Genomic DNA, 57,671 nt, shown 5'->3' with positions numbered 1-57,671 from the left:
GGACGACGGCAACAACGGCGGCGGCAACGGCGGCGGCAACGACGACGGCAACAACGGCGGCGGGAACAACACCAACCCCGACGGCGGCTCCGACACCTCCGCGCAGGGGGAGGGCACCTCCGCCCTCACCGACACCGGCTCGGAGACCTCTGCCCAGGGCACCGGCGGCGAGCTCGCCGAGACGGGTGCCGCGCAGACCACGTTCCTGCTGGTCGGCGCCGCGACGATGATCGCCGGCGGTATCGGCTTCCGCATCCTGCCGCGCCTCGTGGGCGGCCGTGGCGGCGCCGCTGCCTGACGGTAGCCACGCGCGCACACGGTGTGCGCATGCCGTACGACGAGGGGCCCGGAGCGAGTGTTCGCTCCGGGCCCCTCGGGCGTTTTGTCGCCAGCCGCTACGCGGTCTGGTGGGCCAGCAGGGCCACCGCCGCGATCAGTACCGCGAGCAGCGCGATCAGTGCCATGGGGTTGAGCTGTGCGAACGGGTTCTCCTGTGAGAGGCGCTGGCGGTTCGCACGGCAGACGGGGCAACGGCCCTCGTTCACGGGCGCGGCACAGTTAGCGCACACCAGCCGGTCGTACGTCATGCGCTCGCCCTTCTCTTGCGGGGTCCCTCTGGGGTTCAACGTCCTCGGGTCGCAGAACGTTCCCTTCTCTACTGTGCCAGGTTCCTGTGGAATCGGCTCGAGCACCGTCGGAGGGGTGATTTCGCAGAGGTACCTCACCTGGAGCGGAATAAAAAGGTACAAGCCCCTCTGAACCCCTCCCGGTGCCTGCGCTTGCGCACCCGGGTCGCGTATGGTCACGCTCATCTACCCCCGGCCAACCGTGGTGCATCCGTGATCCGATTCGACAACGTCTCCAAGGTCTACCCCAAGCAGACCCGCCCCGCACTCAGGGATGTGTCCCTGGAAGTGGAGAAGGGCGAGTTCGTGTTCCTCGTGGGGTCCTCCGGCTCCGGAAAGTCCACCTTCCTGCGGCTGATCCTCCGCGAGGAGCGGTGCAGCCACGGTCAGGTGCACGTCCTGGGCAAGGACCTCGCACGCGTCTCCAACTGGAAGGTGCCGCAGATCCGGCGCCAGCTGGGGACGGTGTTCCAGGACTTCCGGCTGCTGCCGAACAAGACGGTCGCCGAGAACGTGGCCTTCGCGCAGGAGGTCATCGGCAAGTCGAAGGGCGAGATCCGCAAGTCCGTGCCGCAGGTGCTCGACCTCGTCGGGCTCGGCGGCAAGGAGGAGCGGATGCCCGGTGAGCTCTCCGGCGGTGAGCAGCAGCGCGTGGCGATCGCGCGGGCCTTCGTCAACCGGCCCAAGCTGCTCATCTGCGACGAGCCCACCGGCAACCTCGACCCGCAGACCTCGGTCGGCATCATGAAACTGCTCGACCGGATCAACCGGACGGGCACCACCGTGGTCATGGCCACGCACGACCAGAACATCGTGGACCAGATGCGCAAGCGCGTCATCGAGCTGGAGCAGGGCCGCCTCGTCCGTGACCAGGCGCGCGGCGTCTACGGCTACCAGCACTGACCGGTACCTCGCACACGTCCACGGAAAGGCTCAACCCGTCGCCATGCGCGCCCAGTTCGTACTCTCCGAGATCGGTGTCGGTCTCCGCCGCAATCTGACGATGACCTTCGCGGTCATCGTCTCCGTAGCCCTGTCCCTGGCCCTGTTCGGCGGTTCGCTCCTGATGAGCGACCAGGTCAGCACCATGAAGGGCTACTGGTACGACAAGGTCAACGTCTCGGTCTTCCTCTGCAACAAGAGCGATGCCGAGTCCGACCCCAACTGCGCCAAGGGCGCGGTCACCGCGGACCAGAAGAAGGAGATCCTCGGCGACCTCGACAAGATGTCGGTCGTCGAGAAGGTCACCTACGAGTCCCAGGACGAGGCCTACAAGCACTACAAGGAGCAGTTCGGCGACTCCCCGCTGGCCGCCTCCCTCACGCCGGACCAGATGCAGGAGTCGTACCGCATCAAGCTGAAGGACCCGGAGAAGTACCAGGTCGTCGCGACCGCCTTCGACGGCCGGGACGGGGTGCAGTCCGTGCAGGACCAGAAGGGCATCCTGGACAACCTCTTCGGCCTCCTCAACGGCATGAACTGGGCCGCCCGTGCGGTCATGGCGCTCATGCTCGTCGTCGCCCTGATGCTGATCGTCAACACGGTGCGTGTCTCGGCGTTCAGCCGCCGGCGCGAAACCGGAATCATGCGCCTGGTCGGCGCCTCGGGCTTCTACATCCAGGCCCCGTTCATCATGGAGGCCGCGGTCGCCGGGCTGATCGGAGGCACGGTCGCCTGCGGATTCCTCGTGGTCGCCCGGTACTTCATCATCGACCACGGCCTGGCCCTCTCCGAGAAGCTGAATCTGATCAACTTCATCGGCTGGGACGCCGTACTGACGAAACTCCCGCTCATCCTGGCGACCAGCCTTCTGATGCCTGCCATGGCGGCGTTTTTCGCGTTGCGCAAGTACCTGAAGGTGTGACACACGCCAAGAGGGCCGTACGGTCAACCGACCGTGCGGCCCTTCGCGTTGTCCTAGACTCACCCGCATGTCAGGCCGAGACCTGTTCTGTCAGCCCCGCCGCTTCGGCCGCGGGGCGGCCCTGACATTGGTTTTCGCGAGTGTGCTGGTCGCGGGGGCGGCGACGGGCTCGCTGCCCGAAGGCGACCGGAAAACGGCCCAGGACAGGGGCGGTTCAACCGCTCCGGCCGGGCATCACGAGAAGGTCGCCGAGGCCGCCGAGGAGGCGATGGCCGCCGGGAAGTCGCCCATGGAGGCCGCCGAGCGGGCCGTCAGCCGGAGCGGGGACCGGTGGGGGGCCGTGTACTCCCAGGGGGAGTACGAGGAGTTCGAGGAGGCCCTCGACGGCCGGTACACCGGCGTGGGGCTGTGGGCCCGGCGCGAGCGGGACGGCCGTATCGAGGTCACCAAGGTGCGCGCGGGGTCGCCCGCGGCCGCCGCCGGGGTCCGGGCCGGGGACCGGCTGCGCAGTGTCGACGGGGAGAAGGTCGACGGACGGCCGGTCACCGAGGTGGTCTCCTTACTGCGCGGTGACGCCAAGGACGCGGCCGCCGGTACGACCGTGACGCTCGGGCTGGAGCGCGGTACGCGCGTGTGGACCGAAACCCTGCGCCGGGCCAGTCTGTCCACGGAGTCGGTCACCGTTCGAAAACTCGCCGACGGAATCACCGTCATCAAGATCGACTCCTTCACCAAGGGCTCCGGCGACGCCGTCCGCACCGCGGTACGCCAGGCCCCCGCCGCCTCCGGCATCGTCCTCGACCTGCGCGGCAACTCCGGCGGCCTGGTCACCGAGGCCGTCACCGCCGCCTCCGCCTTCCTCGACGGCGGCCTCGTCGCCACGTACGACGTCGAAGGCGCCCAGCAGGCCCTGCACGCCGAACCCGGCGGTGACACCACCAGACCCCTGGTCGCGCTCGTCGACGGCGGCACGATGAGCGCGGCCGAGCTGCTCACCGGCGCACTGCAGGACCGGGGGCGGGCGGTCGTCGTGGGCTCCCGCACCTTCGGCAAGGGCTCGGTCCAGATGCCGAGCAGACTCCCCGACGGCTCCGTCGCCGAGCTGACCGTCGGGCACTACCGCACCCCCTCCGGGCGGGGCGTCGACGGCAAGGGCATCACGCCCGACCTGGACGCGGACCAGCGGGTCATCGAGCGGGCCGAGACGGTGCTCAGCGGGCTGGGCCCCCAGTCGTAAACGACTTCCCCCGCACCCCCTCCGTAGTGCGAAAATGGACGGCACTATGAGCAAGGGAATGTACGTACCGAAGGAGTCCCAGCCCAAGCAGGGCGGCGGGGGCGCGAAGGCGCAGGACGGCGAGAAGGGCGGCAAGAAGAAGATCGTCGCCCAGAACAAGAAGGCCCGCCACGACTACGCGATCATCGACACCTACGAGGCCGGCATCGTGCTGACCGGCACCGAGGTGAAGTCGCTGCGCCAGGGGCGGACCTCGCTGACCGACGGCTTCGTCCAGATCGACGGGGGCGAGGCGTGGCTGCACAACGCCCACATCCCCGAGTACGCGCAGGGCACCTGGACCAACCACTCCGCGCGCCGCAAGCGCAAGCTGCTGCTGCACCGCGAGGAGATCGACAAGCTGGAGTCCAAGTCCCAGGAGACGGGTCACACGATCGTGCCCCTCGCCGTGTACTTCAAGGACGGCCGGGCCAAGGCCGAGATCGCGCTCGCGCGAGGAAAGAAGGAGTACGACAAGCGGCAGACCCTGCGCGAGAAGCAGGACCGGCGGGAGTCGGACCGGGCGATCGCTGCGGCGAAGCGGAAGCAGCGGGGCCAGTAGGAATAGGCTGGCACCGTCGTACGTTGGTCACGTAGGATGGGCCGTGCACCTCACCGAAGGTGCATGCTTTGAAAAAACAACATGGGGATGATCGGTTTCGACAGCGGATGTCGAGGCAGGGGAAGCGTGTCGAGGAAGCGGCCATGATCTCGTAAACCACAGGCCGAAAAAAATAATCGCCACTATCAAGAGCGATTCTCCCAAGGCGACGCAGTTCGCCCTCGCTGCCTGATCTCAGGTAACTAGGCAACTGCCCCTTACTTAAGGGAGTGTCAGCCCGGGGCTGTTCCCGACCCGGATCCTGGCATCAGCTAGGGGACTAAACCTTGATCCCGGTCACGGGGTGAAGAGGGAAATCAAACAGTGACTGGGCCCGTCGGCGACTTGTTCGCGTGATCGCCGGGGCCGAGAAAATCACAGCGAACTGCACACGGAGAAGCCCTGGTTCCGCACCGTTGGACGCGGGTTCGATTCCCGCCATCTCCACTCGTCCCTCAGGGGACAACCCCATGTGGGCAAAGGCTCCGCCGCTTTCGAGTGGCGGGGCCTTTGTCATGCCGGACCGGCCACCATGGCCGGCGCGCCTGTTGTGGTGTGCGGACCCATATCGACGGGTCGTTCACGCTTCTACGGTCCCTCCTCATGACACAGACCAGAGCCGCGACCCTGCTCACCGTCCTGACGGCCCTCCTCGCCGTCCTCCTCACGCCCGCGCCCGCCTCCGCCGCCTCCCTCCAGGAGGTCACCGGGTTCGGCACCAACCCCGGTGCCCTGCGCATGTTCCGGTACGTCCCCGACGGGCTGCCCGCCGGGCGGCCCATCGTCGTCGCGCTGCACGGCTGCACCCAGAACGCCTCCGGATACGGCACCGGCAGCGGCTGGACGCAGCTCGCCGACCGCTGGGGCTTCTCCGTCGTCCTGCCGCAGCAGCAGTCCGCCAACAACGCCTCGCTCTGCTTCAACTGGTTCCAGAGCGGCGACATCGCGCGCGGTCAGGGCGAGGCCGCGTCCGTCGCGCAGATGGTGGACCGGCAGGTCGCCGATGTCGCCGGGGGCCGGGTGTATGTCACCGGGCTGTCCGCGGGGGGCGGGTTCGCCGCCGTGATGATGGCCGCGTACCCGGAGAAGTTCGCCGCGGGCGGGATCGTCGCCGGGCTGCCGTACGGGTGTGCGCAGGCCGCCGGGTCGCCGTATGTGTGCATGTACGTCGGGGCCACGCAGACGCCGGACCAGTGGGGTGACCGGGTGCGGGCGGCGCGGGCCGGGTACGCCGGGCCCTGGCCGACGCTGGTCGCCTTCCAGGGGAGCGCCGACTACACCGTGAAGCCCGTCAACATGACCGACCTGGTCGAGCAGTGGACGGATGTGCACGGGACCGATCAGACCGCGGACGTCAGCGACACCGTCGCCGGGTATCCGCACAGGACGTACCGGGACGCGGGCGGTGCCGCCGTCGTGGAGACGTACAGCGTCACCGGGATGGGGCACGGGCAGCCGGTCGACCCCGGGAGCGGGAGCGAGCAGTGCGGGACGGCCGGGGCGTACATCCTCGACGTGAATCTGTGCGCCGCCCACCGGATGGGTGCCGCGTGGGGGCTGAACGGCTGAGACGCGTTCTGGTGACGGGCGCCGAGATCCGGAATGCTCGGCTGCCATGAACCCCCATAGAACCAAGTGGACTTGGGCCGTCACCGTGGCGCTCGCCGCCGCCCTCCTCGGCCCCGGCGCACCGGCCGGAGCGGACGCCGACCGCTCCGGTCTGCCCGAGGCCATCGACACCGTCCTCGGCGACACCCGGATGGAGGGCGGGGTGGCGAGTGTCGTCGTCGCCGACGCGGCCAGCGGTGAGGTGCTGTACCAGCATCTGCCGAGCACGCGTCTGATGCCCGCCTCCAACACCAAGCTGCCCACCTCGGCCGCGGCGATGGAGATCCTCGGCCCCGACCACCGGTTCACCACCGATGTGCTGGCCGGCGGACGGCGGTACGGGTCCGTGCTCCGCGGTGATCTGTATCTGCGCGGCACCGGGGACCCGACCCTGCTCGCCGCCGACTACGACGAGCTCGCCGCGCAGGTCGCCGCCTCCGGTGTCACCCGCGTCGAGGGCCGGCTGATCGCCGACGACACCCGGTTCGACACCCAGCGGCTCGGCAGCGACTGGGCCAACGACGACGAGCCCTACTACTACGCGGCGCAGATCAGCGCGCTCAGCGTGGCGCCGGACACCGACTACGACACCGGGACCGTCATCGTGACGGTCGCACCGGGCGCGGCGGCGGGGGACAAGCCCGTCGTCACCGTCACGCCCGACACCGACTACGTCGACATCGACGTACGGGCCACGACGGTGGCCGCCGGAGGCGCGAACGCCCTCTCCGTCGAGCGCGAGCACGGCACCAACAGGATCGTCGTCAGCGGTACGACGCCCGTGGGCGGCGCCGGTACCAAGCAGTGGGCGACCGTGTGGGAGCCCACCGGATACGCGGCCGCCGTCTTCCGGGACGCGCTCGCCGACCACGGGGTCAAGGTCACCGGGCCGACCCGGCCGGGACGCCAGACTCCGGCCACCGCCAAACGGCTGGCCACGCACGACTCCATGCCGCTCAAGGACCTGCTCGTCCCGTTCATGAAGCTCTCCAACAACATGCACGCCGAGATCCTCACCAAGGCCATGGGGTACGAGGTGTCGAAGCAGGGGACCTGGAGCGCCGGGCTCGCCGCGATCACCGGATACCTCAAGGGCGTCGGCGTCGACGTGACCAAGGTGCGGCAGGTCGACGGGTCGGGGCTGTCGCGCAGGGACAACTTCCCCGCCGTCCAGTTCGTGAAGCTGCTGCTCGCCGTGCGCGCCGAGCCCTGGTACGCGGACTGGGAGCGCTCGTTGCCGGTCGCCTGTGATCCGGACCGGTTCGTCGGGGGCACCCTGCGCTCGCGGATGTGCGGGACGCCCGCCGCGCTCAACGCCCGTGCGAAGACGGGCTCGTTGACGGGGGCGTCCGGGCTCTCCGGGTACGTCACGGGCGCCGACGGCCGTGAACTGGTCTTCAGCATCGTCCTCAACAACTACCTGGCGTCCTCCGTGAAGCCGTTGGAGGACGCCATCGTGGTCACGCTCGCGAAGTCGACCGAGGAGGCCGCCACGCTGGTCGAGCCGAAGTCGGCCCGGGGCGGCGACCTCGAGTGCGCCTGGCGCAAGCCCGTGCTCTGCTAAGCGCTTCGCTGGATGTACGGCGATGGGCCGTCGTTTGTCTGCGGCGCCGCCGTGGCTGGTCGCGCCCCGCGGCGGAGCCGCACATGGATACAGCCCCGCGCCCCTTTGGGGCGCGGGTGAGCCGCAGCGGACTTCGCCCGACCCGCTCAGGGAGTTCGAGGCATCGGGCCTGCGCCACGCGGCGGTCTCAGCGCAGACTGAACATCGCCAGGCGCAGGCCCTCCCCCCTCAGGACCAGATACACATCGGTACGGCCCTTCGCCGCCCGCGAGAGACCGGCGGTCACCGTCTCATAGGTGTACGGCGACGAGGTGCCGCCGAAGGCCGCCGTACCGACGAGGGTGCCGGTCGGGGAGCCCAGCCGGACCTCGACCGTGCCCGCGGCGCCGGCCACGCGTGCGGTGAACTCGTCGGCGCCCGAGCCCAGTCGGGCGTCCGCGAACTTCAGCCACGCGCTGCCTGCCGCGGCCCCCACCGCCGTACCCCGCTCCTTCGACTCGTCGACGAGACGCGTGCCCTCGTAGTCGTCGAAGTTCTCGGCGCGGGTCGTACGGGTCAGATCGCGGGCCGGGATGGTCTCGCCGGACACCTGCCAGGTCGTGCGGGCGCGGATGTCGGCGGAGGAGGAGCCCACCAGGATGTCGTAAGTGCCGCTCTCCACCACCCACTTGGAGCGGGTGACGTCCCAGTGCGCGAGGTCCTTCTTCGTCAGCTTCAGCTTGACCGCCTTCGTCTCGCCCGGCTTCAGCGTCACCCGCTGGAAGGCCTCCAGCTGCTTCAGGGGCTGCTTGTCGCGGGAGACGCGCTGGTGGGCGTAGAGCTGGACGACCTCGGCGCCGGAGCGGGGGCCGGTGTTGGTGACCTTGACCTCGTAGCCGCCGGGCACCGGCTTCAGCGGGCCGTAGCGGAAGGACGTGTAGGAGAGCCCGTGGCCGAAGGGGTAGAGCGGGCTGCCCTTGAAGTACTGGTAGGTGCGGTCGGACTTGATGATGTCGTAGTCGAGGATCGACGGGAGGTCCGACTCCGAGCGGTACCAGGTCTGGGTGAGGCGGCCCGACGGGTTGGCATCGCCGTACAGCAGGTCCGCCAGGGCGTTGCCGGTCTCCTGGCCCGCGTGGGAGGTCCACAGGAGCGCCGGGACCTCCTGCTGGAGGGCGCCGAGGGTGGTCGGGTAGCTGTTCTCGACGATCACGACCGTGTGCGGGTTGGCCTTGAGGACCGCTCTGACCAGGGCTTCCTGTGCCGGAGCCAGGCCCATGTCGGTGCGGTCGTGGGCCTCGCGGCCGTTGATCGCCGGGTTGGAGCCGACGACCACGACCGCCGAGTCCTTGCCCTTGACGGCGGCCACGGCCTCGTCGACGCCGCTGCGGACGACGTCCTTCGTGTAGTGGGCGGCCTGCTCCTTGGCCACCAGGCCGAGCGTGCCGTCCGTGCCGGTCGGACCGAGGTAGACCGGGTTGCCCCACCAGGGTTCCTCGGTCTCGTAACCGGCGTACCGGAGGAGGTAGGTGCCGTCGCTCTGCTGCTCCAGCCCGAACTGCTGCTGGGCGAACCAACCGCCGGGCTGGACCTGGTCGTTGACGAAGCTGCTCCAGTTGTAGCCGACGTACTTGCCGTTGGCGGCCGAGCGCAGGGTGACCACGCCGCCGCCCCAGTCGGAGACGTCGAACTGCGTTGCCGTGCCGGTCTCTTCGGCTTCCTTCAACGGCTCGCCGTCCGTGTCCGTCCCCGCCGTGACGTACTTGCCCGTCGCCGCGTTCTTCAGCGCGATCCGGTCGACGCCCTCGCTGGTCGCGACATCGGTGCCGAGCTTGGCCGCGATGCCCTCGGCGGGCGTGACCGCGTACGGCAGCGTGCCCGAGTACCAGTCGGTGTAGAGGGTGTCGGCGAGGGGGCCGACCACGGCCACGTCCTTCTGCGACTTCTTCAGCGGCAGCGCGCCCGCCTGGTTCTTGAGCAGCACCGCACCCTCGGTCGCCGCCTTGCGCGCCAGCTGCTGGTGGGCGGGGCTGTTGATGACGGACTTGTCGATCGAGCCGTACTTGCCGCCGCCCGGGTCGAACTCACCGAGCCGGACGCGCACGGACAGGATGTGCCCGGCGGCCTCGTTCACGTCTGCTTCCTTCAACAGGCCTTTCTCCAGCGCCGACTTGACGGCGTCGGTGGTTATCGAGGAGTTCGCGTCGTTGTCCGTGAAGCTGTCGATGCCGGCCTTGATCGCGGCCGCGTCACCCTCGACCACGCTCGGGTAGTACTTCTGGTCGCCGTGGAGGTTGCCGGGGCCGGCGGCGTCGGTGACGTTCAGGAGGTCGTAGGAGGTCCACTTCCGCACGACCTCGTCCAGGTCCGGGTTGACGGTCGCGGGGCGGCCGTTGACGAGGTTGTACGAGGACATCACGCCGGTCGCCGCGTTCGCCTCGATCGCCGGTTTGAAGGCCGCCTCGTCGTACTCCTTCGCGACGCGCGGGCGCAGCTCGGAGGAGGTGGTCGTGCGGTGCCACTCGTTGTTGTTGGCGAGGTAGTGCTTGAGGGTCGGTGCCGTCTTCAGATGGTCGGGGTCGCCGCCCGTCAGTCCCTCGCCGTACGCCGTCGCCAGCGCGCCGGTCAGCTCGGGGTCCTCGCTGTAGCCCTCCTCGTTGCGGCCCCAGCGCGGGTCGCGGAGCGGATTCACCACCGGCGCCCAGAGGTTGAGGCCCCAGCCCGGCGGGCGTTCCTGCTGGAAGCCGCGCGCCTCGTCGCCGACCGCCGAGCCGACCTGCTCCATCAGGGCCGGGTCCCAGCTGGAGGCCAGGCCGACGGCCTGCGGGAACACGGTGGTCTCGCCGAGCCAGGCGACGCCGTGCAGGGCCTCGGTGCCGGTGCGGAAGGACTGGATGCCGAGGCGGGGGATGGCGGGCTGGTACTGGTGGAGGAGGGAGATCTTCTCGTCGAGGGTGAGGCGGTCCAGGAGGTCGTCGACGCGCTGGTCCACGGTCAGGGACGGGTCCCGGAAGGGGTACGCGGGGTCCTCGGCGTGCGCGGGGACGGTGGCGCCGAGCCCTGCGACCAGGGCCAGCGCCACCACGAGCGTGGATCTGCGTCTCTTGTTGCTGCCTTTCATCAAGCGGCTCCTTCGAGTAGGGCCTTGCATCAACGGGGGTCGTCTCAGGGCGTGTTGCGCGGTGCCGTGCTCGCGCGTTCCGTCATCCGGGGCGGCAGCAGCGTGGCCTCGGGCACGGTCCTGGAGTCGAGCTTGCGCATGAGCAGCTCCACGGCCCGCTCGCCCACCTCGGCGGACGGCAGGGCGACGGAGGTGACGGGGACGCGGAGGTTCTCGGCGAGTTCGTCGGGGCAGATCGCGGTGATCGACAGGTCGGTGGGGACGCGCAGGCCGAGTTGCTCGAAGGCCTCGACGAGCGGCTCCAGGATCGCCTCGTTGTGCACGACGACGCCGGTCAACGCGGGCTGTTCGCGCAGCAGTTGCTCGGCGATCTCGCGGGCGGCCGCGGGCGTGGCCTCGCAGGGGTGGACGGAGGAGGAGAGGTGGCTCCGGTCGGCGGCGGCGGTGAAGCCCTGGACCACCCGCTGGGCGAACGCGGTCTGGCGGACGTAGACCTCCGGCGGCGAGCCGACGAGGGCCACCACCCGGTGCCCCAGCCGTGCCAGATGCTCCACGCACGCCTCGCCGGCCGCCTTGAAGTCGAGGTCGATGCAGGTCAGGCCCTCGGCGTCGGCGGGGAAGCCGATCATCACCGACGGCCGTTCCAGGGAGCGCAGCAACGGCTTGCGGGGGTCGTCGAGTTGGACGTCCATGACGATGAACCCGTCCACGAGCGAGGTGTCGGCGACCCGTCGCAGCCCGTCCTCGCCCTCCTCCTGGGTGAGGAGCAGTACGTCGTGGTCGTGGCGCCGGGCCGTCGTCACCACCGACACCGCGAACTGCATGACGACCGGGACGTGGATGCCGGCCCGCAAGGGCACGACGAGGGCCAGCACATTGGATCTGCTGCTGGCCAGGGCGCGGGCGCCCGCGTGCGGGCGGTAGCCGAGCTCGTGGATGGCGGCCTCGACGCGCTGCCGGGTCTCCTCGGAGATGGGGCGCTTGCCGCTGAGGGCGTAGGAGACCGTACTGGGGGAGACGCCGGCGTGCCGCGCCACGTCGGTGATCTTCACCATCAGTCCAGCTCCAGCGAGAGGAAGCCGGTGCCCGCCGCGGCCCGCGCGCTCCGCTCGCCGACGGTCAGCCCCCACGGCGCCGACGGATCGCTGCACGACGCCCGCAGGGTGTCCCCTTCGCGTACGACGGTGAAGGCGACCTCCCCGACCCGGACGACCACCCGGTCGCCCCGCTCCAGCCGGTAGGCGTGCAGGGTCACCCCGTCGGCGTGGTCGTAGTCGGGCCGGTCGGCCACCGCGCCCACCGGGATCACCGCGCCCGGCCTGACCAGCAGCGGCACGCTCATGAAGTCGTGCTTCTCCTTCACCCAGCGCGGCCCGGTCACCGTCCCGCCGCCCACGAGGTGGGTCCAGGTGCCCTCGGGCACGTAGTACGCCACCTCCCCGTCGTCGGAGAACACCGGCGCCACCAGCAGGTCGGGGCCGAGCATGTACTGCCGCTCCAGATGCGCGCACCCGGGGTCGTCCGGGAACTCCAGGACCATGGCCCGCATGACGGGCGTGCCCTCGGTGTGGGCGGTGCGGGCGGCCTCGTAGAGGTAGGGCATCAGGCTGAGCTTCAGCCGGGTGAAGTGCCGCAGTACGTCCACCGACTCCTCGTCGAACAGCCACGGGACCCGGTAGGAGGAGCTGCCGTGCAGCCGGCTGTGGGAGGACAGCAGGCCGAACGCCAGCCACCGCTTGAACAGCGCGGGGCTCGGTGTGCCCTCGAAGCCGCCGATGTCATGGCTCCAGAAGCCGAAGCCCGACAGCCCGAGGGAGAGGCCACCCCTGAGCGACTCCGCCATCGACTCGTACGTCGCCTCGCAGTCGCCGCCCCAGTGCACCGGGAACTTCTGGCTGCCGGCCGTCGCCGAGCGGGCGAAGACCACCGCCTCCTGCTCGCCGCGGTGCTTGCGCAGCACGTCGAAGACCGTGCGGTTGTAGAGGTACGTGTAGTAGTTGTGCATCCGCTCCGGGTCCGAGCCGTCGGCCCAGGCCACGTCCGTCGGCACCCGCTCGCCGAAGTCCGTCTTGAAGCAGTCCACGCCCTGCGCGAGCAGCGCCTCCAGCTTGCCCGCGTACCAGTCCCGGGCGGCCGGGGAGGTGAAGTCGACCAGCGCCATGCCCGGTTGCCACAGGTCCCACTGCCACACGCTGCCGTCGGGCCGCTTCAGCAGATGTCCGAGCGCCTTGCCCTCCGCGAACAGCGGGGAGCGCTGGGCGATGTACGGGTTGATCCAGACGCTGACCCGCAGGTCCCGGTCGTGCAGCCGGGACAGCATGCCCGTCGGGTCGGGGAAGACCCGCGGGTCCCACTGGAAGTCGCACCAGTTGAACTCGCGCATCCAGAAGCAGTCGAAGTGGAAGACCGACAGGGGCAGTTCACGCTCCCGCATGCCCTCGATGAACGACGTCACCGTCTCCTCGTCGTACGACGTCGTGAAGGACGTCGACAGCCACAGCCCGAACGACCAGGCGGGCGGGAGCGCCGGGCGGCCGGTGAGGGCGGTGTACTTGCGGAGGATGTCCTTCGGGTCCGGGCCGTGGATGACGTAGTACGTCAACTGCTGGGTCTCGGCGCTGAACTGGACCTTCGACACCGTCTCCGAGCCGACCTCGAAGGAGACCTTGCCCGGGTGGTCGACGAAGACGCCGTAGCCCGCGTCCGTGAGGAAGAACGGGACGTTCTTGTAGGCCTGTTCGGTGGCCGTGCCGCCGTCGGCGTTCCAGATGTCGACGATCTGGCCGTTCTTGACCAGCGGGCCGAAGCGTTCGCCGAGGCCGTAGACCGAGGTGCCGACGGCGAGGTTCAGCTGCTCGCGCAGGTAGTGGGCGCCGTCCGCGTCGCGCATGATGCCCATGCCCTTGGGGCCGCTGGAGGTGAGCGTGCGGCCGTGGGCGAGGAAGTCGACGTGCCAGGAGCCGGTGCGGGCCACCCGGACCGACAGGGCGCCGGAGGTGAGGGTCGCGTGCTCCTCGTCGTACTCGGTGTGGGTGGCGAACTCCTCCTTCGTCACCTCGAATCGGGGGCCGCGCGGCTGCTCGCCCTCGAAGTGGGTGAAGGTGAGGCCGATGACGTCCGGCATCGGGGAGTGGGCACTGATCGTCACGACCGGTCCCTTCAGCAGGTCGCCGCGGTGGCGGATGGGCTGCGTGGGCGCGTGGATCTCCAGCGCGCCCTCGGTGGCGGTGACGTCGAGGACTTCGACCGGGTGGGCCGCGGTGACGCCCTCGCGCAGCAGCCAGTAGCCGTCGGTGAACTTCATGTGGGGGTTCCTTACTTCACCGCTCCCACGGCGATGCCGCGGGTGAGCGTGCGCTGGAAGAGGAGGAAGAACACGATCGCGGGGAGCACGCCTAGCAGGGCCGCCGCGTTGGTCATGGTGGCGTCCATCAGACGCTGGCCCTGGAGGACGCCGAGGGCCACCGACACCGTCTGGTTGTCGTTGGAGATCAGCATGACCAGGGGGAGCAGGAACTCGTTCCAGGTCCAGATGAAGAAGAAGACCGCCAGCACACCGAGGGTCGGGCGGCTCACCGGGACGACGATCCGCCACAGGATCTGCCACTTGTTCGCGCCGTCGATGCGGGCCGCCTCGATGATCTCGCGGGGGAACTCGCCGAGCACGGAGGAGAGCAGATACGTGCCGAACGCCGCCTGGATGACCGTGAACACGATGATCACGCTCAGCCGGGTGTCGTAGAGGCCCGCCTCCTTGCTCAGGTAGTAGACCGGGTAGACCAGCGCCTCCTGCGGCAGCAGGTTCGCCAGGACGAAGAAGGCGAGGACCCAGGTGCGGCCCTTGACGCGGCCGATGCCGATCGCGTACGCGTTGAGGACCGACAGGGCCACGGCCAGGATCGCGACGAAGCCGCTGATCAGCACGGAGTTGAACAGCTTCTGGCTGTAGTCGACGCGCTCCCAGAAATCCTTCAGGCCGTCGACGTAGAAGCCGTCGGGGAGGCTGAGCGGGCCGTTCTGGCTGTACTCCGCCGGGGACTTGAAGGCGTTCAGCGTGACGATCAGGAACGGCACGATCATGAACAGGGCGGCGACGCACAGGGCGATGAGGACGGGGTAACGCCTGAGCGCGGTGCTCATGCTCTCTCCTCCGCGCGGGTCTGGAGTTTCAGGCCGATCAGGGAGAGCGCCAGGATGATCACCGTGAGCACGGTGGAGATCGCGGCGCCATAGCCGACCTGCGTCTTCTCGAAGAACGTGGTGAAGGAGAAGTAGGAGGGGACGTTCGTCGCGCCGCCCGGGCCGCCCTTGGTCAGGACGTACACCGCCCCGAACACCTTCAGCGCGGCGACCGTGCACCAGGTCAGCACGACGTAGATCTCCGGGCGGATCTGCGGCAGCGTGACGTGCCAGAAGCGCCGCCACCAGCCGGCCCCGTCCAGCTCGGCCGCCTCGTGCAACTGCGGGTCCACGCGCTGGAGTCCGGCCATGAAGACGACCAGCGGGAAGCCGATCTGTACCCACACCATCACGCCCATCACGCTGTAGAGCGCGATGTCGGGGTCGCCGAGCCAGTCCTGCTGCCAGGAGGCGAGGCCGACGGCCTTGAGCAGCGCGTTGAGCGAGCCGTTGTCGGGGGCGAGGATCCAGCTCCAGACGATGCCGGCGACGGCGATCGGCAGCACCTGCGGGAGGTAGAAGCACGCGCGCAGTACGGCCACGACCTTCGAGCCGAAGTGCTTGCCGATGTAGTCGAACAGCGCGGCGGCCAGGACCAGTCCGATCGCCGTCGGCACGGCCGCCATCGCGACGACCATGAACAGGCTGTGCCGGAAGGACGCCCAGAACTCGGAGTCGTCCATCAGCTCGCGGTAGTTGGCGAGTCCGGTCCAGCTCGGGGAGCCCACGCCCTGCCAGTCGGTGAAGCCGATGTACGTGTTCATCAGGAACGGGGCGATGATCACGGCCAGGAAGGCGAGGACACCGGGGAGCAGGAACAGGGCGTAGGAGTCGCGGGGGCGGCGGGGGTGACCGGCCGGTGCCGCCTTGCCGGCCACCCCGCGCTTCTCGACGGTCACCGTCATTGCTTCGGCACGCCCTTGTCGTAGGCGTCCTGGAGGGCGTCCAGATAGCCGTCCGGCTTCTCGCTGTCGGTGATCAGCTTCTGGGTCTGGGAGACCAGGACGTCGTAGTAGCCGGGCACCGGCCAGTCCGGGTAGAAGGCCAGGCCGTCACGCTGGGAGAGCGTGTTGAAGTTGTCGATGAGCTCCTTCGCCTTCGGCTCGGTGATGGCGCTCGCGTCGGCCGCGACCGGGACACCGCCCTTGTTGCCGAGCAGGTTCTGGATCCTCTTCGACATGGTGATGTCGATGAAGTCGTAGGCGAGCTCCTTGTTCTTGGCGCCCTTGGGGACGACCCACATGTTGCCGCCGGAGCCGGGGCTGAGGTTCGAGCCGGGCCACAGGAAGGTGCCCCAGTCGAACTTCACCTCGTCGACGAACCGGCCGTACCACCAGCTGCCGGAGAACAGGATCGGCGACTTGCCCTGGATGAAGGAGACGCCCGCGTCCTCGGCCTTGGTGCTGCTGGAGGTCTTGGCGATGTAGCCCTTCTTCACCCAGTCGGCGAACGTCTCGGCGGCGTAGGTCCAGGCGGGGTCGTGGAAGTCGGTCTTGCCCTTGTAGAGCTGGTAGGAGTCGACCCAGGCGCGGTCGGCCTTCGACAGGGCGAGCTGGTAGAGGTACTGCTGGGCCGGGTACTCGGCGCCGGCGTTGGCCAGCGGGGTGACCTTGTTCTGGACGAACTTGTCCATCGCGGCGGTCAGTTCGTCGAACGTCTTCGGCTCGGCGATCCCGTACTTCTTGAAGAGGTCCTTGTTGTAGTACACCATCGTGTACTCGGCGTAGTTGGGCACGCCGTACCACTTGCCGGAGCCCATGATTCCGTTGGTGTCGTACGTGCTGACGGTGCGGACGCTCGGGCTGAGCTTCTTGTCCCAGCCGCGGCTCGTGGCCTCTTGGGTGAGGTCGGTGAGCAGCCCCTGCTTGGAGAGCAGGCCGGCGGACGCGTTGCCCTTCAGGTACTCCATGACGTCGGGCGCGTCGGAGGAGTTGAGGACCATCGGGGCGGTCTTCTGGATCTGTTCGAAGCCCTTCTCCTCGAACTCGACCTTCACGCCCGGGTGTTTGGCCTCGAACTCCTTGATCGCCTCGTTCCAGGCCTGGCCCATCGCGCTGTTCGGACCCTCGTAGTGCCACAGCTTGAGCGTCTTGCCATCTCCTGAGGACCCGTTGTCGGAGTCCCCGCAGGAGGTCAGGAGCAGTGCTCCGGCGGCCAGTACCGCCGTTGCCACCACACGCCTTCGTGTCGTCAACATCCCGTGCCTCCAGGGAGGTTCGGAGCCGGATGGTTCTCGGGGTGGCGTCACGCGGTGGGATCGACGGGGTTCGACGGGGATCGTCGAATCGATTCGATGCGTGACGTCGAAGCGCTTCGACGGGCGAAGGTATGTGGGGGTTGGGAGGGCGTCAATGGGGTGCGCACGAATTGGTGGCCGAGAGGTTCTTCCGCCCCCGCCGCCCCTACCCGTCCCGTACCTGGGGGCTGCCGCCCCCGGACCCCCGCTGTCGGCCCTGAACGGGCCTCGTCCTCAAACGCCGGACGGGCTGGATGTGGCTGAACTGAATTCAGCCCCTCCGGCGTTCGAAGAGCGGGGGTCCGCGGTCAGCGACGTGACGTCCACCCCAGCGTGATCATCAGCGCCGCCGCGGCCGCAGTCGCCGGTACCCCGAAACCCGCCGTCGCCGACAGGTGTTCCGTCATCCACCCTCCCGCCGCGCTGCCCCCGGCGATCCCGCCCAGCAGCCCGGTCACCGCCAGGGTCATGCCCTCGTTGACGCGGCCCTCGGGTGTGCGTTCCTGGATGAGCGTCATGCCCGTCACCATGGTCGGCGCCGTCGCCATCCCGGCGACCAGCAGCGCGCCCGCGAGGACCGGCAGGGAGCCCGTCAGGGACGCGGCCAGCAGCGGCAGGGTCATCAGGGCCGTCATCGCCGCCACGCACCAGGGGTAACGGTGTTCGGCCGGACCGGTCGGGTGCCACGCGCCGTACAGCAGACCCGCCGCGCACGAACCGGCCGCCTGGAGGGCGAGGACGGCTCCGGCTGCCGAGGGGTGGCCCTGTGCGTCCGCGAAGGCGATCGTGACGACCTCCATGGAGCCGAACACCGCGCCCATGGCGAGGCAGATCGCGAGGAGCGGGGGGATGCCGGGGGCGCGGAGAGGCGACTTCGCCTTCCTCGGCCGTTCGGCCACGGGCGGCTCCGTCGCGCGCTGGGCCGTGAAGACCAGCATGCCCGCGACCAGCAGTGCCACCCCGGTCAGCGTGCCCGCCTCCGGGGCGAGCGAGGTGCACAGCAGCGCCGCCAGCACCGGGCCCAGCATGAAGCACAGTTCGTCCGCGGCCTGCTCGAAGGAGTTCGCGGTGTGCAGGGCCTTCTCGTCGCCCTTCAGCAGGTGGGCCCAGCGGGCCCGGGACATGCCGCCGATGTTCGGGGTCGTGGCGGTGGCGGCGTACGCGGCGAACAGGGTCCAGGCGGGAGCGTCCCGCCGTACGCACAGCGCGAGAGCGAGCGCCCCGAGCGCCGCGAGCAGCGTGGCCGGTACGGCGACCCGGGCCTGGCCGTACCGGTCGACGAGCCGTGCCGTCCAGGGCGCGACCAGCGCGGTCGCCGCGAGGCCGGTCGCGGAGACGGCGCCGGCGAGGGCGTACGAGTCCCGCGCGGCGACGATCATGAGGACCGCGCTCACGCTGAACATGCCCATGGGGAGTCGGGCGAAGAGATTGCCGGCGGTGAAGGCGCGGGTGCCCGGGTGGGTGAAGAGGCGGCGGTACGGGCCGGGGGCCTTGCGGCTGGGGCGCGGGGTGCGTGGCGGGCGGGGGGTGAAGTCGACTGCTATGAGCATGTCTCCGGTTGTGGTGAACATGGGTTGCGACGTGGGTTGCAGCATGGGGTGCGGCATGTGTTCACCGTCACCCGGGAGCGATCACCGGGTCCAACACCTGATCGGTGGGCATTCACGCACTTCCGTTGTAAGTTCGCCGGATGTCCGCCCCCGCCCACATCGACCCGCGCCTCCTGCGTGCCTTCCTCGCCGTCGCCGAGGAACTGCACTTCACCCGCGCCGCCGCCCGCCTCTATGTCGCCCAGCAGGCGCTCAGCCGCGACGTACGGCGGCTGGAGCGGGAGTTGGGCGCCGAGCTCTTCGTACGGACCACCCGGCAGGTGACGCTGACGGCCGACGGGGAGCGGCTGGTGCCGCACGCACGGCGGGTACTGGCGGCGCAGGACGCGTTGATCGCGGCCTTCGGGCAGGTCAGGCCGCTGCTGGTCGACCTCAACTCGCCCGGCCTCCGCACCGGCCGCCGGGTGCTGCACCGGGCCCGTGAACTCGCCCCCGACCTGGAGCTGATGGCCCGCTACGAGAGCGGGCTGACCGGCGCCGCGGCCGAGGTGCTCGCGGGACGCCTCGACGCCTCCTTCGGCCGGTACGCGGGGCTCGCCCCGGCACTGCGGGCGGGCCTCGATCATCAGCTCGTCCGGCTGGAACCCATGGCCGTCGTGCTGCCCGAGGAGCACCGGCTGGCGCGGCTCGACGCCGTGCCGCTGGCCGAGCTGGCGGGGGAGTCGGTGTACGCGGGGGCCGGAAATCCGCGGACGCCGGAGTGGACCGGCCTCGCGCGCGAGCTGTTCGACGGACGGGGGATCGAGGTCGCGTCACCCGCTCCGCTCGCTGTCGGTGACGAGGAGTTCCAGCGGATCATGGCCAAGACCCGGAACCCGATCCTCGCCGTGGTGGATTTTCCGGCCATGCCCTCGACCGTGCTGCGGCCGTTGATCGATCCCGTGCCCATGTCACCTGTGTCACTTGTGTGGAGAAAGGGGCTGGTGCACCCCGGAATCGACGCTCTTCGACAGGCGGCGAACGAGCTCTCGGCCGCCGAAGGATGGCTACGGAGGCCCGCCGAGGGATGGATTTCGGCCATCGACAAAAGCGCTATGAATGTCCACAAGTGACACATCACAAACGCATCCGCCTCGCGTGCGCTACATTCGTTGCCCTGAGCACGATGTGGTAAGGGGGGCGCTCGGACCGGGTGGGGGCTCGGTTCGGCGGCGGGTGCTCGGAGTCGTGAGCGCACCCAGAACAGTCCCGTGGGGGGATGTACGTGCGCGAAAACAATTGGCGGGAAGACGCCCAACCGGAATGGCCTCAGGTGGCATCCGGGGTCCGGGGAATCCCAGCAACCGGGGACCGGACCCAGGCGTTCCCGGACACGAGGGGAACGGAAGTCCTGTCGTCGTCCACGGACGAGACGACGGTGCTGCCGAAGGCGGCCTCCGCCTTCCGTGACCCCTGGGAGCCGTCCGGTGGCGTCGGCGGCAACACCCATGACCCGGACACCCATGACCCGCAGCTCCATGACGTCCACACCGACGCCCACACCCATGACCCGCATGAGGTGACCGTCCAGCTGGACGCCGTCGTCCTGCGGGCCGACGGGCGGATCGAGGGCCAGGGCGGCGGCAACGCCCCCGACGGTTCGGACGGTTCGGACTGTTCCGACGGTCCGGTGTTCGTCGACGAGTCCGGCCGCAGAAGCCGCAGATTCCGCCGTATCGGCATCTTCGTCGGCATTGCCTGCGCGATCTACGCCATGGTCATCGTCGGCACCCTGCTCTCCGGTAACTCCAACGCCCCCTGGCTGCCCGTACCGGGCCAGGGCGAGGGCAAGGAGGCGGGTCAGGTGGAGAACTCGCCGCTGCCCACGGACACTGCCGAGCCCACCACCGCCGGCAGTCACTCACCCGGCGTCTCTCCGTCCGCCGGCTCCGGTACTGCGCCGTCGGCGGGCGCCTCCGCCACCGCACCCGGCGCCTCCGCCACCACCACGAACCCCAGTGGCTCCGCTGACCCGAAGCCGACGGCGACGAAGACCACCTCGGGCACCGGGACCAACCCCACCCCGGACCCCGAGGGCCCGACCGGCTCGCCGACCAGCAGCCCGGACCCGACGCCCACCGAGGACGCCCCGCCCACTCCCACCCAGACGCAGGGCGGCGACAGCGCCGGGACGGGTACCGACACGGTGGCCGACGGCGTGAACGACTCCTCCGTCGGCACCACGACCCCGGCCCCGGAGAACACCGTCTGATGGCAACCCGCACCCGCCGTACCGGGGCCGCACCCGTCTCCCGGCGCCGCCTGCCCATGCGCTTGCTGCTGCCCTGCCTCCTGCTCTGCGCCCTGATGGCGATGCTGATGCTGCGCGGCTACGTCCACAGCGAGATCCTCGCCGACTACCGTGTCGCGCCCTCCACGGCCAACGACAAGGTGCCGCAGGAGATCCTCGAGGGCGGCCCGGTCATCGACACCCGCAGCGGCCGCAGTATCAGCATGGACGTGCCCGACGACACCGTCGTCCTCACCTTCGACGACGGTCCCGACCCCGAGTGGACCCCGAAGGTGCTGGACACCTTGAAGAAGTACGACGCGCACGCCGTCTTCTTCATCACCGGCACGATGGCCTCCCGGTACCCGGACCTCGTCCAGCGCATGGTGGACGAGGGCCACGAGATCGGTCTGCACACCTTCAACCACCCCGACCTCTCGTACCAGTCGAAGAAACGCATCGACTGGGAGCTGTCCCAGAACCAGCTCGCGCTCGCCGGTTCCGTCGGCATCCGCAGCTCCCTGTTCCGGCCGCCGTACTCCTCCAAGGCCGCGAACATGGACAACAACTCCTGGCCGGTCACCGAGTACATCGGCGGCCGCGGCTACATCACGGTGGTCAACGACACCGAGAGCGAGGACTGGCGCAAGCCGGGTGTCGAAGCGATCGTCCGCAACTCCACACCCGAGAACGGTGAAGGCGCCATCGTCCTGATGCACGACTCCGGCGGCGACCGGCATCAGACGGTTCAGGCCCTGGGCCGGCTCATTCCCCAACTCCAGAAGAAAGGCTACGAGTTCCAGAACCTCACCGAGGCCCTGCACGCCCCCAGCGCACACACCGAGGTCACCGGCCTCGAACTGTGGAAGGGCAAGGCCTGGATCTTCCTGGTCGGTGCCTCCAGCAGCATCACCGCGGTCCTGGTCGTCTGCCTCGCGGTCATCGGTTTCCTCGTCTTCGCCCGCTTCGGCCTGATGCTGCTGCTGTCCGGTGCGCACGCCCGCCGCACCCGCCGCCGCGACTTCGTCTGGGGCCCGAACGCGCCGGTCACCGAACCGGTGTCCGTGCTGGTCCCGGCGTACAACGAGGCCAAGTGCATCGAGAACACCGTGCGGTCGCTGATGCGCAGCGAACACCCCATCGAGGTCATCGTCATCGACGACGGCTCCAGCGACGGCACGGCCCGGCTCGTGGAGGGGCTCGGGCTGCCGAACGTACGGGTGATCCGGCAGCTCAACGCCGGCAAACCGGCCGCCCTCAACCGCGGTCTGGCGAACGCCCGTCACGACCTGATCGTGATGATGGACGGCGACACGGTCTTCGAACCCGCCACCGTCCGCGAACTGGTGCAACCCTTCGCCGACCCGCGCGTCGGCGCGGTCGCGGGCAACGCCAAGGTCGGCAACAAGGACACCCTCATCGGTGCCTGGCAGCACATCGAGTATGTGATGGGCTTCAACCTCGACCGCCGTATGTACGACGTCCTGCAGTGCATGCCGACGATCCCGGGCGCGGTCGGGGCCTTCCGGCGCTCGGCCCTGGAACGGGTCGGCGGCATGAGCGACGACACCCTCGCCGAGGACACCGACATCACGATGGCGATGCACCGCGACGGCTGGCGCGTGGTCTACGCCGAGAAGGCCCGGGCCTGGACCGAAGCCCCGGAATCCGTCCAGCAGTTGTGGTCGCAGCGCTATCGCTGGTCGTACGGGACCATGCAGGCCATCTGGAAGCACCGCAGGGCGTTGGTGGAACGCGGCCCGTCCGGACGCTTCGGCCGCGTCGGTCTTCCCCTCGTCTCCCTGTTCATGGTCGTCGCACCGCTGCTGGCGCCGCTGATCGACGTGTTCCTGATCTACGGACTGGTTTTCGGCCCCACCGACAAGACGATCCTCGCCTGGTTCGGCGTCCTGGCCATCCAGCTGACCTGCGCGGCGTACGCCTTCGTCCTGGACCGTGAGCGACTGACCCCGCTCATCTCGCTGCCCCTGCAGCAGATCCTCTACCGCCAGCTCATGTACGTCGTGCTGCTGCAGTCCTGGATCACGGCGCTCACCGGCGGCCGGCTGCGCTGGCAGAAGCTGCGGCGCAAGGGCGGTGTATCGGCTCCGCCGAGCGCGCCCGCCGGACGCGGCCAGGTCGTGGGCGGGAGGCCGATCTGATGGGCACGCCACCCCCCTATGAGCCGTCGCCTCTCGAGCGGTCGCCCTTCGAGCCGCCGTCCTTCGAGCCGCCGTCCTTCGAGCCGCCGTCCCACCCCCGATCCGCCCCGCAGAAAGTCCTGGACGTGGCCGCACCCGCCCTGCCGTCCGATGCGGCGGACCCAGCCCGGCCGACGGTGCCCGAACAGCCTCCGAAGAAGGGGCCGGTCCGTGACCGCTACTTCGACCTGCTGCGGGCCCTCGCCCTCTTCCGCGTGGTCCTCTACCACCTGACCGGCTGGGCCTGGCTCCCCCTGGTGTTCCCCTCCATGGGCGTGATGTTCGCGCTCGCCGGCAACCTGATGGCGCGCTCGCTGAAGCGTCCTGCGGCCCAGGTCATCAAGAGCCGCATCCGCCGTCTGGTGCTCCCCCTGTGGGTTCTCGGAGCGGTGGGCGTCACCGGCATGGTCCTCCAGGGCTGGAGCCCCGACTCCGAGGGGCACCCGGGCTGGTGGTGGCTCCACCTCACCTACTGGATCCTCCCGCTGAGCGACCCGCCGTACGCCGAGGGCCTGCCCGGCATCCACGGCTACCTCGGCGAGAACTGGGCCGTGGACCTCGCAGGACCGCTCTGGTATCTGCGCGCCTACCTCTGGTACGTCCTGCTGTCGCCGTTGCTCCTCAAGGCGCTCCGCGCCCTTCCGGTCGCGACCCTCTTGGCCCCCGTCGCGCTCTCGGCCGCGTTCCAGTTCGGCTACATCACCCTGCCCGGAGAGCGGATCCCCTCCGCGCTCACCGACTTCAGCACTTTCGGCGCCTGCTGGATCCTCGGCATGGCACATCAGGAAGGCGTCCTGAAACGACTGCCGGGCTACGTCGTCCCGTCCGTGGCGCCCGCCATCGCCCTGCTCGGACTCTGGTACGCGACAAAGCACGGCTTCTCCCAGGGCAACGACCTGGACACCATGCCGTTCGCCCAGGCTCTGTGGTCCCTCGGTACCGTCATGATCCTGCTGCACGTCAGTCCTTCGTGGTCCGAGTGGCCACGGCGACTGCGCCGCTGGGACCGGGTGATCACCCTGCTCAACGCCCGTGCCGTGACGATCTATCTGTGGCACAACACGTGCGTCGTCGTCGCGGTGACCATCTGGGACCGGTTGTGGAACATCGACGTGATGTGGCAGCACTTCTCCTGGCTCCTGGAGAGCCAGTGGCCGGTTCTCGTCTTCACCTGGGTGCTCATCTGCAGCTGCGTCGTCTGGTTCGGCTGGGCTGAGGACCTGGCGGCGAAGCGGAAGCCGCAGCTGTGGCCGGACGGGGCGCAGATCACGCGCCCCAAGCCCAGACGCGCGGCGCACCGGGGATAACGAACGTCGGGCCGCCCCAACGGCCGCCGCCGACGGGAGGGGCGCTAATCAGTAATCAGGGATTGGCAGATCTGTTCCATTGCTGGTGCTGAATCCTGCAGGTGGGCGCGGTCCGGCGTGAAACAGATCTGCCAATTGCCGATTGCCGGTTGATCGGGGGCGAGCTAGCGGCTTGGGCGGGGTTTGGTGGTTGGGGTGTAGCTGAGGATGTCTCCCGGTTGGCACTGCAGGGCTTCGCAGAGTCGGGTGAGGGTTGTGAAGCGGATTGCCTTGGCGCGGCCGTTCTTGAGGACCGAGAGGTTGACGTTGGTGACGCCTACGCGCTGGGCGAGTTCGGTGACGGTCATGCCGCGTTCGCTGAGGAGTTTGTCGAGGTGGACCTCGATCTCGTGGCCCTCTTCGTCGTCGGCCGGCATCAGACGACCCCTTCGAGGTCCTCGCGCATGGCCACGCCCGCCTTGGTGATCCGGGCGAAGGTCAGCAGGCCGAGCGCGGTCAGGACGGCCAGGTAGGGGAAGCTCCACATGTCCAGCCAGGAGTCGGGCGTGAACTCCACCCGCTCGGCCAGGTCGGCGAGCAGTACCGTCCGGGCAGTGGTCTCGACGATCGCGACGAGCAGGCTCCCGGCCAGCAGCCACCAGCCGAGCACCCGGAGCCGGGATGCCGTCTGCGTGGTGTAGATGCCGTCCCGTGCCGCTCCGGTGAGCAGGCGGTGGAGCAGGAAGAGGCTGCTGATCAGGAGCAACGTCGTGGGCAGTTCGCCGAGTTGGTTGAGCAGACGCATCGCGGTGTCCGCGTTCTCGGCGCAGTAGCGGGGGATCGCGTCGGCCGTCGCCCCGCTCGCCGGGGAGCCGAAGGTGTTGTCGTCGACCCCCGTGATGCTCATGTCGTCGGCGATGCAGACGACCCCGCCGCCCCAACTCCCGCGGGCCACCGAGAGGACCAGGCCCACCGTCGCGAGGGCCACCAGGAGCCGTAGGACTATGGACACGATCGTGGCCATCGGTTCCAGCATCCTGCGGTTTTCGGTCGTGCTCATGGTTCCCCCGTCGCCTTATCGATTGTCGTTGTTATCGATAAACGATGTTATCGAGAAACGATAAGGCGTCAAGCCCTCGCGCCCCACAGCTCGCTCTGGTGCCCCCGCGTACCCGGCCGCTACCGTTGCGCTGCCGCGTACCGCCACCGAGAGAACGACAAAATTGAGCCAGGAACCGACCAACGCACCGCCCCTCGGACGCGCGCCGGTGTTCGGGCTGATCACGCCCGAGGACTGGTACCGCATCCCGCTCCAGCCGCAGGACCGCCGGGAGGCGTCCGTCGCTGCGCTGGTCAAGCGGCAGTTCGCCGGCGTCGACGACCAGCCGGTCCTGCGCCGCAAGACCGAGGAACAGCTCCTCGGCACCGCCGAGGCCGGGGCCGAGCAGGGCGGCGCAGTGCTGTACCTGTCGTTCCTGGAGGCCGGCGGCATTCCGCTGTCCGCCTCGCTGCTCGTCTCCCATCTGTACGAGAAGTTCGACGCGCTGGATGCCGTGGCGGCGCTGGTGGGTTCGGGCGAGGTCGGGCTGATCACGCTGCCTGCCGCGGGGCGGGCGGCCCGGCTGGTGCGGCGGGAGCAGTCCAAGCAGTCACGGAAGCTGGGGTCCGAGTTCCAGGACACGGTGGTGGAGTACTTCGTGCCCGTCCCGGACCGGGACGAGGTGCTGATGCTCACCTTCAGTACGCCTCTGGAGCCGATCGCCGACGCCATGGTGGAGCTGTTCGACGCGGTCGCCGGGACTCTGTGCTGGCAGCGGCAGAGCGACGAGGACGTTCAGAACTACACGGGGGACGAAGAAGCGTGGGCGACAAACTGAGGGTCTCGCTCGACGACCTGGAGCTGGCCGGTACCGGGCTGCGGACCGTGGCCACCGAGCTCGAAGGGCTCGACAAGCTCATGGACGCCTATGACCGCCGTACCGTCGGCCACGGCGAACTGCACGAGCGGCTGCAGGACTTCTCCGACGGGTGGGACGACAACCGCAAGAAGATGATCGAGTCGATCCAGGGACTCGGGCAGATGGCCCACGAGTCCGCCAAGGCGTACAAGGAACTCGACACCGCGCTCTACGACGCGCTCACCGGCAAGGGGAAGAAGAAGTGACCCGGCCCGCCGAGCATCGATGGGAGGTGCTGGGGGAGAGCGGTGACCCGGTGCCCGGTGACGTCCATGACATGAAGGCGCTCTCCCGCCGGTTCGAGGCCACCGCCAAGACCATCACCGACACCGCCGCCGCCCTGCGCCGCCTCGGCAACCAGGAGAGCTGGGACTCCGAGGCCGGACGCGCCTTCGCCGACAAGGCCGATGACACCGCGAAGACGGTGAGCAAGGCGCACGACCGCTACGCCGACGCCGCGTCCGCGCTGAAGACGTACTACACCGACCTGGAGACCATCCAGTCGGACGCCGACGAGATCCTGCGCGACGCCGAGACCAAGGCGGGTGAGCTGGGCAAGGCGAAGACCAGTGCCGAGAACCCGCCCAAGGGCACTGAGGAGGGCGAGCAGAAGAAGCTCGACAAGAAGGTCACCGACCTCCAGGACGGGCTCTCCGATCTGCGCGACCGGCTCGCGGCCGTCAAGACCCGGCACAAGGACGCCGGCGACAAGGCCGCCAAGAAGATCCGCGACACGACCGAGAGCGACGGCCTCAACGACTCGTGGCTCGACGACATGCGGGACGCGCTGAAGATGATCAGCGACATCACAGGAGCCATCGCCGCGGTGTGCGGGATCCTCGCCCTGGTCGTCGGCTGGATCCCCATCATCGGCCAGGCCCTGGCCGGCGTGCTCGGCACCATCGCCCTGGTGATGACGGCCATCTCCCTGGTCTGCCATGTCCTGCTGGCCGTCAACGGCGACGGCTCCTGGGGCGATGTCGCGATGGACGTCCTGGGTCTTGCCACCTTCGGTATCGGCCGGGTCTTCTCCGCGGGCTCCAAGCTCGCCGCCACCGTCGGGCGCAGCCGGGTCTGGCAGGCGGCCGACGACTACGTCCGCGCCTGGAACAGGGGCATGAACTCCGACGCCCGCCGCCGTCTCGTCGAGGCGATGGTCGGCCCGCGCGCCGGAGCTACCGGCTCGGCCGCCCTGCCGGACGTGTCCCTGGCGGCCGCCTTCAGGGGCCTGCCCCGCTCCTTCGCCGACGACCTCGGCACCATCCGCAGCAACTGGTCGGACCTGTTCAAGGTCGGCGACAACTTCTCCGCCGCCCGCGACGCCTACAACGCCGCCGGCGCACGCGGCCTGGCCAGCATGTACGCCGGTCCCGGCATGGTCGACGAACTCGGCCGCATGCGGAACATCGACGCCTCCGACCTCACCTTCATCGGCACCCCGGACGCCTTCAAGCAGGCCCTCGCCTACAACTCGCTGGGCCTCGGCGGCACCGGCGTCGGCGCGGGCTCCGACACCAACAGCTTCATCGGCCTGTTCGGCGGCGACGACGCCCCCGACGTGACCGGCTCCGACGCGTCGCTGGCAGGAAGGTGAACGGGCCGATGGCGACGGACACGACGGACACCACGGACACGGCGGGTACGGCGGACTGGCGCGAGTGCCGCGTGGAGCTGCCCGCGCCGCACAACTGGCTGGTGCTGGACCTCGCGACCGAGGACCCGGAGAGCTGGGCGAGGTCGCTCGCCGCGGAACACCTTGCCGAGGACTCCCGACCCGAGCTGTACGACGCCTTCGCCACGGACGTCCTCTGGTACTGGGGTGCGGCCCGCCGGCAGCGCGCCCTGTGCGCCTCGCTGCTCGCCCCGCCGGACAGCGCGGTCGTCGCGAGCTACACCGTCCGGGAGGTGCGGATCCCGCCGGAGGTGTCGACGCCGGCGGCCCTGCGCGCGGAAGTGGCGCGGGCGGAGGGCCCGTTCTTCGGCACCCAGCTGCTGGAGGAGGTCGAGCTCCCGCTCGGCCCGGCCCTGCGCGTCCAGCGCATGGAACCCACGGCACCCGCGTCCGGCAGCGGCGAGATCGTGGAGGGCGTGGCCCACTACGTCCTGCCCGGCAGATTCCCGGGGACGGCGCTGGAGTGCCGGCTGCTGTGGAGCTCGCTGGGCCTGGGCGAGGCGCTGGCCAAGATGGCCGACGAACTGGCGGAGTCACTCCGCCTGACGTGAGGCGGACTTTCCCCGCCGGTTGACGGGGAGGTCCCCGAGCCCCAGCTTCTCCCACGGCACCATCGCCAGCGGCATCCAGCTGAAGCCGACGGCGAACACCCCGATGACGTTGACCAGGCCCTGCGGGAGGAACCAGCCGAGCTGGGCGACGGCAAAGGCCACGAGCAGCAGCCAGACGTCGAAGACGAGCACGGCGAGAAGTTTGCGCGCCACGGCTCCGGCCCCGGCCCGGGCCTCGCCCTTCCTGAACATCCCGAAGACGATCACCGGCACCATCAGCCCGGTGACGGCCCCGACCGCGATCCCGCCGATGATCAGCGCGATGTGCCCGTCCTCGGGCACCAGGTCCGACAGGGGCGCACGGTCCACGGCGTCCCCGAGCAGCGCCACGGCGGCGTAGACACCGAGCGCCATCGCCGCCAGTACGACGACGACCCCCACCCCGAAGGCGACATTCCCGGCGACCGAGCGCTCACTGCGCTGCGTCGCCTCAGGCCCCTCGGCCCTCGACTCGGCGGACATGGACTCTCCCATTCCTGTGCGGGGTCCGGTAGAGGATAGCCGGGGCCCGCCGCGGTTCAAGGGCTGTCGGGGGCGTCCACCACGTTCGCCTCGGCCGGCGGCCGGATGTCCAACGGCTCGTCGAAGGCGCTGTACGTGGTCGTGGTGCTGAGGCCGGCGCCTTTGTAGACGACCTTGAGGATGTACGGCTTGCCCTCGGTGGCCACGGAGAAGGTGTACGTGCCGCCCTCGTCCGCCTCGTCGGTCACGACCAGCTCGATCGCCCCGGTGCCGTCGACCTCGGTCGCCTTGCCCTTCTTCGCCGTGCCGAAGGAGGCGAAGTCCCGGGTGCAGGTGACCAGCCCGTCGCCCGACCGAGCCTTGCTCGTGGGGGTCCTGAACCAGGTGCTCTGGGGCGCGTCCACGGTCTTGCCCGACCAGTTGTCGATGTACGCGCGGTTCGGGCGGACGTAATCCGTCTCCCCGATCCGGATCTGCTCAAGGACGGCGCCCGTCTTCTCCCAGGTCACCTTCGAGACGCACTTGCTGTCGAGGTCGCTGGTGAACCGACTGGAGATCCCCGTGCCGTCACTCTTGTCGGAACCGGCCTCGACGGTCACGGACGACAGCGCGCCCATGGTGTCGTTCGCCTCGTCGAGGATCTCCTGCGCGGAGCGATCCTCCACGCCGTCACCGTCACCGCCCGAGCACCCGGCCGCCACCAGGCACACCAGCGCAGCCGCCAGCCCACTCGCCCGTCTTCGCACAGTCCCCCCACAGATCACGTGCGCCACAGATTACTGCTGATGTCATGCGCACCAAGATCCCGTAAACCGGGGCGACAGCGGTTTCCGTGGGGCGTACGGGCGTGCGAGACTGCGGCGGTTGCGGAAGTGAACGGGGTGGCCCGGGTGGCCCGGTGGGGAGCGGACTCCTATGAGCAAGCGGCAAGTGCAGAAGATGCTGCGGTTGATGGCCGGCTGCGAGCCCGTCGAGCTCACCAGCCCCATGGCCTCCGTGAAGAAGCTCGCCCGGCTCGCCTTCACCGCTCAGCAGTTCGGCTACGAGTACGCCGACGTACGGCAGAGCGGAGGGCGTAACAACGCCCTCGTCATGCTGCTCGTGCCCGACCCGAGTCCGCAGGCCCGCGCCCGGGCCGCGCAGAACTGGGCCCAGTACCCGAACGCCGGTGACGGGGTCTCCGTACCGCCGCTCGTCCCCGACGCCTTCGAGCTCCTCAAGGCCCGCATCAACTTCGACCTCACCGGTCAGGTCAGAAAGCGCATGGGATACGCCGTCGTCGGCGCGAGCGTCGCGTCGCTGTTCCTCGCCTACCGGTTCGGCGGCAGCTCCGAGGACTTCATCGCCGCGGCGGTCGTCTGGGTGCTGTTCATGGCGATCATCGGCATCGGCTACGTCGTCAACGGCAAGCGCAACGTCAAGTTCGCCGGCCTGCTCCAGGCCGCCGGGTTCACCCCGGTCACGGACGAGACGGGCCGGGTGCGCTACCTGCCCCCGGGCGCCCAGCTGCCGGGGCAGCAGGGGAACCCGTTCGCCGCGGGGCCGTACGGCCAGCAGCAGCCGTACCCGCAGGCCCAGCCGTACCCTCAGGTCCAGCCGCAGCCCCAGCAGCCGTACGCCGGTCAGCCCGCCGCCCCCGGCCCGTACGCCCCGCAGCAGCCCTATCCCCAGCAGCAGCCGTATCCTCAGCAGCAGCCCCCGGCGGCCCCCGGCCCCTATGCCGCCCAGCCGCCGTACCCCCAGCAGCCGTACCCGCCGCAGCAGCCCTACCCTCAGCAGAACCCCAACTGGCAGGCACCCCAGCGCTGAGCTGTTCGTAACAAAGGGCCGCAAGTACCTCTCATCCCGCCCCCGCGCAGGGTGAGAGCAAAGTTCCTTTCCGGTCACCCTGTGCCACAGTCAGGAAACGCGCCCTCCCTACCTTCGGGGACATCCGCTCATCAAACAGCACGGCAGCAGCGAGCCCCGTAGCCCCGTGGAGGCGCAATGACAGCCCCTAGCACCGTCCCCGCACCCCCGAGCCGGGGCAGTCGCTGGATCCAGCAGTGGGATCCGGAGGACGAGACCTTCTGGAAGGAGACCGGAGAGAAGGTCGCCCGCCGCAACCTGATCTTCTCCGTCCTCTCCGAGCACATCGGCTTCTCGATCTGGACGATGTGGTCCGTGCTCGTGCTCTTCATGGGCCCGGAGTACGGCCTCACCCCGGCCGACAAGTTCCTGCTGACCTCGATGGTCACCCTGGTCGGCGCCGTCGTTCGCGTCCCCTACACCTTCGCCGTCGCCATCTTCGGCGGCCGCAACTGGACGATCGTCTCGGCGGCCCTGCTGCTCGTCCCGACGATCGCCGCGTTCACCGTGATGGAGCCCGGGACCTCCTTCAACACCTTCCTCCTCGTCGGCCTCCTCGCCGGCATCGGCGGCGGCAACTTCGCCTCCTCCATGACCAACATCAACGCCTTCTTCCCGCTCAGGAAGAAGGGGTGGGCCCTCGGCCTCAACGCAGGCGGCGGCAACATCGGCGTGCCGGTCATCCAGCTGGTCGCGCTCGCGGTCATCGGCGCCAGCGGCGGACCCCGGGTGCTCCTGGGCATCTACATCCCGTTCATCGTCGTCGCCGCCGTCCTCGCCGCGCTCTTCATGGACAACATCGCCTCCGTGAAGAACGACACCGGCGCCGCCAAGGACGCCTCGAGGGACGCCCACACCTGGATCATGTCCTTCCTCTACATCGGCACCTTCGGCTCCTTCATCGGCTACAGCTTCGCCTTCGGCCAGGTGCTGACGAACCAGTTCGGCCGTACGCCGCTGGAGGCCGCGTACGTCACCTTCATCGGCCCGCTGCTCGGCTCGCTGATCCGGCCCTTCGGCGGCTGGCTCGCCGACAAGTACGGCGGCGCGAAGATCACGCTGTACAACTACGTCGGCATGGGCGTGGCGACCGCGGTCCTCATCTTCGCCAGCATGGAGGAGTCGCTGGCCCTGTTCACCGTCGCCTTCGTGGCACTGTTCGTCCTCACCGGTCTCGGCAACGGATCGACGTACAAGATGATCCCCGGCATCTTCCAGGCCAAGGCTCTCGCCAAGGGCCTGCAGGGCGAGGCGGCCGCCGCCTACGGCCGGCGTCTGTCCGGTGCCTCCATGGGGCTGATCGGCGCGGTGGGCGCGCTGGGCGGCGTCGGCATCAACCTCGCCTTCCGCCAGTCCTTCCTCTCCTACGGCTCCGGCACCGGCGCTTTCGTCGCCTTCCTCGCCTTCTACACGGCCTGCTTCCTGGTCACCTGGGCCGTATACCTTCGCCGCCCGGCGGCGCAGGTACAGGCCGCAACTGCCGCCACCGCGGAGAAGCCGCAGCTCAGCTACGCCGAGGTGTGACGTAACACCAGCGACATCAAGCCGAACCGAGCCTGTCATGCAGCGTTGACAGGCTCGATCGGCATGCAGGTGCCGTCACACGCCGTGTAGGTGCAACCGACTCGAGTGCGGGACGAGAGTTATATGTACGACGAACAGCAGCGACCAGAACAACACGGCCCCCTGGCCGGCTTCACGGTAGGCGTGACAGCCGCGCGCCGGGCCGACGAGCTGGGCGCACTGCTGCAGCGACGGGGAGCCGCCGTCCTGCACGCACCTGCCCTGCGGATCGTGCCACTCGCCGACGACAGTGAGCTGCTCGCGGCGACGAAGGAGATCATCGACCAGAAGCCGGACGTCGTGGTCGCCACGACCGCGATCGGTTTCCGCGGCTGGATCGAGGCCGCGGACGGCTGGGGCGTCGGCGAGGACCTGCTGGACCGGCTGCGCGGCGTCGAACTGCTGGCCCGCGGTCCGAAGGTCAAGGGCGCGGTACGGGCGGCCGGGCTGACGGAGGAGTGGTCGCCGTCGTCCGAGTCCATGGCGGAGGTGCTGGACCGCCTCCTCGAGGAGGGCGTCGACGGCCGCCGCATCGCCATCCAGCTGCACGGCGAACCGCTGCCGGGATTCGTGGAGGCCCTGCGGGCCGGGGGAGCGGAGGTCCTGGGCATCCCGGTGTACCGCTGGATGCCCCCGGAGGACATCGCCCCGGTGGACCGCCTGCTGGACGCGGCCATCTCCCGGGGCCTGGACGCGCTGACGTTCACGAGCGCACCGGCCGCGGCGTCCCTGCTGAACCGGGCGGAGAAGCGGGGCCTGCTCCCGGAGCTGCTGGGGGCCCTCAACCACGATGTGCTGCCGGCCTGCGTGGGCCCGGTGACCGCCCTGCCCCTGCAGGCCCGGGGCGTGGACACGGTCCAGCCCGACCGCTTCCGTCTCGGCCCCCTCGTCCAGCTCCTCTGCCAGGAACTCCCGGCACGCGCCCGCACGCTCCCGATCGCCGGTCACCGGGTGGAGATCCGGGGCCACGCGGTACTGGTCGACGGCGCCCTGCGGCCTGTGCCGCCGGCCGGGATGTCGCTGCTGCGGGCGCTGTCGCGGCGGCCGGGGTGGGTGGTGGCCCGGGCGGAACTGCTCCGGGCGCTGCCGGGTGCCGGGCGGGACGAGCACGCGGTGGAGACGGCGATGGCACGCCTCCGCACGGCCCTGGGCGCCCCGAAGCTGATCCAGACGGTGGTGAAGCGGGGGTACCGGCTGGCACTGGACCCGGCGGCGGACGCGAAGTACGCGGACGCGTAGGGGTTCTCTCGCCCCCGCCGCCCCTTACCCGTCCCGTCCCTGGGGGCTGCCGCCCCCAGACCCCCCGCTTCGGCCCTGAAGGGGCCTCGTCCTCAAACGCCGGACGGGCTGGATGTGGCTGGGCTGAATCCAGCCCCTCCGGCGTTTGAGGAGCGGGGGTCCAGGGGGCAGCGCCCCCAGGGACGGGAACGGGTAGGGGCGGCGGGGGCGAGATCAAAGCCGGGACCGGCCGCCGTACAGCACCAGCCCCCGCACCAGGCACCCCATCGCCACCGTCGACAGCACCGCCCGCACCCCGTTCCACACCACCCACGCCCCCTCGAACTCCTCCCGCCCCGCCCGCACATCCGTCGCCCCGTCGAGCCCATCGTTCAGCGGGATGTTGAAGGCGACCGTCACCAGGAAACCCAGGGCGTACGCGATCAGCCCCGCCCACACCCACCGGCCGTACCCCGACCCCCGCCCCTGCCACGCCGCCACCCCCGTCAGCACCAGCGCCCCCAGAAAGCTCAGCAGGAACACCGGGTTCTGGATCACGTCGTTGATGTTCCGCATCACCTCGACGTAGACCCGGTCGTCGCTGCGCGCCAGCCCCGGCATCACCGCACAGGCGAAGACATAGAAGGCCCCGGCGATCAGACCCATGGCGACCGTGGCCGCGCCCAGTACGACTCCCGTGCCCTTGTGCTGTGTTCGCGTCGTCATGCCCTCAAGCCAACGGTTCCCGGACCCGCCACGACATGGCCCAGAACCGCAGCCCCATACGCGACCGTCCACGCCCCACCGGTACACAGGGGTTCCGGCGGCGCGAGCGGGCAGGCACTGTGAGAGGGAACCCTCCGATAAGAACCTTCTCACCGACCCCTCACACGCAGGGCACCCCTAGGCGGTGACAGGCACATGGCACTGGGTACGGCCACGGCCCCGTACGAGCTGCGGTTCGACGCCGGACGGATCTGCCTCGATCTCCTCGCGACCACCCACCCCGTCGAACGGCTCGACTCGACCGAGGTGCTGCTGGGATGGATCGCCGGCTCCGGCCTCGTACCGTCCGCGACCCCGCTGACCCACGCGGATCCTTCCTGGCTCGTCGGGTTCCGGGAACTCCGTGGTCAGGTGAGCCAGTTGGTACGAGCGAGACTCGCCCCCGAGCCCCACCTCCGCCCCTCGCACGACCTGGCACTCGCCCGCGTCAACGACCTCGCCCGCACCGCGCCCCCGGCACCGCGGGCCGTACCGGGCGAGGACGGCACGCTCGTCAGGGAGCTGGACGGCCCGCCCCAACTCGCCGCGCTGCTCGGCGCGATCGCCAGGGACGCCGTGGAACTGCTCACCGATCCCGTCGCGCGGGCGGGTCTGCGGCAGTGCGCCGGCGACAACTGCCCGATCGTCTATCTGGACACGTCCCGGGGGCGCAGGAGGCGCTGGTGCTCCAGTGAGGTCTGCGGGAACCGTGAAAGGGTGGCCCGGCACCGCCGTCGGGCTGCGCTCGCGCGGGCCTGAGGGTGATCAGGGAAGCCTGAGGGGACGTTATGTCCCTTCTGTGGAACGGCCGTCGAAGTGATTTCGGTTACACGCCGTTTACTCGGCGCTCCGCCCGGGCAGCCGCCCCCTTCGCGCCAATGTGGCGGAAATGTAAAGATCGAGAGGCGGGAATGTGCGCGCATGTCCCCCTCGTCTCGGCACTCAGAAGAAATCTGTCATGTCACTTTGAACACTCAACGGCCCGCGTCCGTACCCCGTGTTGAGCGACCGGCTGGGGGAACCCCCGGACATCGGAGGTGGGCGTGCGCAAGGATTCCGTCGTGGCCAATGAACGTGGATCGAGGGCCCGACATCGCATGTCCCAGCCCTCGGAACCTGATGAGGAGCTCATGCGTGCTCTGTACAGAGAGCACGCAGGTCCCCTGCTCGCCTATGTGCTGCGGCTGGTCGCCGGAGACCGCCAAAGAGCAGAGGACGTTGTGCAGGAAACGCTGATCCGTGCATGGAAGAACGCCGGTCAGCTCAACAGAGCGACCGGATCTGTACGCCCCTGGCTGGTGACCGTTGCCCGGCGCATCGTCATCGACGGCCACCGAAGCCGGCAGGCCCGGCCGCAGGAGGTCGATCCGTCGCCGCTGGAGGTCATCCCCGCGGAGGACGAGATCGACAAGGCGCTGTGGTTGATGACGCTGTCGGACGCGCTCGACGACCTGACCCCGGCCCACCGGGAGGTGCTCGTCGAGACGTACTTCAAGGGGCGTACCGTCAATGAGGCGGCCGAGACACTCGGGATACCCAGCGGAACGGTCCGTTCCAGGGTCTTCTATGCCCTGCGGTCGATGAAGCTCGCACTTGAGGAGCGGGGGGTGACGGCGTGATGAGTGTTTACGGGGGAAACCAGGGATTCGGCAGTGGTGGTGCGGGTATGTCTGGCTCCATGCAGGGTTCTCCGGTGCCGAACGAGCACGAGACCGTCGGCGCATACGCCCTCGGGATCCTCGACGACGCCGAGGCAACCGCTTTCGAGATGCACCTCGCGACCTGCGAATGGTGCGCCCAACAGCTCGACGAACTCGCCGGGATGGAACCGATGCTGGCCGCGCTCGCGGACCTGCCCGGCTCCGGCACTCCCGCCATCGGCGAGTCCCTGTCCGCCAAGCCCAGTCCGCGGCTGGTGAACAAGCTCGTCGACGAGGTCGCCGAACGCCGCGCCCAGAAGCGCAGGCGCGCCTTCTACATGGTGGCCGCCGCGGCCGCCCTGATCATCGGCGGTCCCCTGGTCGCCGTGGGCGCCACAGGAGACGACTCCGGAGGGAACGTCTCGGCGCACACCACCAGCGCCAGCCCCGCGAAGGAAGCCTTCGACACCATCGACGACAAGGTCACGGGCACCGACTCCTCGACGGACGTCAGTGCGACCGTCGCCCTGGAGAAGAAGGCCTGGGGTACCCACGCGGTCCTGGAGCTGAAGAACGTCAAGGGCCCGGAGAAGTGCTCCCTCATCGCCGTCGGCAAGAACGGCGAGCGTGAGACGGTCACCTCCTGGTCCGTCCCCACCTGGGGTTACGGCCTCCCGAACGCCAAGACCGAGCAGGCCAAGAACCCGCTCTACGTCCACGGCGGCGCCGCCTTCGCCCCGAACGAGATCGACCACTTCGAGGTCATGACCTTCGAAGGCAAGCGACTCGTCGAAGTAGACGTGTAGCTGCCGTAGCTGCAACGGGTCCCCTTCGCGTACGGTTGACGGCTGCCCAGCACGTCAGAAGGGGGCCCGGTGGCCGCTCAGGCTCATCAATCTGCGGTCGGCTCGGTTCACGACGTACACGATTCTGTACGGGACCGGGAGATCAGCGTCGAACAGGAACACCTTGACCGGGTGTACCGGCGCCTTGAGGAGAAGATCCACGAGGCGGAGTTCCTGATGAACGACGCGGCCAAGCGAGGCCAGGTCGGCACGCCCGGCGCACTCGCCGAACGGGACGCCCAGGTGTTCCGGGCGGGAGTCCACCTCAACCGGCTCAACAACGAGTTCGAGGACTTCCTCTTCGGCCGTATCGACCTGCTCCTCGGGAAGGACGGCAAGAAGGGGCCCGACGGCGCCTACACCGCCGTGGAACCCGCCGAGGGTGTCATCCGGGAGGACAACACCGCCGACATCGCCGAGACCCTGCACATCGGCCGGATCGGGGTCCTCGACTCCGAGTACGCGCCGCTCGTCATCGACTGGCGGGCCCCGGCCGCGGCGCCGTTCTACCGCTCCACCCCGGTCGACCCGGGCCGCGTGGTGCGCCGCCGGGTCATCCGCTCCAAGGGCCGCCGCGTCCTCGGTGTCGAGGACGACCTCATGCGCCCCGAGCTCAAGGCCTTCCTCGACGGCCACGAGCTCCCCGCCATCGGTGACGGTGCCCTCATGGCCGCCCTCGGCCAGGCCCGCAGCCACACCATGCGCGACATCGTCGCCTCCATCCAGGCCGAACAGGACCTGGTCATCCGGGCCCCCGCCGCGTCCGTGACCTACGTCGAGGGCGGCCCCGGCACCGGCAAGACGGCCGTCGCCCTGCACCGCGCCGCGTACCTGCTCTACCAGGACCGCCGCCGCTACTCCGGCGGCATCCTCATCGTCTCCCCGACCCCGCTCCTCGTCGCCTACACCGAGGGCGTCCTGCCGTCCCTGGGCGAGGAGGGCCAGGTCGCCATCCGCGCCATCGGCTCCCTCGTCGACGGCGCCGAGGCCACCCTGTACGACTCCCCGTCGACGGCCCGCGCCAAGGGCTCGTACCGGATGCTGAAGGTGCTGCGGAAGGCGGCGCGGGGGGCGCTGGAGGGGAACCCGGGCGGCGGCGCGGCCGCGGGCGCGCAGACCGGCCGGCGCGGCCCGGCGGGCCGGCGCGGGCGCGACGAGACCGGGCAGCTCGCCTTCGGTGGTGAGACGGAGGGGCAGCTCTCCTTCGGCGGCGACGACAGCGCTGCCCAGGCCCCCGCGGGCCCGCCCTCCCGGCTCCGTGTCGTCGCCTTCAACCGTCGCCTGGAGCTCGAAGCCCCCGAGCTGGAACGTATCCGCCGCAACGCACTCGGCGGCACCGCGCCGGTGAACCTCCTGCGTCCCCGGGCCCGCAAGCTCCTCCTGGACGCCCTGTGGGCCCAGTCCGGCGCGGGCTCCCGGCACACCGACCCCGAGCTCGCCGCCGAGCTGCGGTCCTCCTTCGACGAGGACGTCAGCACCGAGGACAGCTTCATCGACTTCCTGAACGCCTGGTGGCCCGAGCTCACCCCGAAGGACGTCCTGACGGCGATGGCGGACGAGCGGCGCCTCGGCCGCTGGGCCCGCCGCATCCTCAACCCCGGCGAGGTCCGCAAGGTCGCCCGTTCGCTGAAGCGGGACGGCCACTCCGTGCACGACATCGCCATGCTCGACGAGCTCCAGGCGATCCTCGGCACCCCGGCCCGCCCCAGGAAGAAGCGCGAACTGGACCCCCTCGACCAGCTGACCGGCCTGGAGGAGCTGATGCCGGTCCGCGAGGAGACCCAGCGCGAGCGCGCCGAGCGTCTCGCCCAGGAACGCGTCGAGTACGCGCACGTCATCGTCGACGAGGCCCAGGACCTCACGCCGATGCAGTGGCGCATGGTCGGCCGCCGCGGCCGGCACGCCACCTGGACGGTCGTCGGCGACCCGGCCCAGTCCTCCTGGTCCGACCCCGACGAGGCGGCCGAGGCCCGTGACGAGGCCCTCGGCACCCGCCCGCGCCGCCGCTTCCAGCTCACCGTGAACTACCGCAACCCCTCGGAGATCGCCGACCTCGCCGCCAAGGTCCTGGCCCTCGCGATGCCCGGCTCCGAGTCCCCGAAGGCCGTACGGTCCACCGGCGTCGAGCCGCGTTTTGTGACAACGAGCGATGGACACAGCAGAGCGGTGCGGGAATCCCTCGCGGCCACCGTCCGGGAGGAGGCCGCCCGTCTCCTCGACCGTGTCGACGGCACGATCGGCGTAGTGGTCGCCATGCAGCGCCGCGAGGAGGCCGCCCGCTGGCTCACCGGGCTCGGCGACCGCGTGGTGGCCCTGGGCAGCCTGGAGGCCAAGGGCCTGGAGTACGACGCCACGATCGTCGTCTCCCCGGCGGAGATCGCGGACGAGTCCCCGGCGGGCCTGCGGGTGCTGTACGTCGCCCTCACCCGGGCGACCCAGCAGCTGACGGTGGTGTCGGGGGAGCGGGACCAGCCGGATGCGACCGGAGTGCCTGACCTGCTGCGGGATTAGTTCTCGAGGAACTCTCGAGACGGGAATGGCCTTACGGGATCCGTTTGTTAGCCTGGGTGTGGCACCGGCCCGATCCAAGCCCCCGGGCCCAACCTTCGTCCCTCAGAGGGACCACTTGCCGCGAGGCGAGCATGGCGGGTCGGTGTCATTGATCGTTTCGTGAGAGGCCCACGTCACCGGACAAGTGACGTGGGCCTCTTTCGTCGTGAACAAAACGTTCGCAATCCAGCGCGGCTAACGCCTACTCGGCAGTAGGTGCGACGATCGGACGGCATACAGAAGTACCGGTGAAAGCAGAGGAAGTCGGCCATGGCAACGGCGCCCAGCGTCTCCTACTCGATGACGGTCCGGCTGGAGGTGCCCGCGAGCGGAACCGCGGTCTCCCAGCTCACCACGGCCGTGGAGTCCTCCGGAGGCTCGGTGACCGGCCTCGACGTCACCGCCTCCGGTCACGAGAAGCTCCGTATCGACGTCACCATCGCGGCCACGTCGACCGCGCACGCCGACGAGATCGTCGAGGAGCTCCGCGGCATCGAGGGCGTCACCCTCGGCAAGGTCTCCGACCGTACGTTCCTCATGCACCTCGGCGGCAAGATCGAGATGCAGTCCAAGCACCCCATCCGCAACCGTGACGACCTGTCCATGGTCTACACGCCGGGTGTGGCCCGCGTCTGCATGGCGATCGCCGAGAACCCCGAGGACGCCCGCCGCCTCACCATCAAGCGCAACACCGTTGCGGTCGTGACGGACGGCTCCGCCGTGCTCGGCCTCGGCAACATCGGCCCGATGGCCGCCATGCCGGTCATGGAGGGCAAGGCGGCCCTCTTCAAGCGCTTCGCCGACATCGACGCCTGGCCGATCTGCCTGGACACCCAGGACACCGACGAGATCGTCGCGATCGTCAAGGCGATCGCCCCCGGCTTCGCCGGCATCAACCTGGAGGACATCTCCGCGCCCCGCTGCTTCGAGATCGAGGCCCGTCTGCGCGAGGCCCTCGACATCCCCGTCTTCCACGACGACCAGCACGGCACCGCGATCGTCGTCCTCGCCGCGCTGAAGAACGCGCTGCGCGTCACCGGCAAGGCGATCGAGAACATCCGCGTCGTCATGTCCGGCGCCGGCGCGGCCGGTACGGCCATCCTCAAGCTGCTGATCGCGGCGGGCGTCAAGAACGCCGTCGTCGCCGACATCCACGGTGTCGTGCACGCGGGCCGCGAGGACCTGGTGGACGCCGCCGCGGACTCGCCGCTGCGCTGGATCGCCGACAACACCAACCCCGAGGGCCTGACCGGCACCCTCAAGGAGGCCGTTCGCGGAGCAGACGTCTTCATCGGCGTCTCCGCCCCGAACGTCCTGGACGGCAGCGATGTGGCCGCCATGGCCGAGGACGCGATCGTGTTCGCGCTCGCGAACCCCGACCCCGAGGTCGACCCGGCGATCGCCCGTCAGACGGCGGCGGTGGTGGCCACCGGCCGCTCCGACTTCCCGAACCAGATCAACAACGTGCTGGTCTTCCCGGGCGTCTTCCGCGGTCTGCTGGACGCGCAGTCCCGCACGGTCAACACCGACATGATGCTGGCCGCCGCGACCGCCCTGTCGGACGTGGTGACCGAGGACGAGCTGAACCCGAACTACATCATCCCGAGCGTCTTCAACGACAAGGTCGCGGGCGCGGTCGCGGGTGCGGTCCGCGAGGCGGCGAAGGCTGCCGCCGCGTCCTAGGGACGATGTGACCGGGCTGTGAGGATCACCACGGCAAGGCCTTGCATCGGCGAGTCGTGGAACCCGGGCCTCCTGGCCGACGTTTATCGTGTCGGCCAGGCTCGGGGCCTCTCTTCGTGTGACACCGAAGGGTGTTCTCACGACTCCAGCGGGTGCCGGATTGGCTTTCCCGCAGCAGGTAGGGGCAGGATGCGTCCCTGGGCGCGAGCGCATCGGCTTCGCTGTGCCTCGCGCGGCGCCGCCGCGTGGCACACCCCAACGGCAAGAAGAACACGGGAGTAACAACATGAACCGCAGTGAGCTGGTGGCCGCCCTGGCCGACCGCGCCGAGGTGACCCGCAAGGACGCCGACGCCGTGCTGGCCGCGTTCGCCGAGACCGTCGGCGAGATCGTCGCCAAGGGCGACGAGAAGGTCACCATCCCCGGCTTCCTGACCTTCGAGCGCACCCACCGTGCCGCTCGCACCGCGCGCAACCCGCAGACCGGCGACCCGATCCAGATCCCCGCGGGTTACAGCGTCAAGGTCTCCGCGGGCTCCAAGCTCAAGGAAGCCGCCAAGGGCAAGTAAGCCTGACGGTACGTCCGGGACGACGTACGAGGCGCGAGTAACGCCAATGGGGCGGCCCCCTTCACCGGGGGCCGCCCCATCGTCGTACGTACGACCGCTCTCGCCGTCCGCTGCTGTTGTCTGCCGTCGCTGTCCGAGAGCCTTGCCGGGCAGCTCCACCTTCGCGCCCAGCTCCACGAGCTTCTCCATGCTGTGTCTATCCGGGGGATGACCCCCGGACCCCCAGCCGGGAGCGGCGCGGCCCTGGGCCGGAGCCAGGAAGTGGCGGTCAGCCGAGCGCTTTGCCCGGAAGTTCCACCTTCGCCCCAAGCTCCACGAGCTTCTCCATGAAGTTCTCGTAGCCGCGGTTGATGAGGTCGATGCCGTGGACCCGGGAGGTGCCCTGGGCCGCGAGGGCGGCGATCAGGTAGGAGAAGCCGCCGCGGAGGTCGGGGATGACCAGGTCGGCGCCCTGGAGCTTCGTGGGTCCTGAGACGACCGCGCTGTGGAGGAAGTTGCGCTGGCCGAAGCGGCAGTCGGAGCCGCCCAGGCACTCGCGGTACAGCTGGATGTGAGCACCCATCTGGTTGAGCGCGGAGGTGAAGCCGAGGCGGGACTCGTAGACCGTCTCGTGGACGATCGACAGGCCGGTGGCCTGGGTCAGGGCGACCACCAGCGGCTGCTGCCAGTCCGTCTGGAAGCCCGGGTGGACGTCCGTTTCGAGTGCGATGGACTTCAACTGGCCGCCGGGGTGCCAGAAGCGGATGCCCTCGTCGTCGATCTCGAAGGCACCGCCCACCTTCCGGTAGGTGTTCAGGAACGTCATCATCGAGCGCTGCTGGGCGCCGCGGACGTAGATGTTGCCCTCGGTCGCGAGCGCGGCGGACGCCCACGAGGCGGCTTCCAGGCGGTCCGGAAGGGCCTTGTGGTTGTAGCCGCCGAGCGAGTCGACGCCGGTGACACGGATCGTGCGGTCGGTGTCGATCGCGATGATGGCGCCCATCTTCTGCAGGACGCAGATGAGGTCCTCGATCTCGGGTTCGACCGCGGCGTTGGAGAGTTCGGTGACGCCCTCCGCCAGGACCGCCGTCAGCAGCACCTGCTCGGTCGCGCCGACCGACGGGTAGGGCAGCCGGATCTTCGTGCCGCGCAGTCGCCGCGGCGCCTCCAGGAACTGCCCGTCCGCGCGCTTCTCGATGGTCGCGCCGAACTGCCGCAGCACCTCGAAGTGGAAGTCGATGGGCCGGCCGCCGATGTCGCAGCCGCCGAGGCCGGGGATGAAGGCGTGGCCGAGGCGGTGCAGCAGCGGGCCGCAGAGCAGGATCGGGATACGGCTGGAACCCGCGTGGGCATCGATGTCAGCGACGTTCGCGCTTTCCACGTGCGTCGGGTCCATCACCAGCTCGCCCGGCTCCTCACCCGGACGGACCGTCACCCCGTGCAGCTGCAGCAGGCCGCGTACGACACGCACGTCACGGATGTCCGGAACGTTGCGCAGTCGACTCGGCCCGCTGCCCAGCAGGGCGGCGACCATGGCCTTCGGTACGAGGTTCTTCGCACCGCGGACACGGATCTCGCCCTCCAGCGGGGTTCCGCCGTGGACAAGCAGTACGTCGTCATTGCCGTTGACGGTCATGTATCTCGCGTTCCGATGAGTGGGGCAGGGGCCAGAAGGGAAAGGGTAATCGCCGTCCACCCCCCTTTCGTAAGCCCAAGTGCCGCCCAGGTACGTCATAGCTGTGTCACAACACGGGCCGTTCGCAGGCGGGCACATGGGGTCACGGGGGCGGTGGTGCGGTGGGGGCGCATGGTTGTGCTCTGAGCTGCATTCACTCCCAACCGCGCATTGCCTCCCCCCGCGCGGGGAAGATGCGGGATCATGTCTGGCATGACCGAGGTGTCCTCGCTCACAGGGCGGTTGCTCGTGGCAACGCCCGCCCTGGCGGACCCGAACTTCGACCGTGCGGTGGTGCTCCTTCTCGACCACGACGAGGAGGGCTCCCTCGGTGTGGTCCTCAACCGGCCGACCCCGGTGGACGTCGGCGACATCCTGGAGGGCTGGGCGGACCTGGCCGGCGAACCCGGTGTCGTCTTCCAGGGCGGCCCGGTCTCCCTCGACTCCGCGCTCGGCGTCGCCGTCATCCCGGGCGGCGCGTCCGGCGAGAGCGCGCCGCTGGGCTGGCGCCGGGTGCACGGCGCGATCGGCCTGGTCGACCTGGAGGCCCCGCCGGAGCTGCTGGCCAAGGCGCTGGGCTCGCTGAGAATCTTCGCCGGCTACGCGGGCTGGGGCCCCGGTCAGCTGGAGGACGAGCTGGTCGAGGGCGCCTGGTACGTCGTCGAGTCCGAGCCCGGCGACGTCTCCTCCCCGTCCCCGGAAAGACTCTGGCGCGAGGTCCTGCGCCGTCAGCGCAACGAGCTCGCGATGGTGGCCACGTATCCGGACGACCCTTCGCTCAACTGATGGGTGTGACCTTCAGTACCCTGTTTTTTATGAGCACTCTTGAGCCCGAGCGCGGGACTGGTACGGGGACCCTCGTAGAGCCGACGCCACAGGTGTCCCACGGCGACGGCGACCACGAGCGCTTCGCCCACTACGTCCAGAAGGACAAGATCATGGCGAGCGCCCTCGACGGCACCCCCGTCGTGGCGCTCTGCGGCAAGGTGTGGGTGCCGGGCCGCGACCCGAAGAAGTACCCCGTGTGTCCCATGTGCAAGGAGATCTACGAGTCCATGGGCGCCGGCGGGGACGGCGACGGCAAGGGCGGCGGCGACAAGTAGGTCCGCCGTCAGGTCCTCCGCCTGACTGAGGCTTCGCGAGGCCCCCTGGGTGCGTTCCGGCGCGCCCAGGGGGCCTTTCGCATGCCCTCGCATGTCACGAAGTGGTTGAGACCTCTTGTGGGCATGTTCATGTAGTCCCTAGCCTCCGTTGTGCAGAGCGAAACTGTCATTGCATATGTTGCAACGCATGCTCGGAGGCCCACTCCATGAAGCGCTCCCCCCACTCCTCCCGCCTGGCCGTCCTGCTCACGGCCCTCGTCGTCACCGCCTGCGCCCCCCAGACCTCCACCAACTCCTCCTCCGACAAGGACGAGAAGACCGGCACCCTGCGCGTCTGGCTCTTCCAGGAGGTCGGCAACAAGCCCAAGGAGAAGGTCGTCGACTCCGTCGTGGCCGCCTTCGAGAAGGCCCACGAGGACACGGAGGTCGACGTCGAGTACATCCCGATCGACACCCGCGCCCAGCGTGTGAAGGCCGCCTTCAACGACCCCGGCTCCGCCCCCGACGTCATGGAGTACGGCAACACCGACACCGCCGGCTACGTCAAGGACGGCGGACTCCTCGACGTCACGAAGGAGTTCGGCGCCTGGAACGAGGCGAAGGACACCGACCCGACGGCGAAACAGTCGGTGACGGTGGACGGCAAGGTGTACGGGGCGCCCTTCTACGTCGGCGTACGCGCCCTGTACTACCGGACCGACGTGTTCGAGGAACTCGGCCTCGACGTCCCGAAGTCGATGGCCGAGCTGGCCTCCACGGCCCGCAGGATCCGCGCCGCGAAGCCCGAGCTGTACGGCCTGGTCGTCGGCGGCGCCTACACGTACGGCGCGATGCCCTTCGTCTGGGCGGGCGGCGGCGAACTCGCCACCGGCGAGGGCGGCTCGTACACCTCCGCCATCGACAGCCCCGCCGCCCGGAAGGGCATCAAGGCCTACACCTCCCTGTTCTCCGACGACAACTGTCCCGCCGCCAAGTGCGCGGGCTTCGGCGGCAACGACACGGTCACCGCGTTCGCGGCCGGCAAGGCGGGAATGGCCATCGGGGGCGACTTCAGCCACACGGCGGTCGAGGCGGGGAAGGCGAAGGGCAAGTACGCGGTCGTGCCGCTGCCGGGGGTTTCCTCCGGGTCGATCGCTCCCGCCTTCGCGGGCGGCAACAACATCGGCGTACTGAAGAGCACGTCCCATCGCACGCTGGCCGTCGAGCTGATGGAACAGCTCGCGTCGAAGCAGACCCAGGCCTCGATGTTCGACGCGATGGGCTTCCTGCCGACGTTCACGGACGTCCGGCAGCAGGTGGCGGCGGAGGAGCCGTACGTGAAGCCGTTCGCGGAGACGCTGGCGGCGGGGACGAAGTTCGTACCGGCGTCGCCGGCGTGGTCGCAGATCGACTCGTCCCTCGTCCTGCCGACGATGTTCCAGGAGGTCATCAGCGGCAAGAAGGACGTGGCGGCGGCTTCGAAGGACGCGGCGAAGAAGATGAACGACGCGTTCGCCTCCATGGGTTGAGCCGGTGAACCTTCGCACCGAGCCCGCCCGGACCCCGTGGTTGTATCTCGCCCCTGCCCTCGTGGTCCTCGGCGGGCTGCTCGTCTACCCGATCTACCAGCTCGGGCTGATCTCCTTCTTCCAGTACACCCAAGCCCAGGTCAGCGGCGGCGAACCCACCACCTTCGAAGGTTTCGGCAACTACGCCGAGCTCTTCGGCGACTCCCAGTTCTGGCAGGTCCTGCTCGCCACCGTCGTCTTCGCGGCGGCCTGTGTGGTGTCGACCCTCGCCGTCGGGTGTGCCCTCGCCGTGCTGCTCACACGCGTGCGTGCCGTGCCGCGGCTGGCGCTGCTGCTGGCGGCGCTCGGCGCGTGGGCGACCCCGGCCGTCACCGGGTCGACGGTGTGGCTGTTCCTGTTCGACGCGGACTTCGGGCCGGTGAACCGGGTGCTCGGCCTCGGCGACCACTCGTGGACGTACGGGAGGCTCAGCGCCTTCTTCCTCGTCCTGCTCGAAGTGGTGTGGTGCTCCTTCCCGTTCGTGATGGTGACCGTGTACGCCGGTATCCGGGCCGTCCCCGGCGAGGTCCTGGAGGCCGCCGCGCTCGACGGGGCCTCGCAGTGGCGGATCTGGCGGTCGGTGCTGGCGCCGATGCTGCGGCCGATCCTGGTGGTCGTCACCATCCAGTCGGTCATCTGGGACTTCAAGGTCTTCACGCAGATCTACGTCATGACGAACGGCGGCGGCATCGCGGGCCAGAACCTCGTCCTGAACGTCTACGCCTACCAGCAGGCGTTCGCGTCCTCGCAGTACGGCCTCGGCTCGGCGATCGGGGTCGTGATGCTGCTGATCCTGCTCGCTGTGACCCTCGTCTATCTGCGGCTGCTGCGCAGGCAGGGGGAGGAACTGTGAATCTTGTACGCCCTCGGGTGCGGCCTTTTGTGAGGCGTCCGTGGCGGCTGGCCGCGGAGGCGTCCGCGTTGCTGGTGGCGGTGGTCGTCGCCTTCCCGCTGTATTGGATGGTGCTCGGCGCCTTCAAACCGGCCGGGGAGATCGAGTCCACCGAGCCGCGGCCATGGACGCTTTCGCCTTCCCTGGAATCCTTCCGGCGCGTGTTCGGGCAGCAGGATTTTGGTCGGTATTTCGTCAACAGCCTTGTCGTGGCGTGCAGTGTGGTGGTCGTCTCCGCGTTGATCGCGTTTCTCGCGGCGACCGCCGTGACACGATTCCGGTTCCGCTTCCGGACCACGTTGATGATCATGTTTCTGGTGGCCCAGATGGTGCCGGTGGAGGCTTTGACGATCCCCTTGTTCTTCCAGATGCGCGACCTCGGTCTGCTGAACTCCCTGGGGTCGCTGATCCTGCCGCACATCGCCTTCTCGCTGCCCTTCGCGATCTGGATGCTGCGGGGGTTCGTGAAAGCGGTGCCGGAGGCGCTGGAGGAGGCCGCGTACATCGACGGGGCGAGCCGGTCGCGATTCCTGTGGCAGATCCTTTTCCCGCTGGTGTTCCCGGGGTTGGTGGCCACGAGCGTGTTTTCCTTCATCTCGGCCTGGAACGACTTCCTGTTCGCCAAGTCGTTCATCATCAGCGACACCTCCCAGTCGACGCTGCCGATGGCCCTGCTGGTGTTCTACAAGCCGGACGAGCCGGACTGGGGCGGTGTGATGGCGGCGTCGACGGTGATGACGATTCCGGTACTGGTGTTCTTCGTACTCGTACAGCGGCGCCTGGTGTCCGGGCTCGGCGGCGCGGTCAAGGACTGAAAGGTCTGGTCATCCATGGATCTCGTTCCGGTACCCCACCAGGTGGAACGGCCCACGGGCTTCCTCGAACTCGGCGACGGCTTCGGGATCGGGGCCGGGCCGGGCACCGAGGACACCGCGCGGCGGCTGCGCGCGATGCTCGGCGCGGCGACCGGGCTCGCACTGCCGCCCAAGAAGGGCGACGAGCACGACGTCCTGCATCTGTCCCTCCGGCCCGGACTCGATGCCGAGGCCTACCGCCTCGTCATCGCCCCCCACGGCGTCCACCTCCAGGGCGGCTCGCCCGCCGGTGTCTTCTGGGGCGCCCAGACCCTGCGTCAGCTCCTCGGCCCCGACGCCTTCCGGCGCGCACCCTTTCCCGGCCGTACGTGGCGGCTGCCCCTGACGGAGATCCGGGACGCCCCCCGATTCCGCTGGCGCGGCCTCATGCTCGACGTGGCCCGGCACTTCATGCCGAAGGACGGAGTCCTGCGCTACCTCGACCTCATGGCCGCCCACAAACTCAACGTCTTCCACTTCCACTTGACGGACGACCAGGGCTGGCGGATCGAGATCAAGAGGCACCCCCGGCTGACCGAGGTCGGCTCATGGCGGGCGCGTACCAAATTCGGCCATCGGGCCTCACCGTTGTGGGAGGAGAAGCCGCACGGTGGCTACTACACCCAGGACGACATCCGGGAGATCGTGGCGTACGCCGCCGAGCGGCATATCACCGTCGTCCCCGAAATCGACGTACCCGGCCACTCGCAGGCCGCCATCGCCGCGTACCCGGAACTCGGCAACACCGATGTGATCGACACGTCCGCCCTCTCCGTCTGGGACACCTGGGGTATCTCTCCGAACGTACTCGCCCCCACTGACAACACCCTTCGCTTCTACGAGGGCGTCTTCGAGGAACTCCTGGAACTGTTCCCGGGTGAGTTCATTCACGTCGGCGGCGACGAATGCCTGAAGGACCAGTGGCGGGCCTCGCCGGCCGCACAGGCCCGTATCAAGGAACTCGGCGTCGGTGACGAGGACGGACTGCAGTCGTGGTTCATCGGCCACTTCGACAAGTGGCTGTCCGCGCGCGGGCGCAAGCTCATCGGCTGGGACGAGATCCTGGAGGGCGGACTCGCGCCGGGAGCCGCTGTCTCGTCGTGGCGCGGGTACGCGGGCGGTATGACGGCCGCACGCGCGGGCCACGACGTCGTCATGTGTCCTGAACAGCAGGTGTACTTGGACCACCGGCAGCACGAAGGCGCGGACGAGCCGGTCCCCATCGGCTACGTCCGCACCCTGGAGGACGTCTATCGCTTCGAGCCCGTTCCACCGGAGCTGACCCCGGCGGAAGCGGCGCACGTGCTCGGTACGCAGGCCAACCTGTGGACCGAGGTGATGGAGGACCACGCGCGCGTGGACTACCAGGCGTTTCCCCGGCTGTCGGCCTTCGCCGAGGTGGCCTGGAGCCGGCTGCCCGCGCCCGCCGAACGGGACTTCGCCGACTTCGAGCGGCGCATGGCCGCGCACTACGAGCGACTTGACGCCCTGGGAGTCTCCTACCGGCCGCCCACGGGCCCGTTGCCGTGGCAGAAACGCCCCGGTGTGCTGGGCCGGCCCATCGAGGGGGCACCCCCGAACAGGTAGCGGACCCCCCGAACAGGTAGTGGAAAACCGTCGTAAGCATCACCGAAGAGTGTCAATCCGTGCGCACCGGTGAAGCCGTATGAAAACGGACCATCTCCCTGATGAGGTGGGCGAATGCCTCCTAGCGGACCCCTGTCTTCGGCCCCTGCGAAGATGTGCCAGAGTTGCCACGTCCGCCCTGTCAGCACGTACCGTACGGCAGCAACAGGCGGGACCAGCTGGGACCAGGTGGGGCAGCGGGAAGGGGCAGCCGGTTTGACCACGCACGCACCGCAGGCGGCGCAGGCCGTCACGCTGCCCACGACGCTGGACGAGGCCGTGGCGGCACTGGCCGCCATGCCCGCCGCCGTGCCCGTCGCGGGCGGCACCGACCTCATGGCCGCCGTCAACTCCGGCCAGCTCAGGCCCGCCGCACTGGTGGGCCTCGGCCGCATCAGCGAGATCCGCGGCTGGCAGTACCAGGACGGGCACGCCCTGCTCGGCGCCGGGCTCACGCACGCGCGCATGGGCCGCCCCGACTTCGCCGCCCTCATCCCCGCGCTCGCCGCCGCGGCGCGCGCCGCGGGCCCGCCGCAGATCCGCAACGCGGGCACCCTGGGCGGCAACATCGCCACGGCGTCCCCCACCGGCGACACCCTCCCGGTGCTGGCCGCCCTGGAGGCGACGCTGATCATCGCGGGCCCGGGCGGGGCCCGCCGTGAACTCCCGGTGTCGCATCTGCTGGCCGGCATGGAGATGCTGCGCCCCGGCGAACTCATCGGCTTCGTGCGCGTGCCGCTGCTGCACGCCCCGCAGGTCTTCCTCAAGGCCACCGGCCGCACCGGGCCCGGCCGTGCGATGGCCTCCGTCGCGCTCGTCCTCGACCCCGCGCGGCGCGGAGTCAGGTGCGCCGTCGGAGCCATAGCGCCGATGCCGCTCAGGCCCCTGGACGCCGAGCAGTGGGTCGGCCGGCTCATCGACTGGGACAACAACCGCACCCTGGTCCCGGAGGCGCTGCACGCCTTCGGCGAGTACGTCGCCGCGGCCTGCATCCCCGACGCGGCCCCGGAGCCCGACGGCTCCGTGCAACCGCTTCCGCCCGCCGTACTGCACCTGCGGCGCACCGTCGCCGCGCTGGCCCGACGAGCACTGGGGAGGGCGCTGTCGTGACCGACGACCGGCACGGAGAGGGCACCCCGCCGCCGAGCGGCGGCCGCTGGGACCCGCTGCCCCAGGGCGACTACGACGACGGTGCCACCGCCTTCGTGAAGCTCCCCGAGGGCGGCATCGACGCCCTGCTGGCCTCGGACAGTCCGCTCGCCGCGCGCGGTCACGGGTATGTGCCGCCGCAGATAGCGGTCGCCCCCGGCGGCGACGCCGGCACCGACCCGGCGGCCACCGGCACCTGGGCGGTGCCCGCCGACGGCGTCCAGTGGCCCGACCCGAACGCGCTGCCGCACGGCGGGCAGGGCGGACAGGATGGTCAGGGCGGCCAGGGCGCCGGGAGCGACCGGTTCACGTACAACCCCGGGGCGACCGGGCAGTGGAACTTCGGGGAACACGCCGAGCACAGCGAGCGCACCGAGCACGTGGAGGCCGCGGAGGTCGCTCCCGCGCCCGGGCACGACGTGACCGGACAGTGGTCGATCCCCGTCGCCAACGGCGATCTTCCGGATGAATCGGGCGAGTTCACCACGTCGGCTCTCGTCGAGCAGTGGGGTGGAACGCCTCCGGCCACGCTGCCCGGCGGCGCGCCCGCGCCCTGGGCCACGCAGACGCAGGCGGGACAGCCGTGGGGCACCGAGACGCCGGGGGCCGGGCAGGCTCCCGGGCAGTCCACCGTTCCCGGGCAGGAGCACGGCGGGACGGTCGGCGACCTCCACGCGCACGTGCCCGGCGGTGACGCCCACGGTCACGGCGGTCCGGCCGACGAGGGCCACGCGCACGTGTCACCCGGCGACGGTCACGCGCACATGCCCTCGGGCGACCCCCAGGGCGGTCCGGCCGGCGACGGTCAGGGCGAGGCCGCCGGGGTGGCCGCGAACGCCCACGCGCACGTGCCGTCCACGGACACGCTCCCGCACGACCGGTCCGCCGACCACACCGGCGCCCACCCGGTCGCCGACGCACCGGACACCCACGCGCGCGTGGAGGCCGGTCCCGCCGCGCACGACCCCGGGCACTCCCACGGTTCCGCCGAGACCCACGACCCGGCCGGGCCGCACGGCTCGGTCCCGCAGCACGGCCACGCCCCCGCCGAGCCCCCGACGGACACCTCCGGCGCAGCCGCCTCACAGCCCTCTCGGGACGCCGATGAGGCAGCGGCGGCAGCCGAGGGCCCCGAGGGCGCCCAGGGAGCCGTGGAAGCCGCTGAAGGGGCCGCCCAGCCGCGCGCCGACCACTCCCCGTCCGCCCCGGCCGAGACCGACACGGAGTCCGGGCCGGAGGCCGTCGAGGAGCACGCGACGGCCGCCGACTCCGACACGCCGGACGAGCCCGCCCCCGCACTCCCCGGTGAGGAACACCCCCTCGCCTCCTACGTCCTGCGCGTCAACGGCGTCGAACGCCCCGTCGCCGACGCCTGGATCGGCGAGTCGCTGCTCTACGTGCTACGCGAGCGCCTCGGTCTCGCGGGCGCCAAGGACGGCTGCTCGCAGGGCGAGTGCGGGGCCTGCAACGTCCAGGTCGACGGCCGCCTCGTCGCCTCCTGCCTGGTCCCCGCGGTCACCGCCGCCGGCAGCGAGGTCCGCACCGTAGAGGGCCTCGCCGAGGGCGGGCAGCCCTCCGACGTACAGCGCGCGCTCGCCAAGTGCGGGGCGGTGCAGTGCGGTTTCTGCGTGCCCGGCATGGCGATGACCGTGCACGACCTCTTGGAGGGCAACCCGGCGCCGACCGAGCTGGAGACCCGCCAGGCCCTGTGCGGAAACCTGTGCCGTTGCTCCGGCTACCGGGGCGTCGTCGACGCCGTCAAGGAAGTCGTCGCCGAACGCGAGGCGCACGCCGCGGCCGAGGCTGAGTCGGACGGCGACGAGGCACGTATCCCGCACCAGGCGGGCCCCGGAGCCGGCGGGGTCAACCCGTCGGCCTTCGAGCCGCCGCATGACCAGGCGTACGGAACGGACGGAGGCCAGGCGTGAGCAACGAAGCCGCCACCGCGACCACCCCCGCGGAGGCAGCCCCCGCCCCCGAGCCGATCCCGCACGGCATCGGCGCCTCCCTGCCGGCCGCCGACGCCCGTGCCAAGACCGAGGGCACCTTCCCGTACGCGGCCGACCTGTGGGCCGAGGGCCTGCTGTGGGCCGCCGTACTGCGCTCCCCGCACCCGCACGCGCGCATCGTGTCCATCGACACCTCCCACGCGCGCGAGATGCCCGGCGTACGCGCGGTCATCACGCACGAGGACGTCCCCGGCAACCCGGTGTACGGCCGCGGCAAGGCCGATCGGCCGGTCTTCGCCTCCGAGGTGGTCCGCCACCACGGCGAGCCCCTCGCGGCCGTCGCCGCCGACCACCCCGACACCGCGCGGATGGCCGCGGCGGCCGTCATCGTCGAGTACGAGGTGCTCGACCCGGTGACCGACCCCGAGCTGGCCTTCGAGGCCGAACCCCTGCACGCCGACGGCAACCTGATCCGGCACATCCCGCTGCACCACGGCGACCCGTCCGTGACCGGCGAGATCGTCGTCGAGGGCCAGTACCGCATCGGCCGCCAGGACCCCGCCCCCATCGGCGCCGAGGCCGGCCTCGCCGTGCCCCGCCCCGACGGCGGCGTGGAGCTCTACCTGGCCTCCACCGACCCGCACACCGACCGGGACACCGCCGCCGCCTGCTACGGCCTGGAACCCGAGCGCGTCAAGATCGTCGTCACCGGCGTCCCCGGCGCCACGGCCGACCGCGAGGACCAGGGCATCCAGCTCCCGCTCGGCCTCCTGGCGCTGAAGACGGGCTGCCCGGTCAAACTCACGGCCACGCGCGAGGAGTCCTTCCTCGGCCACGCCCACCGCCACCCCACCCTCCTCCGCTACCGCCACCACGCCGACGCCGAGGGCAAGCTGGTCAAGGTCGAGGCCCAGATCCTCCTCGACGCGGGCGCCTACGCCGACACCTCCGCCGAGGCCCTCGCCGCCGCCGTCGGCTTCGCCTGCGGCCCGTACGTCGTCCCGAACGCCTTCATCGAGGGCTGGGCCGTACGCACCAACAACCCGCCCTCCGGCCATGTCCGCGGCGAGGGCGCCATGCAGGTCTGCGCCGCCTACGAGGCGCAGATGGACAAGCTGGCGAAGAAGCTGGGCATGGACCCGGCGGAACTGCGCCTGCGCAACGCGCTCGCGACGGGGGACGTGCTCCCGACGGGCCAGACGGTGACGTGCCCCGCACCGGTGGCGGAGCTGCTGCAGGCCGTACGGGACTTCCCCCTCCCCGCGCTCCCCAAGGACACCCCCGAGGACGAGTGGCTGCTGCCCGGCGGCCCCGAGGGCGCGGGCGAGCCGGGCGCGATCCGCCGTGGCGTCGGCTACGGCCTCGGCATGGTCCACATGCTCGGCGCGGAGGGCGCCGACGAGGTCTCCACGGCCACCGTGAAGGTCCACGACGGCGTGGCGACGGTCCTGTGCGCGGCGGTGGAGACCGGCCAGGGCTTCACCACGCTGGCCCGCCAGATCGTCCAGGAGACCCTCGGCATCGACGAGGTCCACGTCGCCCCCGTGGACACCGACCAGCCCCCCGCGGGCGCGGGCTGCCGGGGCCGCCACACCTGGGTCTCGGGCGGCGCGGTGGAACGCGCGGCCAAGATGGTCCGCACCCAGCTCCTCCAGCCCCTGGCGCACAAGTTCGGCATGTCCACCGAACTGCTCCAGATCACCGACGGCAAGATCACCTCGTACGACGGTGTCCTGTCGACCACCGTCACCGAGGCGATGGACGGCAAGGAACTGTGGGCGACGGCGCAGTGCCGCCCGCACCCCACCGAGCCGCTCGACGAGTCCGGCCAGGGCGACGCCTTCGTCGGCATGGCCTTCTGCGCGATCCGCGCGGTGGTGGACGTCGACATCGAGCTCGGCTCGGTCCGGGTCGTCGAACTCGCCGTCGCCCAGGACGTGGGCCGGGTCCTGAACCCGGCCCAGCTGGCGGCCCGTATCGAGGCGGGCGTCACCCAGGGCGTGGGCATAGCGCTCACGGAGAACCTGCGCACCGCGCGCGGTGTGATCCGCCACCCCGACCTCACCGGCTACGCGCTGCCGACCGCCCTCGACGCCCCGGACATCCGGATCGTGAAGCTGGTCGAGGAGCGGGACGTGGTCGCGCCCTTCGGCGCGAAGGCGGTCAGCGCGGTGCCGGTCGTGACGTCCCCGGCGGCGGTCGCCTCCGCCGTACGGGCCGCGACCGGCCGCCCCGTGAACCGGCTCCCGATCCGGCCGCAGGCCGCGGTGGTGACCGCGCAGTGAGCTCCCAGGATCCCGAGCGGTACGAACCGGCGCCCGGCGTCGGAAAGCTGCTGCTGTGGATCCTGGTGTTCGCCCTCGCGGCGCTCGTGGTGGTCCTGGGCGGCGTCTACCTGACCTGACGCTCGTGACGGAGAGCGGGCGTGGCCGTGACGCGGGGGTCTCGATGTCTGGCGTGATCCTTGTCACGGGCGTCATGGCGTCCGGCAAGTCGACGGTCGCCCAGGCGCTCGCCGAGCGGGTGGTGCGGGCCGCCCATGTCCGCGGGGACGCCTTCCGCCGGATGATCGTCTCCGGGCGGGAGGAGTACGACGGTGTCGCGGGCGGCGAGGGCGAGGATCAGCTCCGTTTGCGGTACCGGCTGTCGGCGGCGACGGCGGACACCTACGCGGAGGCCGGGTTCACGGCGGTGGTGCAGGACGTGGTGCTGGGGGAGGAACTGGCCGCGTACGTACGCCTGATCCGCACGCGGCCCCTGTACGTCGTCGTCCTGGCGCCGAGCCCCGAGACGGTGGCGGCGCGGGAGGCCGGGCGGGCCAAGTCGGGCTACGGGGCGGCCTGGACGGTCGCGGAGCTGGACCGGGTACTGCGGGAGGAGACCCCGCGGATCGGTCTGTGGCTGGACAGCTCGTCGCTGTCGGTGGGGGAGACGGTGGAGGAGATTCTGGCGGGGAGGGAACGCGCGAGGGTCCGCTGACGTCTCCTGTTCAGACCCCTCCTGTCCCAGGGCCGTATTCCGAGGGCGTTGTCAGTGGTGCCGAGTAGTGTTCTGGGCAGTGGGGAACGACGGCGAGACCTGCACGGCTGGGTCCGTCCTGCCCTGCTCGGGGACAGTGAGTTCGCACGCACGGGGGAACGATGAGCACGAGCGGCACCGCAACCGCGGTGATCACACTGACCGACGACGACCTGGAACGCTTCGTCACGCACGCCTCGACGCGCCGTTGGCTGACGGGACCCGGACTGCCGTCCGGCATCGGCCTGTTGAGCTTCGAGGAGCTGGTCCGCGAGGGCCTGCGGACGGTCGAGGACGCGACCGGTGACCCCGAGGGCCGACTGCCCCTGGACCTGCGGGACCAGCTGGTCATAGGCGGGCTGCTCGACATCGAGGGCCAGGAGACGGAACCGGTCCTGCTCGACGGCGCGACCGGCGAGGTGTCGACGACCGACTTCTGGTACGACACCCCGGAGCTCATGGAGCGCCGCCCGCTCGCCCCGTCCCTGGAGAAGCTGGTGCGCTTCGCGACGGCCGCGGAGGAACTGGCGGAACTGCGCGGCCGGTTCGCCTCCTACGCCGGCCGCTTCGGACCGCAAGTCGCGGCGGAGGCGACCCGCCAACTGCTGGCGGTCTTCGAAGAGGGCGTGGGAGCGGACGGCGAGGTGCCGCCGTACTGGCGCATCGCGGCCCTGCTGCGCCCCCTGTCGCTGACGGCGGCCCCGGGCGCGGCGTCCGGCCTGACCCTGGACCTCCCCGCCCGCCTCCTCGACCAGGAGTTCGGCCAGGGTGAGATCTGGCGCTTCGAGGACGTCGACTTCCCCGCGACCCTCACCCACGAACCGACCCGCCGCTTCCTCCGCGACACGGGCCTGCCCGAGGACGCCCTGCTGTTCCAGCTGGACACGGACGTCCCCCTGCCGACCCTCACCGAGCACTACGCGGACACCCCGGACGCCGAACTTCCCGCCGACGCCGACCACTTGATACGTCTCGGCTACCTGCTGGAGGACAACAGCCTGGTCATAGACGGTCGCACGGGCGCGATCCTGAACTGGAGCGAACCCGAGGCGCGGCTGTACCCCCTGAACACGGACGTCTCCACCCTGGCCTTCACCCTCTGGCTCCTCCACCACGAGCACTCGCTCGACGAGGACCTGAAGTACGGCCTGTCACAGGGACCGTACGCGCAACTGGCCGCCACGATGATCCAGATCCTGGCATCGGTGGACCCGACGGTCACCACGACCGACGCCGACTGGCACTACTGGGCGGAGGCGTTCCAGGACGAGGCGGGCGGGGTGCTGAGCGCGGAATGAACCGCGACGACCGACAGGGCGACACCCCTCGGGGGCGCCACCCTGTCGTTCTGCCCACTGAGGCAGCCAGAGGCCGTGGCGGGAATCGAACCCACGTAACTCGCTTTGCAGGTTTGTCCCTGCCGATCAGGGCGTGATCCGGGGTCGTTCAGAGGCGTTCAATCCCGTGCGGCCAGCATCGCTGCGGAGCTGAGCGAATGGCTCTGAACGGCCTCGTACGGCTACGAACGAGACGGAAACTGAGACGGAGCTAAGACGTCTGACCAGGCGAAGCGGCGTTTGCTGGCGTTGGACCTGCGCGAGGGCGTTGTGCCCTCCAGGTGAGGCGCCGCTGTGGCGAGCGTGGAAGCACTGCTACGAGTTGCTCGATCTTGGTCCGGTGAGGTCTAGGGCTTCGCCTCGGTCATACGGGCTTCTGGACAGTGGTGGACCAAGACGGACACTCAGAATCGGCAATCAAGACCACGCCTGAGACCCTTACCCCCGTAGCCAGGACTGCGAACCAGCCGGGACACTTGTCACTCTATCCTCATGTGTAAACCCACCGGTCCCCTCTTCGCCGTATGCACGCTCGCACAGGGCCTGGCGCTATACGCTATCGGGATGGATGAGAGGCTTAGGGTTTTCGGAACTGAATTCCTTCAGTACACGTTGTGCGTGGCGAACGAAATCGAGGAAGAAGGTCAGCTGTCACCTGCTCAGGAAGAGGCCGCGCAGGTTCTCCTGGAATTCATCACTAAAACGTCTAAGGCCCGTCCCGCAATTGATGATCAGGCGCTAAGGGGGAGTCGGCCCGCTCGGAGCCAGGCCGAGGTTCATCTGCCGCCCGACTTGATCC

At 69.9% G+C, this 57,671-nt stretch carries 51 protein-coding genes and 1 other RNA gene (1 of these 52 running past the window's edge); 38 read left to right on the top strand and 14 right to left on the bottom strand.

All coding sequences use genetic code 11. The features are described 5' to 3' along the window. A protein-coding gene (locus PH203_RS43780; RefSeq protein ID WP_289927887.1) for a hypothetical protein crosses the window boundary here: on the top strand, positions 1-298 show its final stretch. It extends 338 nt beyond the left edge of the window; only the last 298 of its 636 coding nucleotides appear in the window; its start codon lies off the left edge, out of view; its stop codon occupies positions 296-298. A gap of 97 nt (positions 299-395) precedes the next feature. Here the strand turns inward: PH203_RS43780 and PH203_RS43775 are convergent, their stop codons facing one another. After that, positions 396-587, bottom strand: coding sequence for a hypothetical protein (locus tag PH203_RS43775; RefSeq protein WP_289927886.1), 192 nt, complete (start codon positions 585-587; stop codon positions 396-398). A 252-nt stretch (positions 588-839) separates the two neighbouring features. On the opposite strand from PH203_RS43775, the gene ftsE reads away from it, so the two are divergent. From ftsE to dacB, 7 genes are all read left to right on the top strand, one after another. Further along, entirely contained in the window at positions 840-1,529 is a 690-nt protein-coding gene (gene ftsE / locus PH203_RS43770; RefSeq protein ID WP_059192143.1) for a cell division ATP-binding protein FtsE, read from the top strand. 43 nt (positions 1,530-1,572) lie between these two features. Then, the gene (gene ftsX / locus PH203_RS43765) at positions 1,573-2,490 is read left to right on the top strand and encodes a permease-like cell division protein FtsX (protein ID WP_289927884.1); all 918 of its coding nucleotides are present in this window, start codon (positions 1,573-1,575) and stop codon (positions 2,488-2,490) included. Between the two features lie 67 nt (positions 2,491-2,557). Further along, a complete protein-coding gene (locus PH203_RS43760) occupies positions 2,558-3,727 on the top strand; it encodes a S41 family peptidase (RefSeq protein ID WP_289927883.1) in 1,170 nt (389 codons plus the stop codon). Between the two features lie 58 nt (positions 3,728-3,785). Then, on the top strand, positions 3,786-4,328 hold the full coding sequence (gene smpB, locus PH203_RS43755; RefSeq protein WP_289927956.1) for an SsrA-binding protein SmpB: 543 nt from the start codon (positions 3,786-3,788) through the stop codon (positions 4,326-4,328). A gap of 83 nt (positions 4,329-4,411) precedes the next feature. Beyond that, positions 4,412-4,817, top strand: a transfer-messenger RNA (tmRNA) gene (gene ssrA, locus PH203_RS43750). A gap of 153 nt (positions 4,818-4,970) precedes the next feature. After that, positions 4,971-5,936 carry a PHB depolymerase family esterase gene (locus PH203_RS43745; RefSeq protein WP_289927882.1) on the top strand — a complete coding sequence of 322 codons (966 nt, stop codon included), beginning with the start codon at positions 4,971-4,973 and terminating at the stop codon, positions 5,934-5,936. 46 nt (positions 5,937-5,982) lie between these two features. Beyond that, the gene (gene dacB / locus PH203_RS43740) at positions 5,983-7,539 is read left to right on the top strand and encodes a D-alanyl-D-alanine carboxypeptidase/D-alanyl-D-alanine-endopeptidase (protein WP_289927880.1); all 1,557 of its coding nucleotides are present in this window, start codon (positions 5,983-5,985) and stop codon (positions 7,537-7,539) included. A 187-nt stretch (positions 7,540-7,726) separates the two neighbouring features. On the opposite strand, the gene PH203_RS43735 is transcribed toward dacB, so the two are convergent. The 7 genes from PH203_RS43735 to PH203_RS43705 all read right to left on the bottom strand — a co-directional run bounded on the left by PH203_RS43735 (position 7,727) and on the right by PH203_RS43705 (position 18,661). Further along, positions 7,727-10,639: a glycoside hydrolase family 3 protein gene (locus PH203_RS43735; protein WP_289927879.1), complete on the bottom strand. Its 2,913-nt coding sequence runs from the start codon at positions 10,637-10,639 to the stop codon at positions 7,727-7,729. 44 nt (positions 10,640-10,683) lie between these two features. Then, positions 10,684-11,694 carry a LacI family DNA-binding transcriptional regulator gene (locus tag PH203_RS43730; RefSeq protein ID WP_289927878.1) on the bottom strand — a complete coding sequence of 337 codons (1,011 nt, stop codon included), beginning with the start codon at positions 11,692-11,694 and terminating at the stop codon, positions 10,684-10,686. Further along, positions 11,694-13,943 carry an alpha-xylosidase gene (gene yicI, locus PH203_RS43725; protein WP_289927877.1) on the bottom strand — a complete coding sequence of 750 codons (2,250 nt, stop codon included), beginning with the start codon at positions 13,941-13,943 and terminating at the stop codon, positions 11,694-11,696. Before yicI ends, PH203_RS43730 begins: the two co-directional genes overlap by 1 nt. An 11-nt stretch (positions 13,944-13,954) precedes the next feature. After that, positions 13,955-14,779: a carbohydrate ABC transporter permease gene (locus PH203_RS43720; RefSeq protein WP_289927876.1), complete on the bottom strand. Its 825-nt coding sequence runs from the start codon at positions 14,777-14,779 to the stop codon at positions 13,955-13,957. After that, positions 14,776-15,723, bottom strand: a complete 948-nt coding sequence (locus tag PH203_RS43715) for a sugar ABC transporter permease (protein WP_289927875.1) — start codon at positions 15,721-15,723, stop codon at positions 14,776-14,778. The genes PH203_RS43720 and PH203_RS43715 overlap by 4 nt, the downstream gene beginning before the upstream one ends. After that, positions 15,720-17,015, bottom strand: a complete 1,296-nt coding sequence (locus PH203_RS43710) for an extracellular solute-binding protein (protein WP_289927874.1) — start codon at positions 17,013-17,015, stop codon at positions 15,720-15,722. The genes PH203_RS43715 and PH203_RS43710 overlap by 4 nt, the downstream gene beginning before the upstream one ends. A 347-nt stretch (positions 17,016-17,362) precedes the next feature. Then, positions 17,363-18,661, bottom strand: coding sequence for an MFS transporter (locus tag PH203_RS43705; protein WP_289927872.1), 1,299 nt, complete (start codon positions 18,659-18,661; stop codon positions 17,363-17,365). Positions 18,662-18,744: 83 nt separating this feature from the next. Between PH203_RS43705 and PH203_RS43700 the strand changes: the two genes are divergently transcribed. From PH203_RS43700 to PH203_RS43685, 4 genes are all read left to right on the top strand, one after another. Beyond that, on the top strand, positions 18,745-19,716 hold the full coding sequence (locus PH203_RS43700; protein ID WP_289927871.1) for a LysR family transcriptional regulator: 972 nt from the start codon (positions 18,745-18,747) through the stop codon (positions 19,714-19,716). A 305-nt stretch (positions 19,717-20,021) separates the two neighbouring features. After that, the gene (locus PH203_RS43695; protein WP_289927870.1) at positions 20,022-20,855 is read left to right on the top strand and encodes a hypothetical protein; all 834 of its coding nucleotides are present in this window, start codon (positions 20,022-20,024) and stop codon (positions 20,853-20,855) included. Next, positions 20,855-23,035 (top strand): bifunctional polysaccharide deacetylase/glycosyltransferase family 2 protein, encoded by a 2,181-nt coding sequence (locus PH203_RS43690; RefSeq protein WP_289927869.1) that lies wholly within the window; start codon positions 20,855-20,857, stop codon positions 23,033-23,035. The genes PH203_RS43695 and PH203_RS43690 overlap by 1 nt, the downstream gene beginning before the upstream one ends. Further along, positions 23,035-24,381 (top strand): acyltransferase, encoded by a 1,347-nt coding sequence (locus PH203_RS43685; protein WP_289927868.1) that lies wholly within the window; start codon positions 23,035-23,037, stop codon positions 24,379-24,381. The genes PH203_RS43690 and PH203_RS43685 overlap by 1 nt, the downstream gene beginning before the upstream one ends. A 164-nt stretch (positions 24,382-24,545) precedes the next feature. Here PH203_RS43685 and PH203_RS43680 read toward each other — a convergent pair whose 3' ends face one another. After that, positions 24,546-24,797 (bottom strand): helix-turn-helix transcriptional regulator, encoded by a 252-nt coding sequence (locus PH203_RS43680; protein ID WP_289927866.1) that lies wholly within the window; start codon positions 24,795-24,797, stop codon positions 24,546-24,548. Further along, positions 24,797-25,420 (bottom strand): DUF2975 domain-containing protein, encoded by a 624-nt coding sequence (locus tag PH203_RS43675; RefSeq protein WP_289927864.1) that lies wholly within the window; start codon positions 25,418-25,420, stop codon positions 24,797-24,799. The genes PH203_RS43680 and PH203_RS43675 overlap by 1 nt, the downstream gene beginning before the upstream one ends. Before the next feature lie 163 nt (positions 25,421-25,583). Here PH203_RS43675 and PH203_RS43670 point away from each other — a divergent pair, with 163 nt between their 5' ends. The 4 genes from PH203_RS43670 to PH203_RS43655 are packed head-to-tail and all read left to right on the top strand — an operon-like array spanning position 25,584 to position 28,541. Continuing rightward, on the top strand, positions 25,584-26,237 hold the full coding sequence (locus PH203_RS43670) for a hypothetical protein (RefSeq protein WP_289927863.1): 654 nt from the start codon (positions 25,584-25,586) through the stop codon (positions 26,235-26,237). Next, positions 26,222-26,524 carry a hypothetical protein gene (locus PH203_RS43665; protein WP_289927862.1) on the top strand — a complete coding sequence of 101 codons (303 nt, stop codon included), beginning with the start codon at positions 26,222-26,224 and terminating at the stop codon, positions 26,522-26,524. Before PH203_RS43670 ends, PH203_RS43665 begins: the two co-directional genes overlap by 16 nt. Beyond that, positions 26,521-27,912, top strand: coding sequence for a hypothetical protein (locus tag PH203_RS43660; RefSeq protein WP_289927861.1), 1,392 nt, complete (start codon positions 26,521-26,523; stop codon positions 27,910-27,912). Before PH203_RS43665 ends, PH203_RS43660 begins: the two co-directional genes overlap by 4 nt. Before the next feature lie 8 nt (positions 27,913-27,920). After that, positions 27,921-28,541: a hypothetical protein gene (locus PH203_RS43655; RefSeq protein WP_289927860.1), complete on the top strand. Its 621-nt coding sequence runs from the start codon at positions 27,921-27,923 to the stop codon at positions 28,539-28,541. Here PH203_RS43655 and PH203_RS43650 read toward each other — a convergent pair. Both PH203_RS43650 and PH203_RS43645 read right to left on the bottom strand, forming a co-directional pair. Beyond that, positions 28,524-29,063: a hypothetical protein gene (locus PH203_RS43650; protein WP_289927857.1), complete on the bottom strand. Its 540-nt coding sequence runs from the start codon at positions 29,061-29,063 to the stop codon at positions 28,524-28,526. The genes PH203_RS43655 and PH203_RS43650 overlap by 18 nt on opposite strands. Positions 29,064-29,119: 56 nt before the next feature. Continuing rightward, positions 29,120-29,728, bottom strand: a complete 609-nt coding sequence (locus PH203_RS43645; protein WP_289927855.1) for a hypothetical protein — start codon at positions 29,726-29,728, stop codon at positions 29,120-29,122. Positions 29,729-29,978: 250 nt separating this feature from the next. Here PH203_RS43645 and PH203_RS43640 point away from each other — a divergent pair, with 250 nt between their 5' ends. The 3 genes from PH203_RS43640 to PH203_RS43630 all read left to right on the top strand — a co-directional run bounded on the left by PH203_RS43640 (position 29,979) and on the right by PH203_RS43630 (position 33,713). Beyond that, positions 29,979-30,872 (top strand): hypothetical protein, encoded by an 894-nt coding sequence (locus PH203_RS43640; protein ID WP_289927852.1) that lies wholly within the window; start codon positions 29,979-29,981, stop codon positions 30,870-30,872. Between the two features lie 177 nt (positions 30,873-31,049). Continuing rightward, positions 31,050-32,435, top strand: a complete 1,386-nt coding sequence (locus PH203_RS43635; protein WP_289927851.1) for a nitrate/nitrite transporter — start codon at positions 31,050-31,052, stop codon at positions 32,433-32,435. A 123-nt stretch (positions 32,436-32,558) separates the two neighbouring features. Beyond that, a complete protein-coding gene (locus tag PH203_RS43630; RefSeq protein ID WP_289927850.1) occupies positions 32,559-33,713 on the top strand; it encodes a uroporphyrinogen-III synthase in 1,155 nt (384 codons plus the stop codon). Positions 33,714-33,926: 213 nt separating this feature from the next. Here the strand turns inward: PH203_RS43630 and PH203_RS43625 are convergent, their stop codons facing one another. Beyond that, positions 33,927-34,418 carry an anthrone oxygenase family protein gene (locus PH203_RS43625; RefSeq protein WP_289927848.1) on the bottom strand — a complete coding sequence of 164 codons (492 nt, stop codon included), beginning with the start codon at positions 34,416-34,418 and terminating at the stop codon, positions 33,927-33,929. A gap of 195 nt (positions 34,419-34,613) precedes the next feature. On the opposite strand from PH203_RS43625, the gene PH203_RS43620 reads away from it, so the two are divergent. The 6 genes from PH203_RS43620 (at position 34,614) to PH203_RS43595 (ending at position 41,743) form a co-directional block, all read left to right on the top strand. Continuing rightward, a complete protein-coding gene (locus PH203_RS43620) occupies positions 34,614-35,216 on the top strand; it encodes a CGNR zinc finger domain-containing protein (RefSeq protein ID WP_289927846.1) in 603 nt (200 codons plus the stop codon). Between the two features lie 338 nt (positions 35,217-35,554). Then, entirely contained in the window at positions 35,555-36,076 is a 522-nt protein-coding gene (locus PH203_RS43615; protein WP_010039908.1) for a sigma-70 family RNA polymerase sigma factor, read from the top strand. After that, positions 36,076-36,903, top strand: coding sequence for a zf-HC2 domain-containing protein (locus PH203_RS43610; RefSeq protein ID WP_289927845.1), 828 nt, complete (start codon positions 36,076-36,078; stop codon positions 36,901-36,903). Before PH203_RS43615 ends, PH203_RS43610 begins: the two co-directional genes overlap by 1 nt. A gap of 69 nt (positions 36,904-36,972) precedes the next feature. After that, complete coding sequence (locus PH203_RS43605) at positions 36,973-39,453, top strand: UvrD-helicase domain-containing protein (protein WP_289927843.1); 2,481 nt, start codon at positions 36,973-36,975, stop codon at positions 39,451-39,453. Between the two features lie 309 nt (positions 39,454-39,762). After that, positions 39,763-41,175 carry an NAD-dependent malic enzyme gene (locus PH203_RS43600; RefSeq protein WP_289927841.1) on the top strand — a complete coding sequence of 471 codons (1,413 nt, stop codon included), beginning with the start codon at positions 39,763-39,765 and terminating at the stop codon, positions 41,173-41,175. 286 nt (positions 41,176-41,461) lie between these two features. Then, complete coding sequence (locus tag PH203_RS43595) at positions 41,462-41,743, top strand: HU family DNA-binding protein (RefSeq protein WP_007382399.1); 282 nt, start codon at positions 41,462-41,464, stop codon at positions 41,741-41,743. A gap of 268 nt (positions 41,744-42,011) precedes the next feature. On the opposite strand, the gene murA is transcribed toward PH203_RS43595, so the two are convergent. Beyond that, positions 42,012-43,358 (bottom strand): UDP-N-acetylglucosamine 1-carboxyvinyltransferase, encoded by a 1,347-nt coding sequence (murA, locus tag PH203_RS43590; protein ID WP_289927797.1) that lies wholly within the window; start codon positions 43,356-43,358, stop codon positions 42,012-42,014. A gap of 252 nt (positions 43,359-43,610) precedes the next feature. On the opposite strand from murA, the gene PH203_RS43585 reads away from it, so the two are divergent. From PH203_RS43585 to PH203_RS43525, 13 genes are all read left to right on the top strand, one after another. After that, the gene (locus PH203_RS43585) at positions 43,611-44,183 is read left to right on the top strand and encodes a YqgE/AlgH family protein (RefSeq protein WP_289927794.1); all 573 of its coding nucleotides are present in this window, start codon (positions 43,611-43,613) and stop codon (positions 44,181-44,183) included. 29 nt (positions 44,184-44,212) lie between these two features. Further along, positions 44,213-44,500: a DUF3039 domain-containing protein gene (locus PH203_RS43580; protein ID WP_079309856.1), complete on the top strand. Its 288-nt coding sequence runs from the start codon at positions 44,213-44,215 to the stop codon at positions 44,498-44,500. A gap of 206 nt (positions 44,501-44,706) precedes the next feature. Next, positions 44,707-46,008, top strand: a complete 1,302-nt coding sequence (locus tag PH203_RS43575; RefSeq protein ID WP_289927789.1) for an extracellular solute-binding protein — start codon at positions 44,707-44,709, stop codon at positions 46,006-46,008. A 4-nt stretch (positions 46,009-46,012) separates the two neighbouring features. Continuing rightward, positions 46,013-46,900: a sugar ABC transporter permease gene (locus PH203_RS43570; protein ID WP_289927787.1), complete on the top strand. Its 888-nt coding sequence runs from the start codon at positions 46,013-46,015 to the stop codon at positions 46,898-46,900. Beyond that, entirely contained in the window at positions 46,897-47,754 is an 858-nt protein-coding gene (locus PH203_RS43565) for a carbohydrate ABC transporter permease (protein WP_289927785.1), read from the top strand. The genes PH203_RS43570 and PH203_RS43565 overlap by 4 nt, the downstream gene beginning before the upstream one ends. Positions 47,755-47,769: 15 nt before the next feature. Beyond that, the gene (locus PH203_RS43560) at positions 47,770-49,380 is read left to right on the top strand and encodes a beta-N-acetylhexosaminidase (RefSeq protein WP_289927784.1); all 1,611 of its coding nucleotides are present in this window, start codon (positions 47,770-47,772) and stop codon (positions 49,378-49,380) included. A gap of 255 nt (positions 49,381-49,635) precedes the next feature. Beyond that, a complete protein-coding gene (locus PH203_RS43555) occupies positions 49,636-50,529 on the top strand; it encodes an FAD binding domain-containing protein (protein WP_289927783.1) in 894 nt (297 codons plus the stop codon). Further along, positions 50,526-52,496: a 2Fe-2S iron-sulfur cluster-binding protein gene (locus PH203_RS43550; protein ID WP_289927782.1), complete on the top strand. Its 1,971-nt coding sequence runs from the start codon at positions 50,526-50,528 to the stop codon at positions 52,494-52,496. Before PH203_RS43555 ends, PH203_RS43550 begins: the two co-directional genes overlap by 4 nt. Beyond that, entirely contained in the window at positions 52,493-54,802 is a 2,310-nt protein-coding gene (locus tag PH203_RS43545) for a molybdopterin cofactor-binding domain-containing protein (protein WP_289927781.1), read from the top strand. Before PH203_RS43550 ends, PH203_RS43545 begins: the two co-directional genes overlap by 4 nt. Further along, a complete protein-coding gene (locus tag PH203_RS43540) occupies positions 54,799-54,921 on the top strand; it encodes a hypothetical protein (protein ID WP_289927780.1) in 123 nt (40 codons plus the stop codon). The genes PH203_RS43545 and PH203_RS43540 overlap by 4 nt, the downstream gene beginning before the upstream one ends. 44 nt (positions 54,922-54,965) lie before the next feature. Beyond that, positions 54,966-55,496 carry an AAA family ATPase gene (locus PH203_RS43535; RefSeq protein WP_289927779.1) on the top strand — a complete coding sequence of 177 codons (531 nt, stop codon included), beginning with the start codon at positions 54,966-54,968 and terminating at the stop codon, positions 55,494-55,496. A gap of 161 nt (positions 55,497-55,657) precedes the next feature. Continuing rightward, positions 55,658-56,833 (top strand): SUKH-4 family immunity protein, encoded by a 1,176-nt coding sequence (locus tag PH203_RS43530; RefSeq protein ID WP_289927777.1) that lies wholly within the window; start codon positions 55,658-55,660, stop codon positions 56,831-56,833. Between the two features lie 603 nt (positions 56,834-57,436). Further along, on the top strand, positions 57,437-57,671 hold a 235-nt coding region (locus PH203_RS43525; RefSeq protein WP_289927776.1), incomplete at its 3' end, for a hypothetical protein.

It is taken from the genome of Streptomyces sp. S.PB5 (assembly GCF_030403745.1).
GTDB lineage: Bacteria > Actinomycetota > Actinomycetes > Streptomycetales > Streptomycetaceae > Streptomyces.
This window is presented reverse-complemented; position numbering and strand designations above follow the sequence as displayed.

Bases quoted from the DNA above. Each gene is read 5' to 3' on its own strand.
- PH203_RS43775 (WP_289927886.1), bottom strand. From the start codon at position 587: ATGACGTACGACCGGCTGGTGTGCGCTAACTGTGCCGCGCCCGTGAAC.
- ftsX (WP_289927884.1), top strand. From the start codon at position 1,573: ATGCGCGCCCAGTTCGTACTCTCCGAGATCGGTGTCGGTCTCCGCCGC.
- PH203_RS43760 (WP_289927883.1), top strand. From the start codon at position 2,558: ATGTCAGGCCGAGACCTGTTCTGTCAGCCCCGCCGCTTCGGCCGCGGG.
- smpB (WP_289927956.1), top strand. From the start codon at position 3,786: ATGTACGTACCGAAGGAGTCCCAGCCCAAGCAGGGCGGCGGGGGCGCG.
- PH203_RS43745 (WP_289927882.1), top strand. From the start codon at position 4,971: ATGACACAGACCAGAGCCGCGACCCTGCTCACCGTCCTGACGGCCCTC.
- dacB (WP_289927880.1), top strand. From the start codon at position 5,983: ATGAACCCCCATAGAACCAAGTGGACTTGGGCCGTCACCGTGGCGCTC.
- PH203_RS43735 (WP_289927879.1), bottom strand. From the start codon at position 10,639: ATGAAAGGCAGCAACAAGAGACGCAGATCCACGCTCGTGGTGGCGCTG.
- PH203_RS43730 (WP_289927878.1), bottom strand. From the start codon at position 11,694: ATGGTGAAGATCACCGACGTGGCGCGGCACGCCGGCGTCTCCCCCAGT.
- yicI (WP_289927877.1), bottom strand. From the start codon at position 13,943: ATGAAGTTCACCGACGGCTACTGGCTGCTGCGCGAGGGCGTCACCGCG.
- PH203_RS43720 (WP_289927876.1), bottom strand. From the start codon at position 14,779: ATGAGCACCGCGCTCAGGCGTTACCCCGTCCTCATCGCCCTGTGCGTC.
- PH203_RS43715 (WP_289927875.1), bottom strand. From the start codon at position 15,723: ATGACGGTGACCGTCGAGAAGCGCGGGGTGGCCGGCAAGGCGGCACCG.
- PH203_RS43710 (WP_289927874.1), bottom strand. From the start codon at position 17,015: ATGTTGACGACACGAAGGCGTGTGGTGGCAACGGCGGTACTGGCCGCC.
- PH203_RS43705 (WP_289927872.1), bottom strand. From the start codon at position 18,661: ATGCCGCACCCCATGCTGCAACCCACGTCGCAACCCATGTTCACCACA.
- PH203_RS43700 (WP_289927871.1), top strand. From the start codon at position 18,745: ATGTCCGCCCCCGCCCACATCGACCCGCGCCTCCTGCGTGCCTTCCTC.
- PH203_RS43690 (WP_289927869.1), top strand. From the start codon at position 20,855: ATGGCAACCCGCACCCGCCGTACCGGGGCCGCACCCGTCTCCCGGCGC.
- PH203_RS43685 (WP_289927868.1), top strand. From the start codon at position 23,035: ATGGGCACGCCACCCCCCTATGAGCCGTCGCCTCTCGAGCGGTCGCCC.
- PH203_RS43680 (WP_289927866.1), bottom strand. From the start codon at position 24,797: ATGCCGGCCGACGACGAAGAGGGCCACGAGATCGAGGTCCACCTCGAC.
- PH203_RS43675 (WP_289927864.1), bottom strand. From the start codon at position 25,420: ATGAGCACGACCGAAAACCGCAGGATGCTGGAACCGATGGCCACGATC.
- PH203_RS43655 (WP_289927860.1), top strand. From the start codon at position 27,921: ATGGCGACGGACACGACGGACACCACGGACACGGCGGGTACGGCGGAC.
- PH203_RS43650 (WP_289927857.1), bottom strand. From the start codon at position 29,063: ATGTCCGCCGAGTCGAGGGCCGAGGGGCCTGAGGCGACGCAGCGCAGT.
- PH203_RS43640 (WP_289927852.1), top strand. From the start codon at position 29,979: ATGAGCAAGCGGCAAGTGCAGAAGATGCTGCGGTTGATGGCCGGCTGC.
- PH203_RS43635 (WP_289927851.1), top strand. From the start codon at position 31,050: ATGACAGCCCCTAGCACCGTCCCCGCACCCCCGAGCCGGGGCAGTCGC.
- PH203_RS43630 (WP_289927850.1), top strand. From the start codon at position 32,559: ATGTACGACGAACAGCAGCGACCAGAACAACACGGCCCCCTGGCCGGC.
- PH203_RS43625 (WP_289927848.1), bottom strand. From the start codon at position 34,418: ATGACGACGCGAACACAGCACAAGGGCACGGGAGTCGTACTGGGCGCG.
- PH203_RS43620 (WP_289927846.1), top strand. From the start codon at position 34,614: ATGGCACTGGGTACGGCCACGGCCCCGTACGAGCTGCGGTTCGACGCC.
- PH203_RS43615 (WP_010039908.1), top strand. From the start codon at position 35,555: ATGTCCCAGCCCTCGGAACCTGATGAGGAGCTCATGCGTGCTCTGTAC.
- PH203_RS43610 (WP_289927845.1), top strand. From the start codon at position 36,076: ATGAGTGTTTACGGGGGAAACCAGGGATTCGGCAGTGGTGGTGCGGGT.
- PH203_RS43600 (WP_289927841.1), top strand. From the start codon at position 39,763: ATGGCAACGGCGCCCAGCGTCTCCTACTCGATGACGGTCCGGCTGGAG.
- PH203_RS43595 (WP_007382399.1), top strand. From the start codon at position 41,462: ATGAACCGCAGTGAGCTGGTGGCCGCCCTGGCCGACCGCGCCGAGGTG.
- murA (WP_289927797.1), bottom strand. From the start codon at position 43,358: ATGACCGTCAACGGCAATGACGACGTACTGCTTGTCCACGGCGGAACC.
- PH203_RS43585 (WP_289927794.1), top strand. From the start codon at position 43,611: ATGACCGAGGTGTCCTCGCTCACAGGGCGGTTGCTCGTGGCAACGCCC.
- PH203_RS43580 (WP_079309856.1), top strand. From the start codon at position 44,213: ATGAGCACTCTTGAGCCCGAGCGCGGGACTGGTACGGGGACCCTCGTA.
- PH203_RS43575 (WP_289927789.1), top strand. From the start codon at position 44,707: ATGAAGCGCTCCCCCCACTCCTCCCGCCTGGCCGTCCTGCTCACGGCC.
- PH203_RS43560 (WP_289927784.1), top strand. From the start codon at position 47,770: ATGGATCTCGTTCCGGTACCCCACCAGGTGGAACGGCCCACGGGCTTC.
- PH203_RS43535 (WP_289927779.1), top strand. From the start codon at position 54,966: ATGTCTGGCGTGATCCTTGTCACGGGCGTCATGGCGTCCGGCAAGTCG.
- PH203_RS43530 (WP_289927777.1), top strand. From the start codon at position 55,658: ATGAGCACGAGCGGCACCGCAACCGCGGTGATCACACTGACCGACGAC.